Genomic DNA, 55,694 nt, shown 5'->3' on the forward strand with positions numbered 1-55,694 from the left:
GATCTCGGTAAACAGGCGGCCAGCGCCGCTGTCAATCTGGGTGCCGGCAAAAAAGTCGACGGCGCGACTTCCTGGAACGGTGGCGAGAAAAAGATCGCCCTGCAGGCCCAGTTCCTCAAGCCCGTGCCCATTACCCGCGACAACCTCGACGTGGTGGTGAAAGCCGGCTGGATCAAGAAGGACGAACTCTGCAAGGGTGTCACGGGCAACGTCGCGGCCTGCAAGTAATACAGGCATTAATACAGGCGTTCAACCACCTGCTCCCCGTTCTGCGCAAGCAGGCAAGGCAACCGGCCTGTAGGTTGCCTTGGGGAGTACTGCATCCTCAAAACCATGCAATTTCCCGTTCGGTTCCTGCGCAACGCTGCTGTTGACTGGCGGCTGGTGTTCATGGGGGGCGTGCTCGCCGTCCTGGCGGGCGTATTCCAGGTCCTGTCGGGCGGCATTTTCCTGTCGCCTGAGAATCTCTACAACATTGCCCAGCAAACCGCGGTGGTGGGCATCGTGTCCACTGTCATGGTGCTGATCATTGTGGCCCGGCACATTGACCTGTCGGTCGGTTCGGTGATCGGTTTTGTCGGCGTGCTCATCGCTTATCTTCAATACACCTTGGGATGGTCCTGGCCGGCGGCGTCACTCGCCGGCCTGGCCGCGGCGCTGGTGGTGTCGGTGTACCAGGGATGGCTGACCGCCATGCTCGGCGTCCCTTCTTTTGTGGTCACGCTGGGGGGCTTGATGTCCTTGCGCGGCGCGGCTTTTCTGGTGGCCGACGGCAAGACCCAGCCCGTCAGCGACGAGACTTTTCTGCAGCTCGGCGGCGGCTATGACGGCGGTATCGGGGTGACCGCCACCTGGGTCCTGACCGCCTGCGTGAGTGTGGTGCTGGTGGTTCGCATGCTGTTGCGCCGCCGTGCCTCCACGCGCCATGAGATGCCCAACCAGCCCGTGTGGGTGGATGTACTGCTGGTGGCGGCGCCGGTGGTTCTGCTGGCCGCGTTCGCCGCGACCATGAACAGCTACCTGGTCACCAACAAGGACGCCCCCCAGGGCATCCCGATTCCGGTGCTGATCTGGGCGGCCGTGGCGGTGGTGATGTCATTCATCTCCCAGCGCACTCGTTTTGGCCGCTATGTTTACGCCATGGGCGGCAACCCCGACGCCGCGGTGCTGGTCGGCATACCGGTCAAGCGGGTCACGCTCATGCTGTTTGCCCTGCTCGCCGTGCTTATCACCATTGCGGCCATTGTGTCGGTGGCCCGCCTGAACGCAGGCACCAACTCGCTGGGCACCGGGATGGAGCTCTTCGTGATTGCCGCCGCCGTGATTGGCGGCACCGCACTGGCCGGAGGCAGCGGCACCATCATCGGCTCGGTGCTGGGTGCACTCATCATGCAATCGCTGGACAGCGGCATGCTGCTGCTGGATGTCTCCATCGGAAAACGCATGATCATCATCGGGCAGGTGCTGATTGTGGCGGTGGTGTTTGACGTGCTCTACCGCAAGTGGGCGCAGGAAAGCTAGGATGAAACACCCCCGAAGCGCCTTCGGCGCCCGGCACCTCCGCCAGAGGCGGAGGCCCTTCGAAGCCGTCCAAGCCTGCGCAGGCAGGCTTGGAGCCGCGGCTCTCAGCCCCTCAAGGGGGGCAAGACCCGCGGCTCCAGACCGACCTGCGTCGGTCTGGACGGGTCGAGCGGTGGCTGCCTCCGGCAGCCACGCGGCCTGCAAGGCACACCAGCGGCCCGGCGAAGCCGGTTCCGCGGTGTCCCTGGCCTTTGCCGTGCGGTTTCATGTGTCGCGGGTGGCACGCAGCACAATGGATCACTGAAATGCAAACCACTACCGAACCCCTGGTCGAATTCAAGGACATCCGCAAGGCTTTTGGCGGCGTTCATGCCGTGGATGGCGTGAACCTGAACCTGTACCCCGGCGAAGTTGTCGCCGTCTTGGGCCACAACGGCGCCGGCAAATCCACACTCATGAAAATGCTGGCCGGCGCTTTTCCGATCGATTCGGGCGAAATCCATGTGATGGGGCAGAAAGTGAATCTCCGGACCCCGGCCGATGCACAGCACCAGGGCATCGAGACCATCTACCAGACACTGGCGCTCGCCGACAATCTGGACGCCGTGGCCAACCTGTTCCTGGGCCGTGAAAAAATGACGGCCTGGAATACGCTGGACGACTACTTCATGGAGGCACAGGCACGCAAGGTGTTTGGCCGCCTGAATAAAAACTTTACCAACATCCATACACCGGTGCGGCGCCTGTCTGGCGGTCAGCGCCAGGTGGTGGCCATCTCGCGCGCCATTTATTTCAATGCCCGCATCCTGATCATGGACGAACCCTGTGCCGCCTTGGGGCCGGAGGAATCCGCCATGGTCGCCAACCTGGTTCTCCAACTCAAGGCCGAAGGCGTGGGCATTTTCCTGATCACGCATGACATGCAGGATGTTTTTTCGCTCAGCGACCGTCTCTCTGTGATGAAAAACGGCCGCCTGATCGGCACCTACCGCACGGCCGACCTGAACGAAGACCAGATTCTCGGCATGATCATCGCCGGCAAGCAGCCGGAAGGGAAAACACAGGCGCCGCAACGCATTGCCTGAACCATGCCATCGGCCATGAAAACCACAGGTGACCAGCAACTCGTCAAACGCATCAACCGCAGTGTGCTGATGCGCTTGCTGCGCAACCAGCCGGGGCGCTCGCGCGCGCAGCTGGCCAACCATAGCGGGTTGACCAAGTCGACGGTCAGCCTGCTGGTGCGCGAACTCATTGATGAAGGCTGGCTCAGTGAAATCAGCATGGCCGCCGCCAACGGTGTGGGGCGGCCCTCCACGCCCCTGCAGATCGACTGCCGGTCGCGCGGCCTGATTGGTGTGGAAGTGGCAGTCGACACCTTGCGTGTGGTGAGCGTGTCCCTGCTGGGGCAGGTGCTGTGGTCAACGCAAGAGCCTTTGCGCGGCACCCGGCCGCAAGACGTCTGCAGCCAGATTGCGGACCTGACAGTGGTGGCCCAGGCGCAGCTGGTATTGCGCGGCGCGCAACTTTCAGGTGTGGGCATCGGCCTGCCCGGCGCGTTTGACGAAACCACCGGTGTGGTCCGCTTTGCCCCCAACCTTGGCTGGCGCAACGTGGACTTCTTGCCGCAGATCACCCAGGCACTGATTCATGCAGGCCTGCCCCCGGTACCAGTGCACGTGCAAAACGAAGCCGACACGGCCGCTCTGAGCGAATACGAATTCTCGGAGAACGACGGCAAGGACTCGCTGATTTTTGTGACCTGCGATGTCGGCGTGGGCGCGGGCATCGTGCTCAACGACCGGCTGTTCACCGGAATGCGGGGCATGGCCGGCGAAATTGGCCACAGCATTCTGGAACTCGACGGTCCCGCGTGCTCCTGCGGACGGCGTGGGTGCGCGGAGGCCTTCATCGGTTCGGGTGCTCTGGGCCAGTTGGCGGACGCTCACCGGTCAGGACACTACCTGGGTGTGCTGCTGCAGAACCTGTGGACCACTTTCGACCCCAGCGTGCTGGTGGTGGGCGGCGCATCCTGTCAGCATTTTCCGGAATTGGTGGAGGTTGCCAGGCAGACGCTGCAAAACTACGCCACCCATGCCGGCGTCACAGCTCCCATGGTGCGCGTGGCGCGTTACGGCCTGCTGGCTTCAGCGGTAGGTGCTGCCGCCCTGGTACTTCACCAATATCTGCGCCCCATGCATCCGCGCGGCCGCCTCGTGAGCAATGGCCTTCCTGAGGGCTTCAAGCCCGGGGTGACCGAATTGGCCGCAGCCTCCTGAAACCATTCGTAGGCCCTCGCTGACACCCATCAGCGCATCTACCCGATAAAGCAGCGGCTCCACGGCACGCATAGTGGGGCCACAACATTTCGTGGAGAAGAAAATGTCTTTTGCGCTTTACATGATCGGTTTCGTGATTTTCCTGGCCGGCGTCATTTGGGGCGCCGTGGTTGCCGGTGTGCCGCATCTGTACATCGGCATAGGTGCGCTGATCTTCCTGGGCATAGGAATCTTCAGCGCCGTGAGCCGCACGCGCAGCAAAGACCCCTCTTAAGCGGCACGCGCCGGCATCCCAACTATTCCGGCGGCGCTTCCCGCGCCATCAAAGCCTGCTGCAACTGCGCCAGCACGGCGCTTGCGGCGCGTAGCTGCGCCTCATTCATCCCCTCAGCCAACGCATTGGCCCATACTTTTTGCCCTGCCTGTATGGTTTGCAAGGCCTTGCGACCTTTGGCAGTGAGCCGCACCAGCTTGGCGCGCGCATGGGCCGGATTGTTTTCATAAGCACTGAGCCCCTCTTCCACGAGTAAATCCGCCACGCGCTGCACGCTCTGCCGCGTCAGGTTCATGGCGCGTGCGATCTGTGCCACTGACAGCGGCGCGTCCTCCACTGCGGCCAGCACCTGCCAGCGCGCCGAAGTCTGTCCGGCCGGCGCCGCCAGCGCATCACCGGCCGCCGTCAACAACCCATTGAGCTGCATCACCTGCACCACCAGCCAACTCAGGGAATTGGCGGCCGGCGTGCGCTTGACCTCTTCGTTGACAATTTCTAATTTGACAGCATGCTGTCGCTTAATTATACTTTCAGACATGACAACATTCTGTCATATCCGGATTTTTTCAACAACCTTCAACGTCAAGGAGTTCGCCTCATGCAAAAGACCTATACCGGAAGCTGCCACTGCGGCGCCGTTCGTTTTGAAGCCGACATCGACCTCAGCAAAGGCACGGGCCGCTGCAATTGCTCCATCTGCACCAAAACCCGCAACTGGGGCGCCATCATCAAACCCGATGCATTTCGGCTGCTGGCCGGCGAGAACGAACTGAGCGACTACCAGTTCGGCACCAAAAGCGGCCACCATTTGTTTTGCAGGCACTGCGGCGTGCGGCCTTTCGGCCGGGGTTACGTGGAGCAGATAGGCGGCGACTATGTATCCATCAACATCGCCGCGCTGGACAACGCCGAGCCGTCTGAACTTATCAGCGCGCCGGTCAACTACTCGGACGGGCGCAACAACGCTTGGTGGAACACCCCTGCCGAGACGCGGCACCTCTGATTGATCGCGGGCATCCACCGCCCTGAACGATGTCGGTCAGGAATTGAAGGCCAGGCCAGGCTTCAGCGCAATACAACGCAACGCGGCCTTCCGTTCGTCTATTTATGCAAAGCGACTGCTTTGCGAAATGCATATACTTCAACGGCTCCCCTCCCCGCCAGCCCTGCGTTCCCGCCTTCCCGAGGAAAGCCATCATGAGCATCGAAGCCTTTATCTACGACGCCATCCGCACGCCGCGCGGCAAAGGCAAAAAAGACGGCAGCCTGCACGAGGTCAAGCCCGTCAACCTGCTGGCCGGGGTGCTGGCAGACCTGCAACGGCGCAGCGGCTTCGACACCGCGGCAATCGACGACGTGGTGATGGGCGTGGTTTCACCGGTGGGTGAACAGGGCGCGGTGATTGCCAAGGTGGCCGCGCTCAAGGCGGGCTGGGATTTCCGCGCCTCGGGCATGCAGGTCAACCGCTTTTGCGCCTCGGGCCTGGAAGCCGTGAACATGGCCGCGCAAAAAGTGCGCTCGGGTTGGGAAGACCTGGTGGTGGCCGGCGGCGTCGAGAGCATGAGCCGTGTACCGATTGGCGCCGACGGCGGCGCCTGGGCGCAAGACCCGGAGACCAACAGCGCCACCCTGTTTGTGCCGCAAGGTATAGGCGCCGACCTGATCGCCACGATGGAAGGTTTCAGCCGCGCCGACGTGGACGCCTTTGCGCTCGAAAGCCAGCAGCGCGCCGCCAAAGCCCGCGCCGCCGGCCACTTCGCCAGCTCCGTCGTACCAGTCAGGGATTTTCTGGGCCAGACGATTCTGGCCGAAGACGAATTCATCAAACCCCACACCACGCTGGAAGGCCTCGCCTCACTCAAGCCTGCCTTCGACCAGCTGGGCAGCATGGGCTTTGATGCGGTGGCGCTGCAGCGCTATCCGCAGGTTGAGCGCATCCACCACGTGCACCACGCCGGCAATTCGTCGGGCATCGTGGACGGCGCGGCCGCCGTACTGGTGGGCTCGGAAGCCGCCGGCAAAACCCATGGCCTCAAGCCGCGCGCCCGCATCGTGGCCGCCGCACTGAGCGGCGCCGACCCGACCATCATGCTGACCGGCCCCATGCCCGCCACGCGCAAGGCGCTGGCCAGGGCCGGCATGACGGTGGAGCAGATCGACCTGTTCGAAGTCAACGAGGCCTTTGCCGCCGTGGTGATGCGCTTCATGAAAGAGATGAAGGTGCCGCACGACAAGGTCAACGTGAACGGCGGCGCCATTGCCATGGGCCACCCGCTGGGCGCCACCGGCGCGATGATCCTCGGCACGCTGGTCGACGAGCTGCACAGGCGCAAGTTGCGCTACGGCCTGGCCACGCTGTGCGTGGGCGGTGGCATGGGCATCGCAACGATTGTTGAAAGAGTCTGAATGCCATGAAGACCATCCAGTACCAAATCGAGGGCGGCATTGCCACCATAACGTTTGACGAACCAGACTCCCCCGTCAACACCATGTGCCTGCAGTGGCAGGACGATCTCAGTGAAGTCACCGCGCAGGTGGTGAAAGACAAAAACGCCCTCAAAGGCATCATCCTCGCCTCCGCCAAAAGCACTTTTTTTGCCGGCGCCGATTTGAAGGCCGTGATGCGCCTCACACCGGCCGACGCGCCCAGGGCCTATGCCGAGATCGAGCGCGTCAAGAAAAACTTCCGCGCCCTCGAAACGCTGGGCGTCCCCGTCGCCAGCTGCCTTAACGGCACGGCACTGGGCGGGGGTTGGGAAGTAGCATTGGTCGGCCATTACCGCGTGGCGGTGGACGACCGCAAAACACAGTTTGGCCTGCCCGAGGTCACGCTGGGCCTGCTGCCCGGTGCCAGTGGCGTGACCAAGATGACGCGCCACCTTGGCTTGATGGGCGCGCAACCCTATCTGGTCGAGGGTAAAACCTTTAACCCGCGCGAGGCGCTTGAGCTGGGCCTGGTGCACGACCTTGTGGCCGATGCAGCCGGGTTGCGCGGCAAAGCACTTGCATGGATCGCCACCAAACCTGCCGCCCAGCACCCTTGGGAAGCCAGGGACTACAAAATCCCGGGTGGCACACCGGCCAGTCCCAAGATCGCCGCAGCGCTCAGCGTCGCGCCTGCCATGCTCAAAAAGCAGACGCGCGGCCTCTACCCCGCGCCTGAAGCCATCCTCGCCTGCATGGTCGAAGGCACACAGGTGGACCTGGAAACCGCCTTTCGTATCGAAAGCCGCTACCTCGCCAAACTCATGACGGGCACCAATGCCAAGGCCATGATCAACACCTTTTTCTTCGACATGAACGCCATCAAGAGCGGTCAGTCGCGGCCCAAGGGCGTGGGGCGTTTCCGGCCCGCCAAGGTCGGCCTGCTGGGCGCCGGCATGATGGGTGCGGGCATCGCTTACGCGCAGGCCAGCAAAGGCATTGCCACCGTGCTCAAGGACGTCAGCCAGGACAAGGCCGAAGCCGGCAAGGCTTACAGCAGCAAGATCACCGCACCGCGTGTGGAGAAAGGCCGCATGACGGCCGCCGAGCAAAGCGCCCTGCTCTCTCGCATCACCGCGACCGACCAGGTTGCGGAACTGGCCGGCTGCGACCTCATCATCGAGGCCGTCTTCGAGCGGCGCGACCTCAAGGCCAAAGTGACGCAGGAGGCCGAGCCTTTGCTGGCGCCCGGCGGTTTCTTCGCATCCAACACCTCCACCCTGCCCATCAGCAGCCTGGCCACGGCAAGCGACAGGCCCGAAAAATTTATCGGCATCCACTTCTTCAGCCCTGTCGACAGGATGAAGCTGGTAGAGATCATTCGCGGCAAGCAGACCGACGACGAAACCGTGGCCAGCGCCTTCGACTATGTGCAGGCCCTGGGCAAGATCCCCATCGTGGTGAACGATGCGCGCGGCTTTTACACCAGCCGCACCTTCGGCACCTTTGTGATGGAAGGCGCGGCCATGCTGGGCGAAGGCATTCCCGCCGCCGCGATTGAAAATGCCGGCATCCAGGCCGGCATGCCCGTCGGCCCATTGGCCGTGCTGGACGAAACCGCGTTGTCATTGAGCGTGCACGTGCTGGACCAGACACGTACCGACTTCACCGCAGAAGGAAAGACCTACACCGCCACCCCCGGCGAACTGCTGGTCGAACGCATGGTGAAAGAGTTGAAGCGCCCCGGCCGCGCGGCCGGTGGCGGCTTTTACGACTACCCCACCGAGCCAGACGCGAAAAAACACCTGTGGCCCGAACTCAAGCCCCTGTTTGAAAAACCCGGCGCCTCCTGGGACATCAACGAACTCAAGGACCGGCTGCTGTACCGCCAGGCTGTGGAGACTGCCCGATGCCTCAGCGAAGGCGTGCTGACCACCGTGCATGATGCCAACATCGGCTCCATCTTCGGCATCGGCTTTCCGGCCTGGACGGGCGGCGCGATGCAGTTTATCTACGGCATGGGGATTGACGCCTTTGTCTCGCGCTGCGGCGAACTGGCCGAAGAATTCGGCCCCGGCTTTGCGCTGACGGATGCGGTCAAAGATGCGATCCGCCAGCATCAGCCGGTTTACTAAGCTGCTCCGTTTAACGCACCCTCCCCCTCATTCATCTCATCGACCTTTATCCACTTCATGCCAAGACTTCAAAACAGGATCAGCATCATCACCGGCGCCGCCCAGGGCATTGGCCTGGCCACCGCCCTCAAGTTCTCCCAGGAAGGCGCCATCGTCATCGTCTGCGACGTGAAACAAGCCGGTGTGGATGAAGCCGTCAAACAATGTCAGGCCCTGGGTGCGCAGGCCGTCGGTTATGTGATGGATGTGACCCAGCGCGCCATGGTGGATGCGGTGGTCGGCAAGGTCAAAGACCAGTTCGGCCGCGTCGACGTGCTGGTCAACAACGCCGGCATCACGCAGGATGCGAGGCTGCAGAAAATGACGCTGGAGCAATTTGACAAGGTGATCGACGTGAACCTGCGCGGCGTCTTCCACTGCGCGCAAGCTGTGGCCGACACCATGACAGCGCAAGGCAGCGGCGTGATCCTGAATGCCAGTTCAGTCGTCGGCATCTATGGCAACTTCGGCCAGACGAATTACGCTGCCAGCAAGTTCGGCGTGATCGGCTTCACAAAAACCTGGAGCCGCGAGCTGGGCCCCAAGGGCGTACGCGTGAATGCCGTGGCCCCCGGTTTTATTTCAACGCCCATTCTGAGCACGATCCCCGACAAGGTGCTCAAGGAGATGGAAGCCCATGTGCCGCTCCGGCGCCTGGGACGGCCCGAGGAGATTGCGAATGTGTATGCGTTTCTCGCGAGCGATGAGGCGAGTTACGTCAATGGGGCTGTGATTGAGGTTTCTGGGGGGATGTCGGTTTAAACCCAGCTGACGAAAGTGGTAATTCTCGTGCAACACAAGAACGTGGCAGTCGAAGAATGAGGGGACGATTTAATATTGCCGCTCTTAGAACAATCAGAAACAAGGGAGCTTGTGTGCTTTCAATAATCAAGAATTTGTGTTTATTTGGCTGCGTTTTGTTAGCTGGCTGTATTACCCTCGCGCCAAAGTACGCGCCAAACAATCCAGTGAATAACGAGAGAATTCAAAGCGCGCTAATAACGTATCAGACCGCAGCGTCACTACCAATCACCTACAACGTCGATAGAACCTACAGTCCGGCAATCAAAGACGAACTGGGGAGGCAAGCGCAGAACGACACTCAGACGATGCTGCTTTTGATTGGCAAGCAGGTTCCGCTGCAACTGTCGAACGCGCTCACTGAACGCGGCGTCAGAAATGGTGCTGACGCAACGATTTCCCTTAGACCGATAAGCGCCAATGCCGGATGGAAGGGTGTAGTGCGCTTGCATCTGGAAGTTACCGTTCGCACAAGCGATAGAACAAAGCCGCAATGGGTAGTGGAAATTGGTGCTATAGGCAGGGACATAGGCACAGGCATTGATCCCAGCGGTGAAAAAATGGCAGCGCTATTTACCACCCAAATCATCTCTGAGCTGGCCAAAGCTGGCTTCATAGCGGCGGAGTAGTAAGCCTGCGTGAGCGGCATTGGAGGGACGCCAGAGAATCAGGCCAACACTGCCGCAGGCACGTGCCTTGGCTGGCTCGCCCGCAAGCCCTATCGCTTGCGCCTGATGGCAAGGCATTCTCAGCTTGCTGAAAACCCTCCGCCGAGTAAAAAGACATTGCGCCCGGTGCAGACAGAAAGATGAGGGACACCTGGTCTCCGATGATTGCCTGGGGGATGTCGGTTTAGCGCGCTGCAGAAAAGGACATTTTGAACTCAAGCCTTGGAATGCTGGCATTTCAACGTTTGAATTCACGGTGTTGCGCAACTTCTTTTCCAGGTCCGGTGGAATGATTGGCTGGGCGCTCGCCCTCCAGCCTGACAGCGATGGGCTTTATAAATTCACTCACAGCACTGACAAACTCCTCAGCTTGATCCTGCATGATGAAGTGCCCGCTATTTTTAACAACGATATGACGTGAATTGCTGGACAAGCGGGCCAGGTCATTCTGCTCAGTCTGCTGGATTCTGGCGAGCGCTTTTTCTGCTTCGATATTCCTGCCCGACTTCTCGGCTTCACGCTCGACCAGGCTTGGGTCTACCCGGTTACCGGCAGTCAATGCCAATAGAGGAAGGTTTCCCAAACTGAGGGGTGGCGGTGTGGCGGGATCAAGCCCTTGACGCATGACAGCAATTTCATTGACAACGGCATGCGCGGTATCGGTCCGATTTTGCATCGCCGATTTTGCCGCCAACACTTCTGCCGGCAGGGAAGAAGGCCGGCGGCCGGCATCGGCAATGCCCATCAGCCTTATGAGCCCGACTCGCGATAACGGCCCGGCAACTGCCATCTGCAAGGCTTGTTTCCAGTAGTCCCAGGCGGCATACGGATATTGGTGGGCAGGGCTTTGCTCATGCGTCGAATCGACAAGGACGATACCCTGCGTCTCCTCAGGAAACTGATGGTAGAAAGCCCGCACGTATATTCCGCCACGGGAATGGCCCGCCAGCACATAAGGCGGAGAAACGTCCGCATTGTTCAAGAGCGCATGCAGGTTCCGGGCTACATCTTCCGGCTGCATAGGGCTATCGATTGGATCGCTCCAGCCAAGCCCGGGGCGGTCATAGGAGCAAACGCGCATATTTCGCGCAAGCGCGGATTGAACCGGATACCAGGTCAGAAAATTGTCTCCCAGGCCGGCTTCGAGGAGGAGAGTTGGAGAACCGGAACCCACGCAGTAAAGATGGTGGTTCACGCCGTTCACTGAAATCATGCGACCTGGAGGCGCGAATGCAGTTCGGTCTGCAGCAGTTCTTTTCGATTGATAGGCTGTTCCCGCCAGCACGACAAAGCATGCAATTCCCAAACCGGAGAGAAGGAAGCGAAAGCGCCACAACAGCCTGAGTTTCATGACGCCCTCTCGATGTAAGAATCGGGCGTCACCTCGCGGCTTTGTCTGGCTGCAATCCGGCGACCAGGGCGGCCTGCATATCCTCAGGAAGACCTGCTACGCCCTTGACCACCCCGGGCCCTCCATTTCGCCAGTGAACCGTGAATTCGCGTGGTTGGGCCATTCCAGGCATGGCGTATGTGGTGACTTGCAGAACCGCCTCAGTGCCCCCTTCGAGCAGTGCGGCGGAAGACAGCAGCTTGACCACAGGTCCGAGTTCACGGACACCAATGACAACCACCCGGGTAAAAGCTCCTCCTCCCGAGGCAAGCTGTGCAGAAATGGCGCCAGGGGTGAGACTCGGGATGCGCCTGAGGTCGGCGCGAGCGAAACAACCGGAACTGTCAAGAAAATTCTTGAGACCCGTTGCAGCGGCCGCCTCTCGCTGGGCGATATCTTTCTGATCTGATCGCCACTCTGGTGCCCAGAGAACGAGAGCCGTAGCCGCGCGTTCGCACACCGGCGCCTGGGGTGATGGATTCAGGGTGATGGCCGTACTGGCGCATCCGGCCAAGAGCACGCTGCAGAATACAGCCGAAAAGTATTGGCCGAGTCGCTTTGGAAAGGTCATGTGTGAAGTCCAGCGTCATGCCCACAAGGGCTGCGGCATGGCCGTTTTTTTGGTATGACTGGCCGCTGAATCTGGCCAGGTGTTGGTTATTAAAAGAAATTACTCGTTCCTTTTTGAGATTCATTCAGCTCGAAAGAAACGACAAAAATCGGAAAAATAATTCTAGATGAGCTGTGCAATGACCGCCTCCTCAATACTGACGAGAGCAGGCAATACAAGGTTCACGTGGCGATGACTGCGGAAGGCTTCATCTGCCGCAACCAGGCACCAGGCGACAAACCCACACTGCCCTTGAAGCGCCGGCTGAAATGGCTCTGGTCGGCAAAACCGCAGGCGACTGCCACCTCAGCCAGGCCCTGCCCGGCCAGCATGGCTGACTGGGCGCGTTCGATGCGAACGGCGTTGAGGTAGATATGCGGCGGCACGCCAAACTGCCGGGCGAAGGCGCGGGTCAGGTGAACACGCGACAGGCCAGCCTCGCCTGCGAGGGCATCGACGGTGATGTCCTGGTCGAAGTGGCTGCGCAGGTAGTCGCGAATGCGGGCCATGCGCGCAACGCCGGCTGGCTTCACTTCATCGCCTGAGCGCCGCTCTCCGTAGCGCTGCAGCAAGCGCACCAGCACATTGCGCGTGAGCTCTTCGGCGCGCAGCGACTCCTGCGCCTGCCCGCCTGCGCCTATGGCAAGCGCCAGCGCGCGGCCCATGGCGGCGTCGCGCACCACAGGTTGACGGAAGTAAGCCGCCATCTCGAGGCCGGCTTCCTTGTCGCGGCATTCGTTCACCACTTGCGGCGACACATACAGCATGCTGTAGCCCAAGCCCTCCTGCGTGCCGCGCTGGCCGTCGTGCGGTTCGTCGGGATTAAAAAGGATCACGTCGCCGCGCAGACTGGCGTGCAGCGTGCCGCCGCAGTGAAAGGTCTGCACACCGGAGGCGGTGACCCCTATGGAATAGGTTTCGTGGCTGTGGCGCTCGAAGGTGTGCTCAGTGAAGTGGGCGTTCATCTGAGTCACGCCGGCCAGTGCACCCGGACGAAAGCGGGCCCAGTCTTTGGGCGTGGGGACCTGGGCGTCGTGCATGGAACAATCGTAAAGGAAACAATCGTACAAGACGCGGCAGCCCTGAACAAGGAAACTCCCCCTCAATCGCATTCAACCGCCATGAAAGAGGAGTTCACATGAAAGAAGCCGTAGACCTGCAGACCAAGCTCGCGACCTTTGAAGGCCACTGGCAGCCGCGCACCGTGAGCGAGTTCAACGGTCACGATGTGATGGTCGTCAAGGTTCAGGGGGAATTCAGCTGGCATTCGCACCCGGAGAGCGACGATTTCTTCCTGGTGCTCAAGGGCGAGCTGCACATCGACATCGACGGCCAGCCCACCGTCACGCTCAAGCCCGGCCAGTTGTACGTGGTGCCGCGCGGGGTGCGCCATCGCCCCCGGGCATCGCAAGAGGCGCACCTGCTGCTGATTGAGCCGACCGGTGCGCCCAACAGCGGCGATGCGGCCACAGCGGCCCCGCGCCGGGTGATCTGAGGCCGGGCCTGCCGAACCAGGGGCGTTACCGGAAGAGACCATATACTTGACTTTGTCAACCAACTGATTGACGATGTCCAGCATGGCCTCGTCAATCAATACCACCGCCTCAAACACCCCTTCCCCGCCACAAGCTGGAGCACCCGTTGCGGCCGCCGCTACGGCCCACGTCAAGGCCGTGCGAAGCTTTAACCGCTTCTACACCCAGCGCATCGGCGTGCTGGACCCTTACCTGGACAGCGAGTTTTCGCTGACGGAAGTACGGGTGTTGTATGAGCTGGCCCACCGCGACCAGCCCACGGCCACGGAGCTGGGGCGCGAACTGGCGCTGGACGCCGGTTACCTGAGCCGCATCCTGCGCCGCTTCGAAAGCCAAGGCTGGCTGGCGCGCGCGTCTTCGCCGGCGGACGCGCGGCAAAGCCTGCTAAAGCTGACCGAGGCCGGCCACGCCGCATTTGCGCCGCTGCAGCAGCGCTCCCGCGACGAAGCCGCAGCCCTGCTGGCCGCGCTGGCGCCAGACCACCAGCAAAAGGTGGTGACAGCCATGACCACCGTACAACGGCTGCTGGCCAACGGCAAGGAGTCCGCCGCGACACGTACGGTGCTGTTGCGCGACCCCGGGCCAGGCGACATCGGCTGGGTGGTGCAGCAACACGGTGAAATTTATGCGCGTGAATACGGCTGGAACAGCGAATTCGAGGCACTGGTGGCCGATATTGCCGGCAAGTACCTCAAGAACCACCAGCCGGAGTGGGAGAAGTGCTGGATAGCCGAAGTCGACGGCGAGCGGGCGGGCGCGGTGTTTGTGGCGCGTAAATCAGCCACCGTGGCCCAGCTGCGCATGTTGATCCTCACGCCGCAGGCGCGCGGACTGGGCCTGGGCGGGCGCCTGGCCGACGAGTGCATCGCATTTGCGCGCAGCAAGGGCTACAAAAAAATGGTGCTCTGGACCAACAGCTGCCTGGATGCAGCGCGCGCCATTTACGCCAGGCGTGGTTTCAAGCTGACCAGGAGCGAGCCCTACCATGGCTTTGGGAAAGAAAACCTGGTGGGCGAAACCTGGGAACTGCGACTGTAGCCGCCATGCAGGGCATGTCGGGCGCAGCCTCAAAAATTACGCCATTTTTGCCTCCAGCCCATATCCAACGAGCGCAAGCAGCTATCTTATTAATAGCAAACAGCGGCCCTTGGTCTCCTGTGTGCAGGCTGTGGTGCATCGATGAAACGGCGATAATTGGTGCATGAGCACCCCTCCCGCCGAAGACCGCCCGAAACCCCGATCCCTCTCCGATCTTTTCATCTCATTCACCTTGCTGGCGCTTCAGGGCTTTGGCGGTGTACTGGCTGTCGTGCAACGCGAGCTGGTCGAAAAAAAGCGCTGGATGACGCGCGAAGAATTCATTGAAGACTGGGCCGTCGCGCAAATCATGCCCGGGCCCAATGTAGTCAACATCTCACTGATGATAGGTGGCCGCTACTTCGGCCTCAAGGGCGCCCTGGCAGCGCTGGCCGGCATGCTGACCGTGCCGCTGGTGCTGGTGCTGCTGCTGGCGGTGGTCTATGCCCAGTTTGCCGGGCATCCCGGCGTGGCCGGCGCACTGCGCGGCATGGGCGCTGTGGCGGCCGGACTGATCGGCGCGACCGGCCTGAAGCTGTTCGGCGCGCTCAAGAAAAACGTGCTGGGCCTGCAGCTGTGCACCGCGTTCGGCGTGGCCTGTTTTGTGGCCATCGCCCTGCTGCGCTTTCCCCTGGCCTACATGCTGCTCGGGCTGGGCGGCTTGGCCTGTGTGCTCGCTTACCGCAGGCTGGCACCATGACCGAATCGCTGCATCTCGTTTTCGGCGCGCGGGAATGGTTTGATCTCTTCCTGCATTACCTCTCGCTGTCGCTGCTGTCGATAGGCGGGGCCATCACTACCGCACCCGACATGCACCGTTTCCTGGTCGACAAGCAGCACTGGCTGACCGACGCGCAGTTCAACGCGTCCATCGCTATCGCGCAATCGGCGCCGGGGCCCAACGTGTTGTTCATTGCGCTGCTGGGCTGGAATGTGGGGTTGAACGCAGGCGGCATGCTGACCGGGCTGCTGGGCGTTTTCCTGGCGATGCTGGGCATCCTCATCCCGAGCACCACCCTCACCTACCTGGCCGCGCAGTGGGGTCACCGCAACCGCGAACTGCGCGCAGTGCGGGCTTTCAAGCAGGGCATGGGGCCCATCGTGGTGGCCTTGCTGATCGCGACAAGCTGGATATTGGCCACCGCCAACGGCAGTTCGCTGAAAGACTGGCCGGTGTGGTTGCTGGCGGCCACCACAGCCGTGATTGTCTGGCGCAGCAAGATCCATCTGCTGTGGCTGCTGGGCGCCGGCGCGTTGCTGGGCTGGTACGGGCTGGTCTAGCGGCCCGTTCCGGGGCGGCTACTCTGGTTTGCCGCGCCGGTGAAAGTACACCATGCGGGCAGCCTGCCGCATGGGTTCGGTGTCCAGGGCCATATTGAAGATCCAGTCGGCCTGAAAACGGTCAAACAGCCAGCGCAGCGTACGTTTGGCGCGGAACTTCGGGTAATGCCGCACCAGCCCTTGCGCTGGATCAGCCGGGTCGCTGCCATCGACCGCCCCACCCTGCAAAAAGGCAGCCACCGCGCTGCCCACCGCATCGCCATGCTGCAGGGCCGTGTGGATGCCACCAGCCGTCACGGGCGACACCATGCCGGCGGCGTCACCGACCAGCATGACGCGTGCGTCGGACACCCGCTTCAGCACCCCGCCGCAGGGAATCATGCCGGCTCGCGTGGCCAGCGGACTTGCGTTGCCAACATCCACATGCGGCGCGATTTTTTCCATGAAAGCACCCATCCATGCCTGTTTGGCAGGCACGGACGCGCCTGAAGGCGACATCCGCCTGGCCAGCCCGATCTGGTGAATGCCGGCGCCCGCAACAGCCCAGCCGATGTAGCCGGGCGCGAGCTGACGGTCTATGAAGCAGTGCAGCAGGTTGGCATCCAGCCGGGCCTGGCCGTATTCATGCTCGATGCCGAAGAGAAACTGGGTATTGAGCGACAGGCCCAAAGCCTTGGCCACACGCGAATGGGGGCCGTCGGCACCGACCAGGTAGCGCGCCTGCAGCACCATCGGCTCTTGCGAGGCGACCGACTTGACCGACACGGCCCAGCCGCCGCTGTCTCGCACGGCCTGCTCGAACAGCGTGCCGACCAGCAAGGTGACACCGTCCGCCTGGACGGACGCACACATCCAGTCCAGCAGGGCCGGCGTATCGGTTGCCCAGAAGTAATAACCGGGCGCGTGCAGATCAACGTGGCGAAGGTTGGGCGAATAAAGCCTCACGCCGTCCACCTGCCGCACCAGCGCTGCGGGTACTTGCTGCAGCCACGGGATGGTGTCTATGGCATCTTTGACGATGATGCCGGTGGTGTGCAGCTTGTCGCCGGAAGAAGTCTTCTTTTCGACAATGGCGACCTGCAGGCCCGCCCTGGCCGCGGCGCGCGCGCAGGCCAGCCCGGCAAAACTGGCGCCTATGACGACCAGGTCGAAGTGGTGCGGCGTCGTCATGCCCTGCGCTGGCGCAGGGCTTCGTACAGGCACACACCGCTGGCTACGGACACATTCAGGCTTTCCACCGCGCCGTGCATCGGGATGCTGACCAGTTCATCGCAAGTCTTGCGCGTGAGCTGGCGCATGCCCTCACCTTCAGCGCCAAGCACCAACGCCACAGGGCCTTTCAGGTCCACGTCGTAAATTGTTTTTTCCGCATCGTCGCTGGTGCCTATGCACCAGATGTTGCGTTCCTTGAGCTCGCCGAGGGTGCGGGCCAGGTTGGTCACCATGAAATAGGGCATGGTTTCGGCGGCGCCACTGGCCACTTTGGCCACGGTGGCGTTGATGCCGGCCGCATGGTCCTTGGGCGCAATCACCGCATGGGCGCCGGCGCCATCGGCCACACGCAGGCAGGCGCCGAGGTTGTGCGGGTCGGTCACGCCGTCGAGCACCAGCAGCAGCGGCTGGGCAACGCCGGCTTCTTCGAGTTGCTCCAGCAATTCGTCGAGCGATTTGACCTGCGCCAGAGCGTCGACCCGGGCCACAACGCCCTGGTGGCCGTGGCTGCCGCACATCTTTGCCAGGCGCAAACCGTCGGATTCGATCAGCCGCACACCCGCCTCCCGGGCCCGGTCCGTGAACTGGCGCATGCGCGCATCGCGGCGGGACACATCGAAAAACACTTCCAGGACGGATTGCGGCGCTGTTTTGATGCGAACGCCGACGGCATGGAAGCCAAAAAGCACTTTGGGAGAAGAAGACATGGCAGCGATTATCACTGTTGGCCGTAATTGGCATTACTACCGGTGTACCGGGTGCGACGAGCGGGGCACAATGGCCCCCGGGCAGGACTAAAATAGTAACAATTTGTTGTACCTGCTGAATAATCCCGCTCTGCTGGCTGCAGGGCACCTGGAGGCGCTATGGGCTTGAGACTGAAATTCAATTTGGTGTTGATCGTGGTTTTTCTGGCCGGCTTTGCCGCAGCCGGCTACATCTCGCGCCAGCTGCTGCAGGACAACGCGCGCGAAGAGGTGCTGCGCAACGCCCGCCTCATGATGGACACCGCTCTTTCCGTGCGGGCCTACACCGTCGAGCAGATCAAGCCGCACCTGGACAAGCAACTTGAGGAAGTGTTCCTGCCCCAGACCGTTCCGGCCTACGCCGCCACCGAAACGCTGAGCCACATCCAGAAAAAGTACCGTGACTACGGCTACAAGGAAGCCACGCTGAACCCGACCAACCCGCGCGACCGCGCCACCGACTGGGAAGCGGATATCGTCCAGCAATTCCGCCAGAATGCCGAATCGAAAGAGCTGATTTCGGAACGTTCCGCCGCCACGGGCCGCCTGCTGTACATTGCCAAGCCCATCCAGATCACCAACGCTGCGTGCCTGCAGTGCCACAGCGTGCCGGCCAATGCGCCCGCCAGCATGATCAAGGTCTATGGCGAGGCCAACGGCTTCGGCTGGAAACACAACGAAATCATCGGCGCGCAGGTTGTCACCGTTCCCATGGACATCCCCATCCGCAACGCAGACCGCACCTTCAAGACCTTCATGGCCTCGCTGGCTACTGTCTTCGCCGTGGTTTTTGTCGTACTCAACCTGATGCTGAGCTGGCTCATCGTGCGGCCTATCCGCCGCATGTCCCAGGCTGCCGACAAGGTGAGCACCGGTGACTTTGACGTACCGGAATTCGTTGACCGCGGCAAAGACGAAATGTCCGTGCTCGGCGGCGCGTTCAACCGCATGCGGCGCAGCCTCGAAAAAGCCATGCAGATGATCGACCGCGGCGACTGATGCCCGGCAGAATTCAACAACGACAATAACCACACACCCCAGGAATCGACTCCCCCGAATGGACGAACCGGAAGAAACAACGCAAGCCCTGCCAGTGCGTCCCACAGGCGGCGAAGGCAAGGACGCGGCTGCGCTTCTGCCGGGGCAAACCGTTTTTGAATACCGCATCGACAAGATGCTGGGTGGAGGAGGCTTCGGCATCACCTACCTGGCGCAGGACATCAACCTGCAGCTGCCGGTAGCGATCAAGGAATATTTCCCCGGCGACCTGGCCGTGCGCGCGGAGGACCTGTCGGTGCACGTGCGCTCCAGTGCGAACAACGGCCAGTTCAATTGGGGGCTGGAGCGCTTCCTCGACGAAGCGCGGGCGCTGGCGTCCTTTCGCCACCCGAACATCGTGCGGGTGCTGCGTTACTTCAAGCAAAACGGGACCGCCTACATCGTCATGGAGTACGAGTCCGGCGACCCGCTCAAACGCTGGCTGGCCAGGCAGCCGGCGCTGGACCAGCAGGGCCTGCTGAAGATCATCTACCCGTTGATGGACGGGCTGGAAGCGGTGCACAAGGTGAATTTCCTGCACCGCGACATCAAGCCGGACAACATCTACATCCGCGCCGACGGCACACCGGTGCTGCTGGACTTCGGCGCCGCGCGGCGCGTGACCGGTAACCACGACATGACCAACATCGTGAGCCCGGGCTTCGCACCGTTCGAGCAGTACCACAGCAAGGGCCACCAGGGGCCGTGGACGGACGTCTATTCGCTGGGTGCGGTGATGTACTGGATGACGACGGGCCACAAGCCGATGGAGTCGGCCTCGCGGGTGCGCGAGGACACCATGCCCAAGGCGGCAGACACGGCCAGCGCGGTGGTCTTCGGTGCGCCCTTGCTGCGCGCCATCGACTGGGCCATGATGCCCAACGAAACACAGCGCCCGCAGGACGTCGGAGCCCTGCGCCAGGCGCTGATCAGCTCGGATTTCCTCAAGACCCAGACCATCCGGGCTGCCAACCCGGGATCCAATACAGCCGCTATCCCCCCGGCCGCGCCAGCTGCGCCGGTCGCACTGCAAACCGATACATCGCCCACAAAGACAAGCAAGCTGCTGTCCGAAAGCGCCGTGCTCGCCTACGCGGCCAATTCCCAGTCCATTCCGCTCAACAGTGCCGAAAACCTGCGCAAGAATGTACTGGGCACGATCATGTTCCTGGACCTGGTGTCCTACTCCACCTATTCGGTCGACCAGCAGGTGGCACTGAAGACCCTGTTCAACGAACTCATCACCAAGGCCATCGGCGGCGTGAAGGAGTCGTCGCGCATCATGATCGACACCGGCGACGGCGCGGCGATCTGCTTTCTGGGCGACCCCGAAGAGGCCCTGCAGTCGGCCCTGCTGCTGCGAGACCTGCTGGTACAAAAGTACGGCCGCAAGCTGTCCCTGAGGGTGGGCCTGCACCTGGGGCCGATCCGCATGGTGTTTGACATCAACAACCGCGTCAATGTGGTGGGCGACGGCATCAATGTGGCCCAGCGCATCATGGACTTTTCCAGGCCCAACCAGATCGTGGTCTCGCGTGCCTATTACGACGTGATTTCACGCATCACCGACAGCGCCGCCAGCCTCTTCGACTACCTCGGCCCGCACATGGACAAGCACCTGCGCTCGCACGAGATTTACGCGGTGCTGGACCCGAACGCCGCACCGGCCGCGCCGATGTCCCGCAACATGGAGTTCGAGCACACGGCATCGTTTGCCGCGCTGGCGTCGCTCACCCCTGAAATCGCGCTGGAAATTGAAAACGAGCTGGCCAAGGCCATCGGGCCGCTGGCCAAGGTGCTGGTCAAGAAAGCCATTCCGCGCACAGTCAGCGCACAGGGGCTGCGCGACCTGCTGGCCATTTCCATTCCCGATGCGACGGCCCGCGAAGCCTTCCTGAAGCCGCGCCACACCAGCGCGACGGTGAATTCGGGGTTGCATGGCGCCAGTGGCCCGTTGCGGTCCACCAGCGGCAGCAGCAGCTACAGCCGGCCCATTTCCTCGACGTTTTCCCGCCCCTTGCGCTCCGACATGAGCCGACCCCTGTCCACGTCGGCAACGACATCCGGAACGACCTCGGCATCCTCCACATCCATCAATGTGCAAAATTTCAATGCGGAGCTGCAGGCGCAACTGGAACGCGCGCTCAGCCAGCATATCGGTCCGCTCGCCAAAACCCTGGTACGCAAGGAAGCAGCCCGGCAGCTTACCTTTCAGGCCCTGATCCACGCTTTGGCGCAGCAGATTGACCGGCCTGATGACCGCGCGAAATTTCTGGCCGTAGCGCAGAAAATGCACGGCGGGCGCTGAGGGCGGCTTTTTTCAGCCTCGCAATACGCTATGCTTTTGATAGCTGCTTGCGCCCGATGAAAAAGGCCTTCAGGCCATTTTCCCTTAAGATTTTCGCACGGGATATCTTCGAAATCACACCGGGCTGACGCGTCCCGCATCGATGGTGATGCGGCGCTCGCAGCGCGACGCGATGGCCTGGTCATGCGTCACCAGTACCAGGGTGGTGCCGAGTTCACGATTGAGTTCAAACATCAGCGACATCACCGTCTCGCCGGTGGCAAAGTCCAGGCTGCCTGTCGGCTCATCAGCCAGCAGCACCGCCGGCTGCACCACAAAAGCACGGGCCAGCGCCACACGCTGCTGTTCGCCACCCGACAACACTTTCGGGTAGTGGCCCAGCCGCTCCCCCAGGCCGACACGCTTGAGCATGTCGGTGGCCAGCGAGCGTGCGTTTTTGGCGCCCGACAGCTCCAGCGGCAGCATGACGTTCTCAAGCGCCGTCAAATTGCCCATCAGCTGAAAGCTCTGGAAAACAAACCCGACCTTCTGCGCACGCAGGGCGGCCCGATCGTCTTCGCTGATTGCAAAGATGTCCTGCCCCGCCAGCCTGACCGTGCCCTGCGTGGGCGTGTCCAGCCCTGCGATGATGGACAGCAAGGTGCTTTTGCCGGAACCCGATGCACCGACAATGGCAGCGGTCTCCCGCGGGGCCAGGGCGAAGTCAATATCGCGCAAAATGGCCAATGTGCCGGTGGAGTCGGTGACCGACTTGAAAACATGCTCAACGGAAATAATTGAAGAGGTCGGGGACGGTGCGGGTACAACGGAAGCCGTAGCCCTGGAACCATCATTCACGCCACTCACCACGGGTTCAAACATGTCGGCCTTGTCAGGAAATATGAATTCAGACTTTACCAAGCTTGCCCTTGCGGCGGCAAAGCGTTTGCTAAAACCTTTCGGGGCGCTGCTTGTGGCCGCCGTGATGGGTGGCGGCACCCCGGCGGCAATAGCGCAAACACCGGCGCCCAAAGGCGAAACCATTCTGGTGGTCGGTGACTCGCTTAGCGCCGAATACGGCCTGAAACGCGGAACCGGCTGGGTGCCGCTGCTTGAAAAACAGCTTGCCAGCGAAAAGAAGACTGCCAAAGTCGTCAACGCCAGCATCAGCGGCGACACCACTTCGGGCGGCAGTTCCCGCCTGCCGGCGCTGCTGGCACAGCACAAGCCTGCGGTGGTGGTGATTGAGCTGGGCGGCAACGATGCCCTGCGGGGATTACCGCTGGACATGACCGAAAAGAATCTTGTCACGATGACGCAGGCGTCCAAAAAAGCGGGGGCCCGCGTGCTGCTGGTGGGCATGCAGGTACCGCCCAACTACGGCAGTGCCTATGCGGCGACGTTTTCAGGGCTGTTCGGCAAGGTCGCCAAGGCGGAAAAAGTGGCCCTGGTGCCCTTCTTTCTCAAGGGCATTGCCGATGCGGCCGACCCGCTGGCCAACTTCCAGGCTGACCGGATCCACCCAAACGAGCAGTCGCAGGCGAAGATGCTCGCCAATGTGTGGCCCGAACTGAAGAAACTGGTCAAGTGAGCCTGGACCGCATTTCTGCCGACGAGGCGCTCGGAACGCTCGGGAGTTATTCCGAGGTGATTGACGCCCGCAGCGAAGGTGAATACGCCGAAGACCACCTCCCCGGCGCGGTGAACTGGCCCAGCCTGCACGACGAGGAACGCAAAATCGTCGGCACCAAATACAAGCAGATCAGCCAGTTCGAAGCCAAAAAACTGGGCGCGGCGCTGGTGGCAAAAAACATTGCCGAGCACATCCAGCGTGATGTGCTGGACAAACCCCGGGAATGGCAACCGCTGCTGTACTGCTGGCGCGGCGGCAAGCGCAGCGGCTCGCTGGCGCTGGTGCTGGACCAGATCGGCTTCAAGGTGACGCTGGTAGACGGCGGTTACAAGGCATTTCGCGCCGCGCTGGTGGCGGATTTGCCGCAGCTGGCCGGCCGCTTTCACTACCGGGTGGTGTGTGGCCCCACGGGTTCAGGCAAGACCCGGCTGCTGCAGGCCCTGGCGGCCGAAGGCGCGCAGGTGCTGGACCTGGAAGCGCTGGCCAACCATCGCAGCTCGGTGCTGGGCGCCATCCCCGGCGTGCAGCAGCCCAGCCAGAAGGCGTTTGACAGCAGTATCTGGGCTGCGCTGAAACGTTTTGATCCGGCCCAGCCGGTCTACATTGAAAGTGAAAGCAAGAAAGTCGGCAATGTGGCCGTGCCGGAAGGCCTGATCACCGCCATGCGGGCCAGCCCTTGCCTGCAGCTGGACCTGCCGGAGGATGAACGCGTAGCGCTGCTGCTGGAAGACTATGACTTTTTCGTGAAGGACATCGCGTTTTTCTGCGAGCGCCTGGGCGCCCTGACGGAAGCGCGCGGCAAGGCCACAGTGCAGGACTGGCAGGCACGCGCCCGCAGCGGCGACGTGGCTTCCGTGGTGCGTGAACTGCTGGTCAAGCACTACGACCCGGGTTACCTGCAGTCGATGCAGCGCAACTTTTCCGGACATGCCATGGCCCGTGTACTTTCGCCGAAGGACCACAGCGCTGCGGCCATGGCCGCGTTGGCGCAAGCCCTGCAGGCTGAAAATTCCGCCCCCTGAAACGACAAACCCGGCTGACCTTCACAGGTGTTGCCGGGTTTTTGATGGCCTGCCGTTTTTTGCCAGCGTTTGGTTGCTACCAAATCAATAGCTGCTTGCACTCGTCCTTCAAGGGCTGCAGCCTCTTTTCATCAAAAATCGGGGAGGCTCAGGGGGCCGGGTCTACAGGTGGGGGGCCACCGGGCGCCTCACCGTCGGCATCGGGCGTATCGGTCCCGTCGTCAGCGGCATCGTCCGGCTTGCCCTCTGCCTTGCGCTTGAGCTTTTCTTCTTTTTTGCGTTTTTTCGCAAGCTCTTTCTGGCGCTTTTCGTAAGAGTAATTGGGAGTTGCCACTGCGTGCTTTCGTGAATAGGTAACCCTTACTGTACTGCATTGCCGTCACGGCATCACCTGGCTTTTGATGCAGTTTTTGATCCGGCTTTTATCAGGCCTTTATCAGGCTTTTTCCAGCGCCTGCGCGATGTCCGCCTGCAGGTCCGCTACGGCCTCCAGGCCCACCGAAAAGCGCACCAGCCCCCCCTTGTACGGCCATGGCGTGGTGCGCAGGGCCGGTATGTCGTACGGCGCGCACAGGCTCATGGGGCCCGCCCAGCTGTAGCCCAGTTTGAAGAGCTTGAGGCTGTCACAAAAGCGGTCCACCCGGTCCTGCGTGAACTCCGGCTTGAAAACAGCACTCATCAGGCAGGCAGCTCCCGTGCAGTCGCGTTTCCAGACCTCATGGCCGGGCGAGCCGGGCAAGGCCGGGTGCAGCATGGCCGCGATTTGCGGCCGGGTTTGCAGCCAGCCGGCCAGCTCCCGCGTCGCGGCATCCTGGGCGGCATAGCGCAGGGCCATGCTGTTAAGGCCGCGCAGCACCAGTTCAGCATCGTTGCCGCCTATGCCGTAGCCGACGCGCATGTGGCAAAAATGGACCAAGTGGTGCAGCGCCTCGTCGCGCGTGACGACGGAGCCCATCAGTACATCGGCACCGCCGCTGGGGTATTTGGTCAGCGCCTGGACCGAGATGTCCAGGCCGAGATCAAAAGCGTTGAAAGCCAGGCCGGCGCCCCAGGTGTTATCGAGCACAGTCACAATGCCGGCGGAGTGCACACTCTGGTGCGCCTTGACGGCGGCGACCAGCGCCGGCATGTCGGGAAACTCCAGCGTGATGGAGCCCGGCGCCTCGATCCATACCAGCCGGGTTTTGGGGCCCAGCTTGGCGGCCAGGTCTGCGGGGTTCATGGCGTCGTAAAAACGGTGCGTGATGCCCCAGGCGGCCAGCTCGCCCTGCGCGAAGCTCTTGTTGGGCCCGTAGGCGTTGTCGGGAATCAGCAGTTCGTCGCCGGCCTTGAGCAGCGCCATGCCAACCAGCACCACCGCCGCCAAGCCGCTGGGCACCAGCGTGCAGTATTTGCCGCCTTCCAGGGTGGCGATGCGCTCTTCCAGCGTGAAGGTGGTCGGCGTACCGTGCAGGCCGTAGGTATAGCCGGTCTTGTGCTTCCAGTCGCGGCTGCGCAGTGCGGCGACGGTCGGGAATGCAATGGTAGAGGCTTTGTAGACCCCGGGCGGTATGGCGTCAAAGCCGGCGGGGGGCTTGTACGGGTGGTGGATCAGGGTGGTGGAAATGTCGGATGGGGAATCGCTCATGCAGCGATATTACGGCAGTTTTTTCCGGTCTCGCTCAATGCCCTCGTTGAGGGTCATCCAGCCCACTCAGGACGCGTGGATTTTCGGATCTATGTGACGTAGCAACCTGAAAACCGCATTCGGGGCAGCATCGGCAAGCAGCTCATTGCTCCTTGTCGAAATAGCCTGCGTCTGTGATGCCCATCGACTTCGCCAAGTCTTGGCGCAAGGCCGCACCACTTGGACTTTCGGTGACTGACAAACACAGTGTATTACTGCCTCTCCACAAGTAGGACGCAATACGTCCTACCGCATTGAAGCGTGCTACTTCAAGGGCAGGTTTCGTTGCTTTGAAAAGTAGCTCGACCACCACGCAGTAAACGTCGCCGTCGAATATATGCACCGATCGAACCGCATGAAAATCATCGTATGCGTATTCATCGAAACCTCTCTTGAGAAAGGGAGAGGTTTTCCACTTGCGAATGCGCTTTGTTTTTTGATTGATGTCAAAGTTGAAGCTGCCATGCCGGAAAGTCCACAGCGTCGTCCATAGGACAATCATCACCGTGAATGCACCACCGCCGACGACAAGTAATGACAGCCAGGAATCGCGTGCCTCACGCCCCAAAAAAGCCATGAACCCGCCACAAAATAGGCCCACTAACAGGAAGAAGATCCCTCTGGCCAAGCCAGCTGGCGCTCCCGTTTGAAGAGATCGCCAGTTGTGCGGTCCGTCAGCGGACGGCAAGACCGGCAGACTTTGCATCATGCGGCGCTGACCAGTGTCAAACCGACGTATCCGACGCCGCTAAATCTTCCACTTCGCCATCAGCTGCGCTGGTGAGAGGGAATCGTATCCCTCAAACGGCTGGTGGATCCACGGATTGGTGGGCAGCAACTCGACCGAGTAGTCGGGCTGGAAAGTGGAGACGCCCTTGGTCCAGATCACGGCGCTGCGCAGCTCGGTGATGGGTTTGTAGTTGTTCTTGAGCTGGTGGATCACGGCGTTGAGCGTGTGGCCCGAATCGGCCAGGTCGTCGACCAGCAGCACCTTGCCCGCGATCTCGCCCTTGGGCGTGGTGATGAAGCGGGCGATGTCGAGGTTGCCCTGCGTCATGCCGGCGTCGGCGCGGTAGGAGCTGGTGGACATGATGGCCAGCGGTTTGTCGAAAATGCGTGACAGGATGTCGCCGGGGCGCATGCCGCCGCGAGCCAGGCACAAAATGGTGTCGAACTGCCAGCCGGACTGGTGGATTTTGATGGCCAGTTTTTCAATCAGGTTGTGGTACTCGTCGTAGCTCACATAGAGATGCTTGCCGTCTTCTGTCAACATGAATTACTCCTGATTTGATAGCTGCTTGCGCCCGTCCCTATTGGGCTAGACGCACTTTTCTGAAGTTTTCTGGCTAGGCGGCGTACGGATTGCGCAGCAGGATGGTGTGGTCACGGTCCGGGCTGGTCGAAATCATGTGGATCGGCACGCCGGTGACTTCCTCGATCCGGTGCAGGTATTTCTGCGCGGCAGCCGGCAGCTTGTCGTATTGCGTGACGCCCACGGTGCTCTGGCTCCAGCCCGGCAGGGTCTCATAAATCGGCTTGCAGCGCTCGATCTCTTCGGCGCCCATCGGCAGGATGTCGGTGATGTGGCCGTCAAGCTCGTAGCCGGTGCACAGTTTGAGCTCGTCGATGCCGTCCAGCACGTCCAGTTTGGTGATGCACAGACCCGAGAGGCCGTTGACCTGGGCCGAGCGCTTGAGCAATGCGGCGTCAAACCAGCCACAGCGGCGGCTGCGCCCTGTGGTCACGCCTTTTTCGGCGCCCACAGTGCTGAGGTGGTAGCCCACCGTGCCGGGCTTTTCCCAATCGAGTTCTGTCGGGAAAGGCCCGCCGCCCACGCGCGTGCAATAGGCTTTGGTGATGCCGAGGATGTAATGCAGCATGCCCGGGCCCACACCCGCACCCGCGGCGGCGTTGCCGGCCACACAGTTGCTGGAAGTGACATAGGGATAGGTGCCGTGATCGACGTCGAGCAAGGTGCCTTGCGCGCCTTCAAACAGCAGGTTGGCACCGGCCTCGTTGGCATCGTTGAGCTCGCGCGAGACGTCGGCCATCATGGGCTTGAGCAACTCGGCGTGGCGCATGGCTTCGGCGTAGACGGTGTCGAAGTCGACTGCCGGCGCATGCAGGTAGCCGGTCAGCACGAAATTGTGCAGGTCCAGCAGCTCACGCAGCTTGGCGGCAAAACGGTCTGGGTACTTGAGGTCCTGCACGCGCAACGCGCGGCGGGCAATCTTGTCTTCATACGCGGGGCCGATGCCGCGGCCAGTGGTGCCGATCTTCGTCGTGCCGCCCTTCTCGCGGTAAGCCTCGCGCGCGACATCCAGCGCGACGTGAAAAGGCAGGATCAGCGGGCAGGCTTCGCTGACGCGCAGGCGGGAACGCACTTCGACGCCGGCTTTTTCCAGCCCCTCAATTTCTTCGAACAATTTGGCGGCCGACAGCACCACACCGTTACCGATATAGCACTTTACGCCGGGGCGCATGATGCCGCTGGGGATCAGGTGCAGCGCCGTTTTCACACCATTGATGACCAGCGTGTGGCCGGCATTGTGGCCGCCCTGGAAGCGCACCACGCCTTGGGACATCTCGGTCAGCCAGTCGACCAGCTTGCCCTTGCCTTCGTCGCCCCACTGGGTGCCCACGACCACGACATTACGGCCCGCGGCTGCGGTTTGTTTGTTTGTCATCTTCAATTCTCGTTAAGGTTTCGGGATAAAGCCGGGCGCAGGCCCTCAAGCGGCTTTTTTAAGGGGCTGGACCACCCATTGACCGGCAGTGTTTGCCAGTTCGCGGTCGCAATCAAACTCGTTGACTTCATGTTCGTGGCCGGGCAGCACGCAGGCCACAGTTTCGCCGCCCGCACGCAGGCGGGCGATGGCGGCACGCAGGCCGGTATCTTCGCCCCATGGCGCACGGATGGCGGCCTTGAGGGCCCGGGGTGGCAGCACACTGACCAGCTCTTTGAGGTCAAGGCTGAAGCCCGCTGCAGGCCGGTTGCGGCCGAACACGGCACCGACTTCGTCATAGCGGCCGCCGCGCACCAGTTCGGCGCCCTGCCCGTAAATGGCAAAGCGGGTGCCGCTGTAATAGGCGTAGCCGCGCAGGTCGGCCAGGTCAAAACTGACCTTGACATCGCCTTTTTCACCCCTGGTGTGTGCGGCCAGCCATTTCAGGTTTTGCAGCGCTGCTTTCAGGCCCGTTGAGGGCGGCAGGATTTTTTCCGCTTCGGCCAGCACTTTTTCGTCGCCATAAAGCTGCAGCAACGCCTTGAGGCCTTCTCGCGCCGCAGCCGAAATGCCGTCCTTGAGGCTGGCAATCAGGCTGCCGAGTTCGCTCGCGTCCTTGGCCGCCAGCGCGGCATGGATGAGCGCCAGGGTTTTGCCGTTGACGGTGGCGCCAGCCAGCAGGCTGTTGACGATGCGGACATCCGCCATGTCCACGCTCAGTTCAGTGACGCCGGCCGCCTTGAGGCCTTCAAGCGCCAGCTGCTGGGCTTCCAGGTCTGCCTCCAGGCCGGCATGGCCATAGATTTCCGCGCCAAACTGCAGTGGTTCACGGGTGGCATGAGGCCGGTCGGCACGGGTGTGCAGCACCGGGCCGCAATAACAAAGGCGGGCAACACCGCTGCGGTTGAGCAAATGCGCATCAATGCGGGCTACCTGGGGCGTGGTGTCGGCACGCAGGCCCAGCGTGCGGCCGGAGAGTTGGTCCACCAGCTTGAAAGTCTGCAGATCAAGCGCCTCGCCGGTGCCGGTCAGGAGCGACTCGAGGTGCTCGAGCAGCGGCGGCATGACAAGTTCATAGCCATAGCTGCGGGCGGTGTCGAGGAACAGACGGCGCAGCTCTTCGATGTGGCGCGCCTCGGAGGGCAGGACATCGGCAATTTGATCGGGCAATTGCCATGATGACGACCAGGCGGGCATTGTGATTTTCGTGGGCTGTTAAAAACAGCATTTTACCGGGCTTGAAGCGGGTTTTCGGCCCGCTGAAGGCCCAATGACGCACTCTGGCGGAAATACCTGCCGGTGTCCGGTTTGCCGGGTGAGGCGAAATCAGGCCAGCACAGCCAGCAGGATCAGGCCCGCCGCAATGCTGCACAAGCCGAAGAAGCGGATCTGGCCGTTGCCCAGAGTGAGAATCTGCTCGAACATGCGGCGCCAGCCGCCGGGAGAGATGAAAGGCAACAGGCCCTCGATGACCAGCATCAGGGCCAGCGCCATCCAGAACGTGTTGCCGTCCACGCCGGCTTATTTTTTGGCGGGTGCGGCGTTGCCGGAGCCTGGGCCGCGCATCGCCTTGAAGAAATCCGAAGACGGATCAAGCACCATCACGTCGCTCTTCTTGTTGAAGCTGGCTTTGTAGGCATCCAGGCTGCGATAGAACTGGGCGAACTGCGGGTCGCGGCCGAACGATTCGGCATAGGTGCGAGCGGCCTCGGCATCGCCTTCGCCTTTGACTTTTTGCGCATCGCGGTAGGCGTTGGCAATGGTGACTTCTCGCTGGCGATCGGCGTCGGCGCGGATTTTTTCGCCCTCTGCCAAACCGGTAGAACGCAGTTCATTGGCCACGCGTTGGCGCTCCGCAACCATGCGCTTGTAGACGGAATCGGTGATGGCTTCCACATAGTCGACGCGCGTGATACGCACGTCGACCACGTCCACGCCCCACGGCTGGGCGCCCTGCACGGCCTGCAGCACTTCGCGCTTGACGTCGGCCATCAGCGCTTCGCGCTTGAGCGAAAGCAGGTCCTTGACGGTACGTTTGTTGATCTCTTCCTGGAAGGCATTGCGCACCACGCGGTTGAGCTGGTTGGCGCCGGTTTTTTCGTCCAGGCCGACATTGCGGATGTAGTCGGTGGGCTGAATGATGCGCCAGCGCACGTACCAGTCGATCACGACACGCTGCTTTTCTGCCGTCAGCATGGGTTCGGCGTCGACGCTGTCGAGCACCAGCAGGCGCTTGTCGATGTAGGAGACGTTCTGGAACGGCGGCGGCATCTTGAAATGCAGGCCCGGCTCAGTGACCACATCCTTGATCTGCCCCAACGCATAAACCACGCCGAACTGCCGCTGGTCCACCACAAAAAGCGTGGAACTGAGCAATGCCAGGATCACCAGCAACGAAGAAATGATAAATCCAACTCTATTCACGATCGTCTTCCTTAGCGTGTTTCACGATCGCGCGTGCGGGAAGCATCGCGGGAGCGGGCATCGAGGGGCAAGCTGGAAACCGGCGCGGCAGGTACCGTCGGCGAAGACGCTGCGCCGGGAACCAGCGCGGGCTCTGCGGCACTGCCAGCATCACCCTGCGCCGTCATCTGCATGATTTTGTCCAGCGGCAGGTATAGCAGGTTGGAGCCCTGACGGGATTCGACCATCACCTTGGTCACACTGGAATAAACCTGCTGCATGGCGTCGGTGTACATGCGGTCGCGGGTCACCTGGGGCGCCTTCTGGTATTCGGTGAGCACCGAACGAAAACGCTGGGCATCACCCTGTGCCTGGGCCACGATTTTGGCTTTGTAGGCTTCAGACTCTTCCTTGAGGCGGGACGCGGAACCCACGGCACGCGGGATCACATTGTTGGCGTATGCCTGGGCTTCGTTCTTGGCGCGTTCGCGCTCCTGGCCAGCCTTGAGGACATCGTCAAAAGCTGCCTGCACCTGCTCGGGGGGGCGCACACCGCTCTGCTGAAGGTTGATGCCGACAACTTCAACGCCGACCTTGTAACGATCGAGGATGGTCTGCATCAGGGCGCGCACGCGTGGCCCGATCTGGTCACGCTCTTCCGCCAGGGCGAGATCCATCTTCATTTTCCCGACCACTTCACGGACGGCTGTTTCGGCAGCTTGAACCACCGCCGCTGCGGGGTCCTTGCTTTCAAACAGATAGGCGCGCGCATCATTCAGGCGGTACTGCACGGCAAACTTGATTTCAACGATGTTTTCATCTTCAGTCAGCATGGCCGAGTCGCGCAGGCCCGTTGCCTTGATGATGACATCACGGCCGACGTCCACTGAACGGATCTGCGTGACCACAACGATTTCGTGGCGCTGCACAGGATACGGGAGCCGCCAGTTGAAGCCCGCGCCCACGGTGGAGTGGTATTTTCCGAACTGGGTGATGACGGCCTGCTGGCCTTCCTGAACGATGAAAAACCCGGTGCCCAGCCAGATCAGCACTGCGACACTGGCAATCAGTCCGACACCAATGCCGGCACTTTTCATATCGGGCTGAAAGCCGCCGCCACTACCGCCGTTGTTTCCACCGCCATTGCCGCGGCCAAATCCACCACGGTTGGGGTTGTTCTTGCCGCCGCCGAAAAGGCCGCCCAGCTTGCGATTGAAGTCGCGCCAGAGTTCGTCCAGGTCGGGCGGGCCCTGGTTGGGCCCCTGCCCCTGTGGGCGGTTGGCGGGCCGGGTCGGTTGTTTGTCCTCCCGCGGAGCTTCGGGCTTGGCGTCGTCGGAAGACGGTTTGTCGTCATCCCGGCCCCAGCGCGGATCATTGAGGTTGAACATGCCTTGGGCGCGTTGCTTGAGCCGGCCTGGCAAGCTCGTCAAGGTCTGCAGCACGGGGTTCAGATTCATGGGATCAAACTCACTTTTTTTCATTACACCGACATTGTGCCTAATGAAATCGCCCTATCAGGCAAGGTCCTCGGCAGTTTGGGGGATTTCGTCGGCCGGCGGGTTGACCGCGTAGCCAGCCAGCAGCGCCCGCAAAAGCGGCAGGCCTTCACCTGTCTGCGCACTCACGAACACCCGTTCAACGCTGCGGCTTGAGCCCTCAAACGCGTCCCTGAGTTCGAACATGTCCTGCAGATGCAGGGGCAAGCTGTCCTTTTCAATAGCGTCCAGCTTGTTGAACACCAGTATTTGCGGCACATCGGCCGCGCCAATCTCCGAAAGCACGCGCTGGACCTGCTCGATCTGCTCGAGGTAGTCGGGATTGGCGCCGTCCACCACGTGCAGCAGCAAGTCGGCATCCGCTGCTTCCTGCAGCGTTGCGGCAAAGGCATCAATCAAGCCGTGCGGCAGGTCGCGGATGAAGCCCACCGTGTCCGACAGCGAGACGGAACGCGCGGCGTCACCCAAATAAAGCTGCCTTGTGGTGGTGTCGAGCGTGGCGAACAGCTGGTCGGCGGCATAGGCGCGCGCCTTGACCAGCGCATTGAAGAGCGTGGATTTTCCCGCGTTGGTATAACCCACCAGGGAAATCGTGAAGGAATTGCGGCGCTCCCGCTGCTTTCGCTGCGTTTGCCGCTGTTTCTTGACTTTGAGCAAGCGTTCCTTGGTGCGCTTGATAGCGTCACCAATCATGCGTTTGTCGAGCTCAATCTGCTTCTCACCTGGGCCGCCGCGCACACCGGCGCCGCCGGTTTGCCGCTCCAGGTGGGACCAGCGCCGCACCAGGCGTGTAGACATGTATTGCAGCCGGGCCAGCTCAACCTGCAACTTGCCTTCGTGGCTACGCGCGCGCTGGGCAAAGATTTCAAGGATCAGCAGGGTCCGGTCGTTGACCGGCATGTCCAGGTGCCGCTCCAGGTTGCGCTGCTGCGCCGGGCTGAGGGACTGGTCGAACAGAATTTCCGTGGCGCCGGTGTCCAGCGCCATCAGCTTGATTTCGTCGGCTTTTCCGCTGCCTATGAAGAGCGCGGCGTCGGGCGCCTTGCGCCTGCATGTGACGCGCGCAACCGGCTGCAGGCCTGCTGTTTGCGCGAGCAAACCGAGTTCCTGCAGATCAGCATCAAAGTTTGGCAACCCCAGATCGACCCCTACAAGGAGGACCAGGGGTTTCGGGCTCACCGGAGCATCGTACGAACTCAGCTGGCGGGGCTTTCTTCAGACTCGTTGGTTGCGAAATTTACGGCGCGACCTGGAACGATGGTGGAAATCGCATGTTTGTAGACCATTTGGGTCACAGTGTTGCGAAGCAGAACCACATATTGATCGAAGGATTCGATCTGGCCCTGCAATTTGATCCCGTTGACGAGATAAATGGAAACAGGAACATGCTCGCGACGCAAGGTGTTGAGAAATGGGTCCTGCAAGAGCTGGCCTTTGTTATTGCTCACGATATTTTCCGTGTTCAAAAGTTAATAGAACTTGACCTTACCACAGGGCGTCGGCCGGGTCATGTAGTCCTAGGCCGTTTCCTTGTCCTTAAAGGGGTTGTGCGAGCTCTTCATCTGGATGCGCAGCGGCGTGCCGACCAGGTCAAACTCCTTGCGAAAACGCCCTTCCAGATAGCGTTTGTACGACTCGGTGACATGCTCGAGCGAATTGCCGTGGATGATGATGATGGGCGGGTTCATGCCCCCCTGGTGGGCATAACGCAGCTTGGGGCGGAAAACGCCCGAGCGCTGGGGTTGCTGGAACTGCACGGCTTCCAGCAACAGCCGGGTCAGCACCGGTGTGGACATCTTGCGGTTGGCCGATGCGTGTGCCTGAACAATCGACTTCCAGACCGGGCCCAGGCCCTGCCGTTTGATGGCCGAGATCGGGTGGATGGCGGCAAATTTGAGGAAACCCAACCGGGTCTCGATGGAGCGCTCGAGCAGCTCACGCTGGTAGGAATCCACAGCGTCCGACTTGTTGATGGCCAGCACTACCGAACGCCCGCTTTCGAGGATATAGCCGGCAATGTGGGCATCCTGATCGGTCACACCTTGGGTGGCGTCGAGCAGCAACAGCACTACGTTGGCGTTTTCGATGGCCTGTAGGGTCTTGACGACGGAAAACTTCTCGATGGCCTCAAAAACCTTGCCTTTGCGGCGTAGTCCTGCCGTGTCGATCAGTTCAAACTTTTGCCCGGCGCGCTCAAAAGGCACGGAAATGGCGTCGCGGGTTGTCCCGGGCAAATCAAAGGCCACCAGGCGCTCTTCGCCCAGCCAGGTGTTGATCAATGTGGACTTCCCCACGTTCGGGCGTCCTGCCACGGCCAGGCGAATCACAGAAGGATCTTGAGGCTCAGCCTCTTCGTCCGGATCCGGCAAATTGAGCGGCGCCAGGGCCATGTCAACCAGCGTGCGCATACCTTGGCCGTGTGAGGCGGAAACCGCCAGCATCTCGCCCAGGCCCAGTTCAAAGAACTCGGACAGCTGCACGCCTTCAGTCATGCCCTCGGCCTTGTTGGCTGTCAGGATGGTGGGTTTGCCCAGCTTTCGCAGGTATTTGGCAATATCGTGGTCCTGCGCACTGATGCCGGCGCGGGCGTCAACCACAAAGACGACCACATCGGCTTCCGCGACCGCCTGCCGGGTCTGCTTGGCCATTTCCTTGTAAATACCGGACGCCGCATCGGGTTCAAACCCGCCGGTGTCGATCACGATGTATTCGTGGGGGCCCAGCTTTCCGTTACCGTAATGACGATCCCGCGTCAGGCCGGCGAAATCGGCCACGATCGCATCCCGCGTCTTGGTCAGCCGGTTGAAAAGCGTCGACTTGCCCACATTGGGGCGGCCGACTAACGCTATGACAGGTTTCATCAATCAGTTTCTGGCAGGACAGTAGGCCCTTATTGAGGCTGGAAGCCGTAAACACCACCGTTTTGCGTCACGGCGATCAGCGTATTGCCAGCAAGCACGGGCGTTGCGGCAATGGCTGAGCCATCGGTAGGCAGGCGATTGAACAGTGAGCCGTCTTCGCGGGAAAGCAGGTGGACGTAGCCGGAAAAGTCGCCGATGGCAATGGAGCGCCCGACGACGAGTGGAGCCGTGAGGCTGCGGTGGCGCAGGCGGTCGGTGGACCACGCACGCTCACCATCGGTGCGGCGCCAGGCGTTTACAGTGCCATCAGCTTCCGTGCCGAACAGCAGGCGATCGTCTCCATCAATGCCCTGCACCCCATTGGCGGGCTTGGCCCACAGCAGGTTGCCGCGCACAGCATTGACGCATCCAACGCTCGCCTGGAATGCGCGCGCGCAAACAATATCGCCCTGCCGGCTGACGCGTCCTACCAGGTCGACGAGCCGTTCCACGTCATTGATGCCGCGAGGCGTGGCAATCGGTGCCTCCCAACGGACGCTGCCGTTGGACGGGTTGAGGCCCACGAGGCGGCCGGCCAAACCTACGACCAACGTATCGCCCACCGCCAGCATGACGCCGGACTGGCGAAGCACCAAAGGTTCGTTGGGTCGCTGCTGCGCCCAGAGCTTGCGGCCCGTCAGTCCGTCAAAGGCCGTGACCGAACGGTCTGCGGCCAGGACAAATACCCTCAAGCCAGCCACGAAGGGAGCGGAAAATGCCTGGGCGCCCAGCTTTTGGCGCCAGAGTTCCTTGCCATCCTGCAACGCGATGACTTCATTGGCCTTGGTTACCACGGCAACGAACTTGCCGTCGTTTCCAGCACCGGCGGCCAGGGGTGTATTCAGCGCAAGGCGCCAGAAGTCGCGGCCGGTTTGGGCGTCCAGCAAAGCCACGGTGCCGTCGCCGCTGGCCACTGCCACGGTGTTGCCCGAAACTCCCATCTCAAGCGGGAAGTTCACCTGCCCCACGCGGGTGGTCCAGATCTGGCGCGCAGACACCAGACCTGTTACCGGCTGAAGTTCTGTGGGCTGCGGCTTCGCAGGACCGCCGCCAAAAAAGGAACAGCCACTCAAAATTGCTATCAAAACAATAGCTATCGGCGCACGAACCGCTTGGGCCAGAGGCCTAAAAGATTGACAAATCATTTCTTCACCTCTGTATTCGATGGCGCATCGGCCTTGGTTATCCCTGCGTTGGGATCAACCCCCAGCGCGTTGAGCTTGACCTCAACCAGACGCCGATACTCGGAGCGCTCGTCAAGCCCCTTGTAAGCCTTTTCGTATTCACTTTTCGCCTCTGATTTCTTACCCTGCGCTGCCAGAATATCGCCACGCCGGTCGGCAACCAGTGCCGTGAAGTCTTTCGGGAAAGGGCCCGAAACCTGCTGCAGGGCCTCGTCATAAGACTTCTTCTCAAGCAGCAGCCCCGCAAGGCGCAACCGGGCAATGGCCTGATAGCCCTCATCAGAGGCTTTTTCCGCGACCCAATTCAGGGCAGCGCGCGATGCATCAACATTGCCCTTGTCGTAATAAGCCTTGGCGGCGAGCAGCCCCGCCTGCTGGGCGTACGCTGTCCGGCCAAAACGATCTTTCATGTCGGCCAATGAGCGGTCAATTTTTGCCATGTCACCGGACTGCACAGCGCGCTCGACTTCGTCATACATGACCGAAGCCTGGGCCGCCTGGTTACGCTGCCAGTACTGGTATCCGTTCCATGCGGCAAAGGCGCCCAGTACCACAATCAGGGCCCAGGTGATCATGTCACCGTACTGCTTCCAGAAGTGCTTGAGCTCGTCAAGCTGTTCCTGTTCTTCCAAATCGAGATGTTTTGCCATAAAAGTCTTTGTTCTGCCCCGGAAATGGTGCGGATTGAGTTGGGGTGATTGTAGAGGCCCGGCCAGCACTCCAAATGGCCGGCCGTGGCGGCTCAGCCGCGCAGGCCGTGAGCCCAGGCCATGACATCCCCCAAGGGCTGGAGTGCCTGGGCCTGCAAGGCTTGGTCTTTTTCGCCCCGCAAGTGTTTGACGGCAACACAGCCTTGAGCGAACTCGGTTTCACCAAAAATCAGGGCGTAGCGCGCACCGCTGCCGTCAGCTTTCTTGAACTGGGACTTCATGCTGCCCATGCCATCGCCTGTTCCGGCGTGCATCTGCACGTTGATGCCAGCAGCGCGCAAGGCTTCGCAGGTTGCCATTACGGTTGGCATCATCTCGGCAGACGGAACGATCACGTAGGCGTCGGGGCCACTCACCGGCGGCAACACGCCCACCGCTTCAAGCAGAAGCAGCATTCGTTCCACACCCATGCCCCAGCCTACCGCAGGCGTTGGCTTGCCGCCAAGCTGCTCGAACAGGCCGTCGTAACGGCCGCCACCGCAAACCGTACCCTGCGAACCAAGCTTGTCGGTAACCCATTCAAACACGGTGAGGTTGTAGTAATCCATGCCACGCACAAGGCGCGGATTGATGCGATAGGTAAGCCCCACTGCATCGAGCATTCCGCGCACCGCATTCAGGTGCGCCAGCGAGGCATCGCCAAGGAAGTCCATGAGCTGCGGCGCTGCCTCCACGACAGCCTGCATGGCAGGATTTTTTGTATCGAGAATGCGCAACGGGTTACTGTGCAGCCGGCGCTTTGCATCTTCGTCCAGCATGCCGGCATGCGCCTCAAAGTGCGCGATCAGTGCGGCACGGTGTGCCATCCGCTCGCCAGGCTGACCCAGGCTGTTCAGCTCAAGCCGCACATGCTCCATCGGAATGCCCAGGTCGTGCAGCAACGCACGGCACATCAAAATTTGCTCGGCATCCACATCGGGCCCTGAAAAACCCAAGGCTTCGACATCGATCTGATGGAACTGGCGATAGCGCCCCTTCTGTGGTCGCTCATGGCGAAACAGCGGCACTGCCGACCAGACCCGTATCGGGCCGTTGTACAGCGTGTTGTGCTCAATCATCGCGCGCACAATACCGGCGGTGGCTTCAGGGCGCAACGTGAGTCGGTCACCATTCATTGAATCTACGAAGGAATACATTTCCTTCTCGACGATATCGGTCACCTCACCAAGGCCGCGCACAAACAGCGCGGTTGGCTCAACGATCGGCGTGCGTACATTGACATAGGCATAGCGGGCCATCAACGCGCGCACCTTGGCTTCGAACCACTCCCAACGAGCCGACTCAGGCGGCAGGATGTCGTTCATCCCCTTGACGCCTGTCAGTTTTTCCATTTTGGCCACGGCGGATTTTTCTACCGGGCCGGCAGCTGCTTTTTCAACCATGGGTGTTACGCAGCTTCAGCGACGGTATGCGTGCCAAAGCGTTTTTCAATGTAATTTTCAACAATGACCTGGAATTCCTGCGCAATGTTGTCGCCACGCAAGGTCAGTCTTTTTTCACCATCAATGAACACCGGTGCGGCCGGCGCCTCGCCGGAGCCGGGCAGGCTGATACCGATGTCGGCATGTTTGCTCTCACCCGGTCCATTGACGATACAGCCCATGACGGCGACCTTGAGCCCTTCAACGCCGGGATATTGTTTGCGCCAGACAGGCATCTGCGCACGCAGAAAGTCGTCAATCTGCTTGGCCAGTTCCTGGAAGGTCGTACTGGTGGTGCGCCCGCAGCCTGGGCATGCCGTCACACTGGGCACAAAGGTCCGTAAACCAAGCGCCTGGAGAATCTCCGACGCAATAACCACTTCCTGGGTGCGGGCCTCACCCGGTTGGGGCGTTAAGGAGACGCGAATGGTATCGCCGATGCCTTCTTGCAGCAGGATCGATAACGCCGTGGCAGACGCCACCGTGCCCTTGGTGGCCATACCGGCCTCTGTCAGCCCCAGGTGAAGCACGTGATCTGTGCGCCGGGACAATTCGCGATAGACCGAAATCAGATCCTGAACACCACTTACCTTGCAGGAAAGAATGATCTGGTTGCGCGGCATTCCCATTTCCTCGGCGCGCCGGGCTGAGTCAACCGCAGAGGTAATCAACGCTTCATACATAACCTGCCTGGCATCCCAAGGGACTGCACGCGCGCTGTTTTCATCCATCAGGCTGGCCAGCAGTTCCTGATCAAGGCTGCCCCAGTTCACACCGATGCGCACTGGCTTTTTCCAGCGCATGGCCACCTCTATCATCTGGCCGAACTGCCGGTCACGTTTGTCGCCCTTGCCAACATTTCCGGGATTGATGCGGTATTTGGACAGCGCCTCCGCGCAAGCGGGGTAATCCGCCAACAGCCGATGACCGTTGTAATGAAAGTCCCCTATCAGTGGAACGTCGATTCCCATACGGTCAAGCTGCTCACGCACATGCGGTACAGCCTGCGCCGCTTCTGGCGTGTTGACGGTGATGCGAACCATCTCGGAACCCGCCAACGCCAGTTCCTTGACCTGAATCGCGGTGCCAATGGCATCCACCGTGTCGGTATTGGTCATGGATTGGACGCGCACCGGCGCATCACCGCCGACGGTCAAAATACGGCTACCCCATGACACCTGTGACTGGAGGGAGCGCCGCGCTTTGGGAAAAGCGGAGTCGATCGGAAGGCAACCCTTCGACATTATTTCACCTCGAATCGGGCAACATTGTCCCTGGCCACACCGCTCAGATCAAAAGCCTGGCCGCGCACCTGCACTTGCGTCACATCCGCCTTACCCACCACGGCGGCCAGCGGCAGCGCCCCGGACGCGCCCGCGACTTCTCCGGCGGTCAGGGTACGGCGCAGCACAACCGTTCCCTTGGCATCCGTCACCTCCACCCAGGAGTCGCCTCTGGCGCGAAAAGTCACGATACCCGCCGGTGCCGCTGACAATACAGGGGCGACAACACCACTTGCCGCTGGCACTGGAGCAGGCTGAACCACCTGAGCAGGTAGAGGGGTAGTTGCCGTCCCAGCAGAGCCCGCGGGAGAGCCGGCAACCGTGGCTGCACCGACGCCTGAAAAAGTCTCATTACTCTGCTCTGCGGGAAAAACAGGCTTGGTGTCATTTACCAATCCTCCGCCCGACATCGCCACAGCTGCGGGCAGCGGTTTGGCGGTCCCGGCGCCGCCTGCTTGCATCTCGCTATCGCCCTGACCCTTCGCCGCGTCCTTGATGACTGGCAGGAAAATCAGTACCAGAGCGCCAAGCAACAATGCCAGGCCGGCCAGCACTGCAGGTTTGGAAACCTGGGTCCACACAGCAGGCCGGGGTCCTTCCCCTGGCGAGCGAAACGGTGCATTGATGCCAGCCCCTTGGTATATCAGCTTGGGGGCGCTGGTTTGAGGCAAGCGTTCCAGCACAGGGGCCGCATCCAGTTTGAGGCTACGGCATACGCTGGAAGCCAGTGCCCGAACAAAAACAGCGTCCGGCAGCAAGTCAAAGCGATCCAGCTCCAGCGCTTCAAGTTTTTTTACAGGAACTTTCAAAGATACTGCGAGCGCCGCGATATGTATGCCTGCAGCCTCTCTTGCCTCGCGAAGCAATGTGCCGGCCGTGGGCTCAAAGTCGGCACCCCGGTCAACGCCAGACGCAGCCATTCCGGATGTAGCCTCCCCAGCCGGTGCACTAACGTTAGCGTCACTCATTGAACGCCCCTTTGTCATAAGCAGCAGCCTCCCGGGACTGCGCAAAACGCTTTTTAAGCTGATCACCGAGCTGCCGTACCGTCTCCCGGTTGTTTAATTTTCGCTCGATTTTGATGCCTAGCCACAGGGTTTCAGCATTTGCAAAATCACTGTTGTTCAGCCGTCGTATGTAAAACTGTGCCCGAGTTAGATCGCCACGATCGTTCAAAAGATTAGCCAGGTTGTAACCAGTCACAGGATTTCCTGCGTCCAATTCATAAGACTGCAGGAGGCTTTGCTCGGCTTCTGCATGCTGTCCAGCACGAACCTGACAAACCCCCTGCGCCATCAGTGTTTTGGCCTTGCCTGCGTATGTTGGGTTCGCCACGGCCTGGGCAAAGAACCGAGAAGACTCGTTATAGCGTCCCTGCTGGCACATCAGCCATCCATAGTTATGCGCAACATCCGCATCGCGGGGATTCAACGCAAGTGCCCTGCGAAAACTATCCTCCGCCAGAGGAATGTCGTTAAGACGCATGTAGACCAGTCCGCGCAGGTTGTAGGCCTCCGCAAAAGTCGGATCCGTGGTCAGCGATTGCTTGATTTCGTCAAGCGCCACATTGGTTTGCCCCTGCTCGAAGTAGCCTGAAGCCAATTCAAGCCGAAGACGCGCTCGCCGCCGCTGATCGGGCTCGTCTGATTCCGTGACAATGTCAGTGCGGTTACCCGAGGCCCCTGGAGTTCCAGCCTGATGGGCACACCCTGTGAGCAACACTGCCAGCCAGCAGGCCGGCACCCAGATCATATTGGCGCGAAATCTCATGTACCCATCCCTTTGGCCACTACGACCTTGATTCCCCCGAGCATACCTTGCCGCTGTGCCGCCATGCGCTGATCCACACCCGTGCGGTCCTGTACATCGCCAGCCAGTTGCCCGCAGGCCGCATCAATATCGTCCCCCCGGGTTTTTCTGACGGTTGTCACAATACCCGCATCCATCAGGATTTTCGCAAATGCCATCACCTGCGGCATGTCGGAACGCTTCAACCCCGAAGCCGGAAATGGATTAAAGGGAATCAGGTTGAATTTGCAGGAGAGCCCTTGCGCCGCCTGGGCCCGAACCAGCGATACGAGCTGACGCGCATGCTCTGGCTGGTCGTTCACACCATCGAGCATGCAATACTCAAACGTGATGAAGTCACGGGGTGCCGATGACTGATAGCGGGTACAAGCCGCAAGCAGTTCAGCTATAGGGTATTTTTTATTCAAGGGCACAAGGTTGTCTCGCAGCCCGTCTTCCGGTGCATGCAGCGATACAGCCAAAGCGACCGGGCAGTCCCCGGCCAAGCGATCAATCATGGGTACCACACCCGATGTTGATACCGTCACCCGTCGACGTGAAAGGCCATAACCGTGGTCATCAAGCATGACCTTCAGGGCTGGCAGAAGCTGCGAGTAGTTCTGCAGGGGCTCCCCCATGCCCATCATGACGACGTTGGAAATCACCCGTTCATCCCTGTTCAGTTGCTGCCGCAGGAAATGCTCGGCAAACCATAGCTGGGAAACGATCTCTCCCGTGGTCAGATTACGGCTGAAACCCTGGTGACCCGTAGAGCAAAACCGGCAACCAACAGCACAGCCGGCCTGCGAGGAAATGCACAATGTTCCTCGGTCAGCTTCTGGAATAAAAACAGTTTCAATGATATCGCCTGCACCGACATCAAATAACCATTTGATGGTGCCATCGGCGGAATCGTGGCGGGAAACCACTGTGGGGCTTACGACCTGGGCTGATCCTGCCAGCTTGTCGCGCAGGGATTTTGCCAAATCCGTCATTTGCCCGAAATCTGCAACCCCTTTTTGGTGAATCCAGCGGAAAAGCTGCGTGGCCCGAAAGCGTTTTTCACCAAGCTGCCCACAAAAGGCGGCCAAACCATCCAGATCGTAGTCAAGAAGGTTGGCAGTCATCGCAGTAGAGAACCGACTGAACTGCCCCAAGCAAGCGACGGCCCTGGTTGGGTGTAGCAAAGCATGGGGCGAGACATAGTTAACGCGAGTAAACGTTCATGCCGGGAAAGAAGAAAGCAATTTCCGCCTTGGCCGTTTCAGCAGCATCCGAACCGTGGACGGCATTGGCATCAATGCTGTCGGCGAAATCCGCACGAATGGTGCCGGCGGCAGCCTTCTTCGGATCGGTCGCTCCCATCAGATCACGGTTTTTCAGGATGGCGCCCTCGCCTTCCAGCGCCTGGATCATGACGGGACCGGAAATCATGAAGGAAACCAGGTCTTTGAAGAATGGGCGCTCTTTGTGAACCGCATAAAAAGCCTCAGCCTCGCCTTGCGACAAGTGTGCCATCCTGGCTGCCACAATCTTCAAGCCAGCAGCTTCAAAACGCGCATAGATCTGCCCAATGACGTTTTTCGCCACGGCGTCGGGTTTGATGATGGAGAGAGTGCGCTCGATTGCCATGAGATTTCCTTACCTTAAATTTTTTGGAGTCGTAAATTATTCAAAAATTTGAATAAAGCCCATGATTTTAACCTGTAGGCGTATTGGCTCAAATCAACCTTGCGGTTAGAGGTGCCTCTGAGGGGTCATCGATTTCCGCCGCGGCTCCCACCGCCGCGATTGCCGCCCCCGCGGTTTCCACCACCGGCACCGCCGCGGCGCGGTCCACCGGTACCGTTTCCGCCCGTACCACCGCCCCCGCGACGCTGCTGGCCTTGCCCCTGTCGCTGCCGGGTAAAAGTGTCTGCGCCGATATAACCAAATGAGGTTTTCATCGGATCGGGCTGCGCTCCTCCGGCAGCTTTGTCACCACGGTCATCCCGCCGTTTTTGTCCCTGTACCCCATTGCCGTTGCCTTGCGGCTGGCCAGTCCGGAAGCCAACGCCGGGATTGCCGCCCTGGTTACGCCCCTTGCCACCGCGGCGTCGGTTTCCACGGGGTGCAGAATCGTTGAGATTCAGCGGCGGTTGCAACTCATGTGGATCATGAGTATCCTGATCGTCCCCCGATCCGCCTTGTACCGGCGCTTGAGATGCTTCGCCGTTTGGCGCTGACGGCCGTCCGCGGTCCCCGCGCTGCCGTTCGTTTCTGCGCGGCCCCCGCCTCGGTTGCTCAAGCCCCTCTCCATGGGTGCTGGCTCCCTGTGGCCCTCCCGGCACTGCGCGGGATTCGGAACGTGTCAAAGCGTTTGTCAGGGCCCAAATATCGCGCTCATCAAGCTCGACAAACGCGCCACGCTTAAGGCCGCGCGGAAGAACCATGGCCCCATAGCGGATGCGAATAAGGCGGCTGACAGCGTGCCCCACTGCCTCAAACATCCGTCTGACCTCACGGTTACGCCCCTCGGAAATTGTGACCTTGTACCAGCAGTTGGCGCCTTCTCCCCCTCCGGCCTCAATGGAGCTGAACTGGGCCATGCCGTCATCCAGGTTCACACCTTCGAGCAGGCGTTTTTTCTCTTCGTTATTTAGCGCACCGAGCACACGAACAGCGTACTCACGCTCCAGGCCGAAACGCGGATGCATCAGCTTGTTTGCCAATTCACCCGAACTGGTCAGCAGCAGAAGGCCCTCCGTGTTCAAGTCGAGGCGACCGACCGATTGCCATTTTCCCTGGAATAGCTTGGGTAAACGACGAAAAACGGTCGGACGGTTTTGCGGGTCATCATGCGTGACCACCTCTCCGGTGGGCTTGTGATAGGCAATCACCCTCGGCGGCGGCGGGTCGATACGCACCCGGATTGGCTTGCCATTGACTTTGACCGTATCGCCAAACTGGATGCGTTGTCCTATGTGGGCAGGCTCGGCGTTGACCGAGATTCGCCCTTCCAGAATCAGTTGCTCCATCTCCAGCCGTGAACCCAGTCCCGCCTGGGCAAGCACTTTGTGCAGCTTGGGGGTTTCGGGCTGGGGCGCGAGCACTCGCTTGGGCAGCGCCAACGCAACGTCTTCCTCATCAGCATCGAATTGCCCTGTCACGACATCCTCAAACCGGATGGCACCTGGGGGTGGGGCTGGGGCGTTGCGGCCGGCTGAAGGCCGCGGCGCTGGAGCACGGATGGCTTGCGCGGGGCCGGACTCGGAGGGTGCTATTGCTTCCGGCAAATCTTGCACGGCTTGCTCCTCTATGAGCACCTTGTCCTGCGGCTCACGAGGTGTGTCCGCAGATTCGGAAGCAGGAGGGTCTTGTTGGGTCATGATTTACATTCGGGTGGGCTCATCGCCACCGGTCTCATCGCTCTCAAGAGGCCCGGTGTCATTGTCGTCAGCGACCTGTGGTTGCGTGTACAGAGTTGGCGCTTCGGCGATCTCACCAATCTCAGGCTCTTCAGCCGTGCCTGACTCGGGCTCCGGCGCGGCAGGTTCCAGCCGCTCAACAGCGGTACCATCCGTACCCACCTCCGGCTTGCCCGCAAGTTCAGAGATGCCAAACTCTATCTGCTCGAGCATCGGAAGCTGATTCGGGCTGCTGTCCATCACGGGAAGCTGGTCCAGCGACTCGACCCCAAGGTCGTCAAGAAACTGCCGGGTGGTGGCGTAAAGTGCCGGGCGGCCGACAGTTTCCCGATGGCCGATCACTTCCACCCACCCCCGGTCTTCGAGCTGCTTGAGGATCATGCTGTTGATCGTGACCCCCCGGATGTCCTCCATGTCACCGCGCGTCACCGGCTGACGATAAGCAATGATGGCCAAGGTTTCCAGTGTGGCACGGCTATAGCGCGGGGGTTTTTCGGGGTGCAGCCGGTCCAGATATTCACGCATCTGCGGCCTGCTTTGAAAACGCCATCCCGTCGCCACGTGAACAAGTTCCACGCCACGGCCAGACCAATCGCTTTGCAACTCCTCAAGTACCAGCTTGAGGCTGTCCGCAGTCAATACCCCGTTAAACAGAACTCCCATTTCGCGCAGGGGCAATGGTTGCTGCGCGCAAATAAGTGCTGTTTCGAGGACGCGTTTTGCATCCGTCGTATTCATGATTGTGGTCGTTCCGAAAAAAAGCGGAAAAAAAGGCCGGGAAAACGTGGGTTCGGCGCTTGGCGCGCAGGGCACCCAATACGCAATCTCCTGATCAGGATGCCATGGTGCAGGTAGCTGAAAACTACTGGATTTGATTGTATATCAGGCCCAAACCGGCAATGGCGGCCTGAAGGTCGCCCGGAGGGTCTGACCGGAACTCCATCACTTTGCCGGTCACCGGATGCTCGAATGCCAGTCGGCAAGCATGCAGCGCCTGACGGCCAAGTCCAGCCGCAGGAGCCCCCCCATACAACTCGTCGGATACCAGGGGATGGCCAATGAAGGCCATATGGACCCGGATTTGGTGCGTGCGACCAGTGTGCAGCTTGCATCTGACCAGGCAGTGCTTACCGGTGCTTTGGGACAGCGATACCACGGTGGAGGCCGGCTTCCCGGCGTTCCTGTCGAGGTCCACCACGGCCATTCGCAAACGGTTGCGTGGATCCCGCCCAATGGGAGCTTCTACCTGCCGGGTTTTTCCGCCCAGCCAGGCACCGTGGGCCAGTGCGACATATTCCCGGCTCACGTCGCGGGCGGCGATCAGGCCGACCAACTGGTCCATCACCGTCCGCTGCCGGGCGACCACCATCAAACCGCTGGTGTCTTTATCAAGGCGGTGAACAATGCCGGCGCGCGGCAGGAAGACGGCCTGCGGATCATGCGCCAGCAAGCCATTCAACAAGGTCCCGCTCCAGTTGCCGGGCGCCGGATGCACAACCAGCCCTGCCGGTTTGTTGACCACCATCAGGTAAGCGTCCTCGAACACGATGTCCAGTGCCATGGCTTCAGGCCTGAATGCCTGGCTTTGCGGCGTTGGGCGCAACTCAATGGCGAGCTCATCACCAGCTCTGACCTTCGTGGATGTTTTGGTGACCGTAGAGCCCCGGAGTCTCACCATGCCGGAGTCGATCAACTGCTGAAGATATGTGCGCGAGAACTCGGGCACAATGACGGCCAAAGCACGGTCTAAACGGCTGCCATGGCTTTCGACCGGGACAGCTACCTGCCGCAACTCCACCTCGACAGCCGTATCGCCCTCCTCCAGAGCCTCATACGGCATCTCCTCAAGCGCAGTAGCGCCCGATATAATCAATTTGCTTTGTTCTGAATCAGTCATCAAGAAGGTCGATTGCAATGTTTTCCACCAAATTATCGGTTGTTCCCAATGCAATGCCGCTTTTTGCAGCCGTGTGTGCTTTCTCTTTCGTCGTTGCCGGATGTTCGAGCACCCCGGCGCCCGACAAGACCGCCACATGGAGCCCCAACAAGATTTACGCCGAAGCAAAAGATGAGGCCAGCGGCGGAGCTTATGACAAGGCAATCCCGCTGTACGAAAAACTGGAAGGCCGTGCTGCGGGTACCCCCCTCGCCCAGCAAGCGCAGCTTGAGAAAGCCTATGCCCAGTACAAGGGGGGAGAACAAGCTCAGGCCATAGCAACATTGGACCGGTTCATGAGGTTGCATCCGGCCAGCCCGGCCCTAGACTATGCGTTGTATCTCAAGGGCCTGGTGAACTTCAATGACAACCTCGGAATTTTCGGGTTTATCTCCCGTCAGGACTTATCCGAAAGGGACCAGAAAGCGGCCAAGGAATCCTTTGAGTCATTCAGGGACCTTGTCACCCGCTTTCCAGAATCAAAATATTCGCCAGATGCCCGTCTGCGGATGAGCTATATCGTGAACTCGCTGGCCCAATCCGAAGTGCATGTCGCGCGGTACTACTATTCACGCGGTGCCTACGTGGCTGCAATCAACCGTGCGCAGAGCGCAATCGCCGACTATCGCGATGTGCCCGCACTGGAAGAGGCGACCTTTATTCTGTACAAGTCCTACGACGCGCTGGGCATGGTTGAATTGCGTGACGATACCCGCCGTATCCTCGAAAAGAGCTACCCGCAAAGCGAATACCTGAGCAAGGGATTCAAGTCGGGAGACAATCCTTGGTACAAGTTCTGGTAAGAGCTTCCAGCCGGTCGAACAGCTCCTCCTCGGATGCCAACCGCCGCATCGGCGGAAGAGCTCGCAGCAAACGCCGCCCATAACCCATGGTTGCCAGGCGGCTGTCACACACCACCAACACCCCCTGGTCACTTTCTCGGCGTATCAGACGCCCTGCACCCTGCTTGAGAGCTACCGCTGCCTCGGGCAGAAAATAGTCGTTAAAAGCACTGCGGCCTTGTGATTCGAGGAGCTTTGAGCGCGCCTCGGCCAGCGGGTCGTTCGGAGGCGGAAAAGGCAGCTTGTCAATGACAACCATTTGGAGCGCGTCGCCAGGCACGTCAATGCCCTCCCAAAATGACGCCGAAGCCACCAGCACACAGCCTTTGCCACCATTGGCATTGCCTTCTCGGAAGCGTTCAATCAGCACACGCTTGGGCATGGCTCCCTGAACCAGCACCTCCATATCCGGCGAATCCAGAAAAACCTCTCTGAGTGCATCACCAATGGTGCGCAGAGCCCGTAATGTGGTCGTCAAAACCATGGTACGCCCCCCGAGACGTCTCGACCATCTGGCGGCAGCTTCGGCGACTTTCATGGTGTGCGCCGGGTCTCCCGGTTTGGGGAACACCTCAGGCACATACAAAGCCGCCTGCCTCTCGTAATCAAAAGGACTTCCTACCCGCAAGATCTCGGCATCTTCCAGTCCGCAAGGCTTGGTAAACCAGCTGAGCTTGTCGTCATCTCCCAGTGTGGCGGAGGTGAATATCCAGGACTTCGCCGAGCCGGCGGAGGCACCCAGCACTTTGCTTTTCACCGCCTTCGAAATATCCAGTGGCGACTCGACCAGCCGGAGCTGGGTTCCCACGTCCGCCCAGCGCACGCAGCCCGGTTCGCATGCATGAACGAAACGCTGGGCGCGTTCCGCCAGTTCCTCGGCACGCTCATGGAGGCGAACGAAATCAGGCGCGATTTCACTGACCGTATCCAGAGCGGCACAAGCCTGCTCGCAAGACGTGTGAATGACTTGCAACGCACTGTTCCACTCAGCCGCATTCAACCCCTCCGGAGACTCACCCACCCACCGCAGTTTGGTGCCGGGGTACTGTTTTCCGGCGCACAGACGCAGCTCGCGCGCGGCGTTCTCGACGGCCGACACCACCTCCTGCCAGTCCACCAGCCCGCGGGCCATCTGCAGGCCGGTTGCCAGCATGTCCCTCGCAAAATCAAGAAGCTGGCCCGTGGTCAGGTTTGTTCCCAGAAATTGCACACCGGTCTCGTTGAGCTGGTGCGCTTCATCGAAGATGGCGATGCGCACGGAAGGCAACAACTCGGCGACACCAGATTCACGCACCGCCAAGTCGGCAAAGAACAGGTGATGGTTGATCACCACCACGTCGGCAGCCATGGCTTCCCTGCGGGCCAGGTTCACATGACAGGCCCGAAAACGCGGACAGGTGGCGCCCAGGCAATTTTCACGCGTGGAGGTAACCAGGGGAATCACCGGCGAACGTTCGTCCAGCCCCGGGAGTTCGGCCAGGTCGCCGGTGCGCGTGAGCTTGGACCACTCTTCAATTTTGGCCAAGGCGCGCACGGAAACGCCGTCGGGCAAATAAGCCTCCTGGCGCGCCATTTCCATACGGTGCAGGCACAGGTAACTGCCCCGGCCTTTGAGCAGCGCCGTGCTGACGGGAAGACCCAGTGTCTCCACCAGTTGCGGCAAATCACGACCGAAAAGCTGGTCTTGCAAGGCCTTGGTCGCTGTCGACAACAACACGCGCTCGCCGCTCAGCAAAGCGGGAACCAGGTATGAAAAAGTTTTACCGACGCCGGTACTGGCTTCGACCACAAGGGGGTATGCACCCTCGATGGCACGCGCCACGGCCAAGGCCATTTCGGTCTGGCCGCTGCGCGGGACGAAATGCTCCACTGCGCGCGACAGGACACCTCCCGGCGCAAAAGCCTCTTCTACTTCTATCGCAAGGGTCATCAGGCAGGCTCTGGGGGATCCAGCGACAGCTCAAGCTGTGCAATCTGGTCACGAAGCTGCAAACGCCGCTTTTTGAGGCGCCTGAGCAACAACTCATCAATGGGAAAGGCGTGCGCGGTCAGGTCCACCAGAGCATTGAGATCGGCGTGCTCCATTTTGAGTTCGATCAGCTGGCGTTCCGGGGAATGTAAATTTAAGTCCAAGGTTTTTATCCGTGCACGCTGCTTCGCTTGATAATACGTCGATTGCGACCATAAATCGAGCCTCGCGCTTGAACGACCACACAATGTCCAAAGGCTATCGAATCACAGCGTCTACCGGTATCCATAAAGGCGATCGGGACTACCAGCAGGATCAGGTCAACCTGTTCAGTCACTCACGCATTCCCGGCTGCATGTTGGGTATCGTGGCGGACGGCATGGGAGGCCGTAGCGGGGGGCGCAAGGCCTCCGATCAGGTCATGTTGACGGCCAAGCAGCTTTTTGAACGTTATGCCCCGGAAACGGATGATGCCCCTGCGATGCTCAAGCAGGTCATCGAAGAAGCCCATATCGTCATCAAACTGACTGCCATCTCGGCCGAGCAGGAACCGCACAGCACGCTGGCGGCATTTCTGATCAACCCGGGTGGGGACTGTCACTGGGTACATACCGGCGACTCCCGGATCTACCATTACCAGGGCAGCAAGCTGGTACACAGGACGGTGGACCACTCGTATGTGCAGACCCTGGTGGACAAAGGCGAGATTACCGAGGAAGAAGCCAATGTCCATCCGCAGTCAAACATCCTGATGGGTTGCCTGGGTACGGAGGATGCGCCACCTATTACCCATCATTTCATTCCGCAACTCCGGCCTGAAGACGTCCTGCTGGCTTGCAGTGACGGGGTCTGGCACTATTTCAGTACCAGTGAAATGGGCTCGGCCCTGTCCATGCTGTCACCTCGCGAGGCAACTGAGTTCCTGATCCAGAAAGCAAGATCCCGTGCAAGAGGCGGCGGTGACAACCTCTCGCTGGTAATCGTCAAACTCGAACCTCTGGGTTGAGTTCCGCACGGCAGTTCAAAACCAGGCTTACTCCGGCAAAGGCAGCGGCTTCGCCGGGGATTTTGTTTGTTTCAGGCGGTCACGCTCATGCTGCGCCTTGCGCTCCTGAGCCTCCTTCTGACGGTCACTGAATTTTTTGGCTTCTTCCGCATCCGTGGCCTGCTTGTCGAGCCGGTCCTGGGCCCGTTCCTGGCTGCCCTTTATCTTGGCAGCGTTGGCGTCGCTGCTGCCTTGCTCTGCGGCCTTGGCTGCGCCACGGTCCTCGGCTTTCTTTTTCTCCCGTTCAAGACGGGATTGGGAGTCTGTCAAGGCCTTCGCCCGGCGGTCTGCGGCTTCCTGCTGCTTTTCAGCTGACGACTTCTCTTCTGTTTTGCGGATCTGCTCTGCCCCTTTGATGCGGCGCTCCTCGTCATTGAGCGACAACTCCTGCCTGCGTAGGTCTGCCATGGCTTCGCGCCGCCGCTCATTGACTTTGCCGAGGCAACTGTTGACGGCAAACCGGTCGTAGCATGCGGCATCCTCGGCCAAAAAGCCTGCCTCCAGCCTGGTGCGTTCGCCGCTGATTCTCGTCCGCTCGGCCTCAATGCTTCGAATCTGGTCAGCAGGCGCAGCCGTCTCCAACGTGGACTGCGCATTCACGAGCACGCTTAAAGCGGTAAGAAAACAGGCGGTAACCAGATGCTTCATGTGAGTGTTGTATCGACGTTTCTGCGTTCAAGCGCCAGGAATTCCCTTGACTGCATTTCGTTCAGCCGGGAAATCGTACGGGGAAATTCGTGTACCAGTGGCCCCTCGGTGTACAACGCCTCAGGAGCGACTTCTGCCGACATGATCAACTTGACCCGGCGGTCATACAGCACATCCACCAGCCAGGTGAATCGCCGTGCCTCGGACGCCATACGCACCGGCATATGCGGTACATCGCTTAGCAGCACGGTATGAAACTGCGTGGCTATTTCCAGGTAATCGTTTTGCGAACGCGGACCACCACACAGCGTCTTGAAGTCAAACCAGACGACTCCCCCCGCCTTGCGCCTCGCCTGGATTTGCCTGGACTCAATCTGCAATACCGGGTTCTCATCCTGAGACTCAGCCAGCGCATTAAAAGTTTCAGTCATTTCAGCATCGGCCTGAATGCCTAGCGGGGTGTGATAGAGCTTCGCCTGGGCTAACGTGCGCCCGCGGTAGTCCGTCCCGTTGTCAACACTGATGACCTCCAGCCTGGCCTTCAGGAGTTCAATGGCCGGAAGAACACGGTCGCGATGCATGCCATTCGGATACAGCTCGTCCGGCTGGAAGTTGGAAGTTGTGACAAAGCCGACTCCATTGTCAAACAGGGCCGACAACAGACGATGAAGAATCATCGCGTCGGTGATGTCCGCCACATGAAACTCGTCAAAGCAGATGAGCCGGTATCGCTTCGCAATGCGCCGGCCCAGCTCGTCCAGCGGATTTGCCGTACCCTGAAGGTCCTGCAACTCCCGGTGCACCTCGCGCATGAACTCGTGAAAGTGCAGCCGTACCTTGCGCCTGAGCGGGACAGCCCCGAAAAAGCAGTCCATCAAGAAACTTTTTCCCCGGCCGACGCCTCCGTACATGTACACGCCACGAGGGACATCAGGCCGGTTTATCAGCTTCTTGATGGCATTGGAGCGCTGCTCCTTGAACACCGCCCACTCAGAGGCGCAACGCTCAAGCGCTTCGACTGCCCGCAACTGGGCAGGATCGCTTTGATAGCCCCGCGCCGCAAGTTCGGCGTCGTACGCCGAGCGCACCGGTTGATTCACCGACTTCTTGCCTGCGTGCTCAGAAATTCAAGGTACGCTTGTCGACCGCCAGCGCAGCTTCCTTGGTCGCCTCGCTCAAAGACGGATGGGCATGGCAGATGCGTGCGATGTCTTCGCTGCTGGCGCGGAATTCCATGGCCACCACGCATTCGGCGATCAGTTCGCTGGCCATCGGACCGACGATGTGCACGCCGAGAATTTCATCCGTTGCAGCATCGGCCAGCATCTTCACCATGCCAGTCGTGTCACCCAGCGCGCGCGCGCGGCCGTTGGCCATGAACGGGAAAGTCCCTGCCTTGTACGCCCGGCCGGCAGCCTTGAGCTGCTCTTCGGTCTGGCCCACCCAGGCGATTTCAGGGTTGGTGTAGATCACCCAGGGAATTGTGTTGAAGTTGACATGACCATGCTGCCCGGCAATGCGCTCGGCAACCGCAACGCCCTCTTCCTCGGCCTTGTGCGCCAGCATGGGGCCGCGTACCACGTCGCCGATAGCCCAGACATTGGGCAGGCTGGTCTTGCATTCGTCATCCACCACCACGGCGCCGCGCTCGTCGAGCTTCAGTCCAACGGCTTCAGGGTTCAGGCCCTGGGTGTTGGCTACCCGGCCAATCGAGATGATGAGCTTGTCCACCTCCAGGGTCTGGGCCTCGCCCTTGGCATCGGTGTAGGCAACACTGACACCTTTCTTGCCGCTCTTGATCTCGCCGACCTTTACGCCGAGCGCGATTTTCAGGCCTTGCTTGTCGAATGCTTTCTTTGCTTCCTTGGCGATCTGCTGATCGACCGCACCCAGGAACGTCGGCAGACCTTCCAGTACCGTCACGTCTGCCCCCAGGCGGCGCCAGACCGAGCCCATTTCCAGGCCGATCACGCCGGAGCCGATCAGGCCCAGCTTCTTGGGCACGGCACCGATGCGCAATGCGCCATCATTCGACAGGATGTTTTCCTCGTCAAATGGCGCACCCGGGAGCGCGCGGGCGTTCGAACCCGTGGCCACGATGATGTGCTTGCCGGAGATGGTTTCCTCAGCGGCACCAGCGACCTTGACGTCATAAAGGCCATCTTTGGCGGCGACAAAGGAGCCACGGCCGTGAAAAAAGGTGACCTTGTTCTTCTTGAACAGGTAGACGATGCCGTCGTTGTTCTGCTTGACGACCGTGTCCTTGCGGGCAAGCATCTTCGTGACATCCAGGCCCAAGCCCTTGACCTCAATGCCGTGATCGGCAAAGTGGTGGCTGGCATGGTCGAAATGTTCGGACGATTGCAGCAGCGCCTTGGACGGAATGCAGCCCACGTTGGTGCAGGTGCCACCCAGGGCCGGGCCGCCTTTGGCGTTCTTCCATTCGTCGATACAGGCAACGTTGAAGCCCAGTTGGGCCGCGCGAATCGCGGCAATGTAGCCGCCAGGGCCGCCGCCGATGACGATGACGTCGAATTGTTTAGACATGTTTCTTTATTCCTTCTTGAGTTCAAACGCCCCCGCGTGGAGGACGATTCCAAATACACCGGTGCGCGCCTGCAAGCTTTCCTGCTGGGGACCATCGCGGCCAATTTTCACGGTCGTTCCTGGCGCGGTCCTGCAGACAAACAGATGCCTGGCATCGAGGCATTCAATCCCGCCGGCGGCATGCAGCGCGGCCCAGCCAAAGCCCTCGTACTCCTCCGCGAGAAAGCGGCGCAGGTTTACGGTCTCCGCAGGGGTCCGCACATCGGCAATAGTCCAGCGGACCAGGTCCGACTGGTATTTTTCAACCAGCTTCCGCGGGTCAGCATCCGGCGCCTTCGCCAGTACCAGCCGGGACTCCGCCTGCGAAACACTGACCCATTGCAGCCCGTAGTAACCGCTCCAGTTGTCGCCAGCCGGCGGCGCAGCCGCGACAAGGCCCACGCTCAACGTGCAGGCCAGGCAGGCGACGAGGCGGCGCATCGACAGCCTTAGATGTCGAACAGCAGACGTGCAGGATCTTCCAGCGCTTCCTTCATCGCAACCAGGCCCAGCACGGCCTCGCGGCCGTCGACGATGCGGTGGTCGTAGCTCATGGCAAGGTAGTTCATCGGGCGAACGACGATCTGGCCGTTTTCCACCACGGCGCGGTCTTTGGTCGCATGCACGCCCAAGATCGCGGACTGCGGCGGATTAATGATGGGGGTCGACAGCATGGAGCCGAACACGCCGCCATTGGAGATCGAAAAGGTACCACCGGACATTTCTTCAATGCCAAGTTTGCCGTCGCGCGCCTTGGCGCCGTATTCGGCAATCTTCTTCTCGATGTCCGCAAAGCTCATCTGGTCGGCATTGCGCAGGATGGGCACCACAAGGCCGCGCGGGGAACCGACGGCGATACCGATGTCGAAGTAGCCGTGATAGACGATGTCATTGCCGTCAACCGATGCGTTGAGCACAGGGTACTTTTTCAGCGCATGCACAGCTGCCTTGACGAAGAAACTCATGAAGCCGATCTTCACACCGTGTTCTTTTTCGAACTTCTCCTGGAAACGCTTGCGCATTTCCATCACGGGCGCCATGTTCACTTCGTTGAAAGTGGTCAGGATGGCGTTGGTGGCCTGCGATTGCAGCAGGCGCTCGGCGATACGCGCGCGCAAGCGGCTCATGGGCACGCGCTGTTCAGGGCGGTCACCCAGATCAGAAGGTTTGGCGGAGGCAGCAACCTGCGGCAAGGCCGCAGTAGGCACGCCCGTGGGAATGGCAACAGCAGCGGCCGGCTTGGCACCGCCAGCAGCCGCACCGAGGACGTCGCCCTTGGTAACGCGGCCATCCTTGCCGGTTCCAGGCACCGAACCGGCGGCAAGGTTGTTGTCGGCCATCAACTTGGCTGCAGCGGGCATGGGAACGCCAGCCATGGAACCACCGGCTGCGGGAGCAGGCGCAGAGGCCACAGCGGCGGCAGGTGCTGCCGCGGCCGCCGCCGGGGCGGCTGCGGGGGCAGCGGCACCCGCTTTGCCTTCGGTGTCGATCCGGGCAATCACCTGATCTGACACCACCGTGCCGCCGTCTGCGACGACCAGCTCGGTCAGCACGCCGGCGGAAGGCGCCGGCACTTCCAGCACCACCTTGTCGGTTTCGATCTCAATCAGGATTTCATCCACTGCGATTGCATCACCGACTTTTTTCTTCCATTGCAGCATGGTGGCCTCAGCCACGGACTCGGACAACTGGGGGACTTTGACTTCTACGAT

General features: G+C 60.7%; 57 protein-coding genes (2 of these 57 only partly in view). 20 read left to right on the forward strand and 37 right to left on the reverse strand.

The genetic code is table 11. The annotated features are described in order from the left end of the window. The 5 genes from xylF to AC1D11_RS14885 form a co-directional block, all read left to right on the forward strand. Nucleotides 1–228: the final stretch of a D-xylose ABC transporter substrate-binding protein gene (gene xylF, locus AC1D11_RS14865; RefSeq protein ID WP_457280705.1), read on the forward strand. It extends 789 nt beyond the left edge of the window; 228 of the gene's 1,017 nt are visible here — the last part of the coding sequence; its start codon lies off the left edge, out of view; it ends in the stop codon at nt 226–228. 162 nt (nt 229–390) lie between these two features. After that, the gene (locus tag AC1D11_RS14870; protein WP_477648749.1) at nt 391–1,521 is read left to right on the forward strand and encodes a sugar ABC transporter permease; all 1,131 of its coding nucleotides are present in this window, start codon (nt 391–393) and stop codon (nt 1,519–1,521) included. A 305-nt stretch (nt 1,522–1,826) separates the two neighbouring features. Then, entirely contained in the window at nt 1,827–2,606 is a 780-nt protein-coding gene (locus tag AC1D11_RS14875) for an ATP-binding cassette domain-containing protein (protein ID WP_477649200.1), read from the forward strand. Between the two features lie 15 nt (nt 2,607–2,621). Then, nucleotides 2,622–3,800 carry an ROK family protein gene (locus AC1D11_RS14880; protein WP_477649201.1) on the forward strand — a complete coding sequence of 393 codons (1,179 nt, stop codon included), beginning with the start codon at nt 2,622–2,624 and terminating at the stop codon, nt 3,798–3,800. Between the two features lie 103 nt (nt 3,801–3,903). Further along, the gene (locus AC1D11_RS14885; RefSeq protein ID WP_457280702.1) at nt 3,904–4,074 is read left to right on the forward strand and encodes a hypothetical protein; all 171 of its coding nucleotides are present in this window, start codon (nt 3,904–3,906) and stop codon (nt 4,072–4,074) included. A 22-nt stretch (nt 4,075–4,096) separates the two neighbouring features. Here AC1D11_RS14885 and AC1D11_RS14890 read toward each other — a convergent pair whose 3' ends face one another. Further along, nucleotides 4,097–4,612, reverse strand: coding sequence for a MarR family winged helix-turn-helix transcriptional regulator (locus tag AC1D11_RS14890; protein WP_477649202.1), 516 nt, complete (start codon nt 4,610–4,612; stop codon nt 4,097–4,099). A 60-nt stretch (nt 4,613–4,672) separates the two neighbouring features. Here AC1D11_RS14890 and AC1D11_RS14895 point away from each other — a divergent pair, with 60 nt between their 5' ends. From AC1D11_RS14895 to AC1D11_RS14915, 5 genes are all read left to right on the forward strand, one after another. Then, entirely contained in the window at nt 4,673–5,077 is a 405-nt protein-coding gene (locus tag AC1D11_RS14895; RefSeq protein ID WP_477649203.1) for a GFA family protein, read from the forward strand. A gap of 194 nt (nt 5,078–5,271) precedes the next feature. Continuing rightward, on the forward strand, nt 5,272–6,480 hold the full coding sequence (locus AC1D11_RS14900) for an acetyl-CoA C-acetyltransferase (RefSeq protein WP_477649204.1): 1,209 nt from the start codon (nt 5,272–5,274) through the stop codon (nt 6,478–6,480). Between the two features lie 5 nt (nt 6,481–6,485). Then, nucleotides 6,486–8,633: a 3-hydroxyacyl-CoA dehydrogenase NAD-binding domain-containing protein gene (locus AC1D11_RS14905; RefSeq protein ID WP_477649205.1), complete on the forward strand. Its 2,148-nt coding sequence runs from the start codon at nt 6,486–6,488 to the stop codon at nt 8,631–8,633. 57 nt (nt 8,634–8,690) lie between these two features. Then, complete coding sequence (fabG, locus tag AC1D11_RS14910) at nt 8,691–9,434, forward strand: 3-oxoacyl-ACP reductase FabG (RefSeq protein ID WP_477649206.1); 744 nt, start codon at nt 8,691–8,693, stop codon at nt 9,432–9,434. A gap of 113 nt (nt 9,435–9,547) precedes the next feature. Next, nucleotides 9,548–10,102: a hypothetical protein gene (locus AC1D11_RS14915; protein WP_477649207.1), complete on the forward strand. Its 555-nt coding sequence runs from the start codon at nt 9,548–9,550 to the stop codon at nt 10,100–10,102. Nucleotides 10,103–10,379: 277 nt separating this feature from the next. Here AC1D11_RS14915 and AC1D11_RS14920 read toward each other — a convergent pair whose 3' ends face one another. From AC1D11_RS14920 to AC1D11_RS14930, 3 genes are all read right to left on the reverse strand, one after another. Next, nucleotides 10,380–11,492 (reverse strand): alpha/beta fold hydrolase, encoded by a 1,113-nt coding sequence (locus AC1D11_RS14920; protein ID WP_477649208.1) that lies wholly within the window; start codon nt 11,490–11,492, stop codon nt 10,380–10,382. A 28-nt stretch (nt 11,493–11,520) separates the two neighbouring features. After that, the gene (locus AC1D11_RS14925; protein WP_477649209.1) at nt 11,521–12,102 is read right to left on the reverse strand and encodes a hypothetical protein; all 582 of its coding nucleotides are present in this window, start codon (nt 12,100–12,102) and stop codon (nt 11,521–11,523) included. A 221-nt stretch (nt 12,103–12,323) separates the two neighbouring features. After that, nucleotides 12,324–13,181 carry an AraC family transcriptional regulator gene (locus tag AC1D11_RS14930; RefSeq protein ID WP_477649210.1) on the reverse strand — a complete coding sequence of 286 codons (858 nt, stop codon included), beginning with the start codon at nt 13,179–13,181 and terminating at the stop codon, nt 12,324–12,326. A 98-nt stretch (nt 13,182–13,279) separates the two neighbouring features. Between AC1D11_RS14930 and AC1D11_RS14935 the strand changes: the two genes are divergently transcribed. The 4 genes from AC1D11_RS14935 to AC1D11_RS14950 all read left to right on the forward strand — a co-directional run bounded on the left by AC1D11_RS14935 (nt 13,280) and on the right by AC1D11_RS14950 (nt 16,034). Next, nucleotides 13,280–13,636: a cupin domain-containing protein gene (locus tag AC1D11_RS14935; RefSeq protein ID WP_477649211.1), complete on the forward strand. Its 357-nt coding sequence runs from the start codon at nt 13,280–13,282 to the stop codon at nt 13,634–13,636. Nucleotides 13,637–13,718: 82 nt separating this feature from the next. Next, a complete protein-coding gene (locus tag AC1D11_RS14940; RefSeq protein WP_477649212.1) occupies nt 13,719–14,714 on the forward strand; it encodes a bifunctional helix-turn-helix transcriptional regulator/GNAT family N-acetyltransferase in 996 nt (331 codons plus the stop codon). Nucleotides 14,715–14,877: 163 nt separating this feature from the next. Next, on the forward strand, nt 14,878–15,453 hold the full coding sequence (locus AC1D11_RS14945; RefSeq protein WP_477649213.1) for a chromate transporter: 576 nt from the start codon (nt 14,878–14,880) through the stop codon (nt 15,451–15,453). Beyond that, nucleotides 15,450–16,034 carry a chromate transporter gene (locus AC1D11_RS14950; RefSeq protein ID WP_477649214.1) on the forward strand — a complete coding sequence of 195 codons (585 nt, stop codon included), beginning with the start codon at nt 15,450–15,452 and terminating at the stop codon, nt 16,032–16,034. The genes AC1D11_RS14945 and AC1D11_RS14950 overlap by 4 nt, the downstream gene beginning before the upstream one ends. Nucleotides 16,035–16,052: 18 nt before the next feature. Here the strand turns inward: AC1D11_RS14950 and AC1D11_RS14955 are convergent, their stop codons facing one another. Together AC1D11_RS14955 and rlmB are read right to left on the reverse strand one after the other, a co-directional pair. Continuing rightward, a complete protein-coding gene (locus tag AC1D11_RS14955) occupies nt 16,053–17,204 on the reverse strand; it encodes an NAD(P)/FAD-dependent oxidoreductase (RefSeq protein ID WP_477649215.1) in 1,152 nt (383 codons plus the stop codon). Then, nucleotides 17,201–17,953 carry a 23S rRNA (guanosine(2251)-2'-O)-methyltransferase RlmB gene (rlmB, locus tag AC1D11_RS14960; protein ID WP_477649216.1) on the reverse strand — a complete coding sequence of 251 codons (753 nt, stop codon included), beginning with the start codon at nt 17,951–17,953 and terminating at the stop codon, nt 17,201–17,203. Before rlmB ends, AC1D11_RS14955 begins: the two co-directional genes overlap by 4 nt. Before the next feature lie 159 nt (nt 17,954–18,112). On the opposite strand from rlmB, the gene AC1D11_RS14965 reads away from it, so the two are divergent. Further along, nucleotides 18,113–18,991, forward strand: coding sequence for a c-type heme family protein (locus AC1D11_RS14965; protein WP_477649217.1), 879 nt, complete (start codon nt 18,113–18,115; stop codon nt 18,989–18,991). 58 nt (nt 18,992–19,049) lie between these two features. Then, a complete protein-coding gene (locus AC1D11_RS14970) occupies nt 19,050–21,338 on the forward strand; it encodes a protein kinase domain-containing protein (protein WP_477649219.1) in 2,289 nt (762 codons plus the stop codon). A gap of 114 nt (nt 21,339–21,452) precedes the next feature. Here the strand turns inward: AC1D11_RS14970 and AC1D11_RS14975 are convergent, their stop codons facing one another. After that, a complete protein-coding gene (locus AC1D11_RS14975) occupies nt 21,453–22,199 on the reverse strand; it encodes an ABC transporter ATP-binding protein (RefSeq protein WP_477649220.1) in 747 nt (248 codons plus the stop codon). A 103-nt stretch (nt 22,200–22,302) separates the two neighbouring features. On the opposite strand from AC1D11_RS14975, the gene AC1D11_RS14980 reads away from it, so the two are divergent. Together AC1D11_RS14980 and mnmH are read left to right on the forward strand one after the other, a co-directional pair. Further along, nucleotides 22,303–22,908: an arylesterase gene (locus tag AC1D11_RS14980; RefSeq protein WP_477649238.1), complete on the forward strand. Its 606-nt coding sequence runs from the start codon at nt 22,303–22,305 to the stop codon at nt 22,906–22,908. Then, on the forward strand, nt 22,905–23,972 hold the full coding sequence (gene mnmH / locus AC1D11_RS14985; RefSeq protein ID WP_477649221.1) for a tRNA 2-selenouridine(34) synthase MnmH: 1,068 nt from the start codon (nt 22,905–22,907) through the stop codon (nt 23,970–23,972). The genes AC1D11_RS14980 and mnmH overlap by 4 nt, the downstream gene beginning before the upstream one ends. A 148-nt stretch (nt 23,973–24,120) precedes the next feature. Here mnmH and AC1D11_RS14990 read toward each other — a convergent pair whose 3' ends face one another. The 23 genes from AC1D11_RS14990 to AC1D11_RS15100 all read right to left on the reverse strand — a co-directional run bounded on the left by AC1D11_RS14990 (nt 24,121) and on the right by AC1D11_RS15100 (nt 46,853). Next, nucleotides 24,121–24,306, reverse strand: a complete 186-nt coding sequence (locus tag AC1D11_RS14990; RefSeq protein ID WP_477649222.1) for a hypothetical protein — start codon at nt 24,304–24,306, stop codon at nt 24,121–24,123. Between the two features lie 102 nt (nt 24,307–24,408). After that, the gene (locus AC1D11_RS14995) at nt 24,409–25,599 is read right to left on the reverse strand and encodes a PLP-dependent transferase (protein ID WP_477651143.1); all 1,191 of its coding nucleotides are present in this window, start codon (nt 25,597–25,599) and stop codon (nt 24,409–24,411) included. A gap of 142 nt (nt 25,600–25,741) precedes the next feature. Continuing rightward, a complete protein-coding gene (locus AC1D11_RS15000; RefSeq protein ID WP_477649224.1) occupies nt 25,742–26,347 on the reverse strand; it encodes a hypothetical protein in 606 nt (201 codons plus the stop codon). Nucleotides 26,348–26,386: 39 nt separating this feature from the next. After that, a complete protein-coding gene (locus AC1D11_RS15005; RefSeq protein WP_411877599.1) occupies nt 26,387–26,911 on the reverse strand; it encodes a phosphoribosyltransferase in 525 nt (174 codons plus the stop codon). A gap of 73 nt (nt 26,912–26,984) precedes the next feature. Then, nucleotides 26,985–28,325, reverse strand: a complete 1,341-nt coding sequence (locus AC1D11_RS15010; RefSeq protein ID WP_457280680.1) for an adenylosuccinate synthase — start codon at nt 28,323–28,325, stop codon at nt 26,985–26,987. A 45-nt stretch (nt 28,326–28,370) separates the two neighbouring features. Then, nucleotides 28,371–29,561 carry an ATP phosphoribosyltransferase regulatory subunit gene (locus AC1D11_RS15015; protein ID WP_477649225.1) on the reverse strand — a complete coding sequence of 397 codons (1,191 nt, stop codon included), beginning with the start codon at nt 29,559–29,561 and terminating at the stop codon, nt 28,371–28,373. Between the two features lie 129 nt (nt 29,562–29,690). Next, entirely contained in the window at nt 29,691–29,879 is a 189-nt protein-coding gene (locus AC1D11_RS15020; RefSeq protein ID WP_457280678.1) for a DUF2065 domain-containing protein, read from the reverse strand. 6 nt (nt 29,880–29,885) lie between these two features. Beyond that, nucleotides 29,886–30,788: a protease modulator HflC gene (gene hflC, locus AC1D11_RS15025; RefSeq protein ID WP_457280677.1), complete on the reverse strand. Its 903-nt coding sequence runs from the start codon at nt 30,786–30,788 to the stop codon at nt 29,886–29,888. Nucleotides 30,789–30,799: 11 nt separating this feature from the next. Next, nucleotides 30,800–32,224, reverse strand: a complete 1,425-nt coding sequence (gene hflK / locus AC1D11_RS15030) for an FtsH protease activity modulator HflK (protein WP_477649226.1) — start codon at nt 32,222–32,224, stop codon at nt 30,800–30,802. Nucleotides 32,225–32,281: 57 nt separating this feature from the next. Beyond that, nucleotides 32,282–33,442 carry a GTPase HflX gene (hflX, locus tag AC1D11_RS15035; protein ID WP_457306705.1) on the reverse strand — a complete coding sequence of 387 codons (1,161 nt, stop codon included), beginning with the start codon at nt 33,440–33,442 and terminating at the stop codon, nt 32,282–32,284. Between the two features lie 17 nt (nt 33,443–33,459). Then, on the reverse strand, nt 33,460–33,729 hold the full coding sequence (hfq, locus tag AC1D11_RS15040) for an RNA chaperone Hfq (protein ID WP_411883131.1): 270 nt from the start codon (nt 33,727–33,729) through the stop codon (nt 33,460–33,462). Nucleotides 33,730–33,780: 51 nt separating this feature from the next. Further along, entirely contained in the window at nt 33,781–35,124 is a 1,344-nt protein-coding gene (der, locus tag AC1D11_RS15045) for a ribosome biogenesis GTPase Der (RefSeq protein WP_477649227.1), read from the reverse strand. A gap of 29 nt (nt 35,125–35,153) precedes the next feature. Further along, on the reverse strand, nt 35,154–36,308 hold the full coding sequence (gene bamB / locus AC1D11_RS15050; RefSeq protein WP_477649228.1) for an outer membrane protein assembly factor BamB: 1,155 nt from the start codon (nt 36,306–36,308) through the stop codon (nt 35,154–35,156). Beyond that, nucleotides 36,305–36,997, reverse strand: a complete 693-nt coding sequence (locus AC1D11_RS15055; protein WP_477649229.1) for a YfgM family protein — start codon at nt 36,995–36,997, stop codon at nt 36,305–36,307. The genes bamB and AC1D11_RS15055 overlap by 4 nt, the downstream gene beginning before the upstream one ends. 92 nt (nt 36,998–37,089) lie before the next feature. Next, entirely contained in the window at nt 37,090–38,439 is a 1,350-nt protein-coding gene (gene hisS, locus AC1D11_RS15060; RefSeq protein WP_477649230.1) for a histidine--tRNA ligase, read from the reverse strand. Nucleotides 38,440–38,444: 5 nt separating this feature from the next. Further along, nucleotides 38,445–39,722, reverse strand: coding sequence for a flavodoxin-dependent (E)-4-hydroxy-3-methylbut-2-enyl-diphosphate synthase (gene ispG, locus AC1D11_RS15065; RefSeq protein WP_477649231.1), 1,278 nt, complete (start codon nt 39,720–39,722; stop codon nt 38,445–38,447). Beyond that, complete coding sequence (locus AC1D11_RS15070) at nt 39,722–40,627, reverse strand: RodZ domain-containing protein (RefSeq protein WP_477651463.1); 906 nt, start codon at nt 40,625–40,627, stop codon at nt 39,722–39,724. Before AC1D11_RS15070 ends, ispG begins: the two co-directional genes overlap by 1 nt. Nucleotides 40,628–40,721: 94 nt before the next feature. Further along, entirely contained in the window at nt 40,722–41,531 is an 810-nt protein-coding gene (gene pilW, locus AC1D11_RS15075) for a type IV pilus biogenesis/stability protein PilW (protein ID WP_477649233.1), read from the reverse strand. Next, nucleotides 41,528–42,676: a dual-specificity RNA methyltransferase RlmN gene (gene rlmN, locus AC1D11_RS15080; protein ID WP_477649234.1), complete on the reverse strand. Its 1,149-nt coding sequence runs from the start codon at nt 42,674–42,676 to the stop codon at nt 41,528–41,530. The genes pilW and rlmN overlap by 4 nt, the downstream gene beginning before the upstream one ends. Nucleotides 42,677–42,755: 79 nt before the next feature. Further along, nucleotides 42,756–43,181 (reverse strand): nucleoside-diphosphate kinase, encoded by a 426-nt coding sequence (gene ndk / locus AC1D11_RS15085; protein WP_477649235.1) that lies wholly within the window; start codon nt 43,179–43,181, stop codon nt 42,756–42,758. Nucleotides 43,182–43,306: 125 nt separating this feature from the next. Next, nucleotides 43,307–44,917, reverse strand: coding sequence for a pseudouridine synthase (locus AC1D11_RS15090; protein ID WP_477649236.1), 1,611 nt, complete (start codon nt 44,915–44,917; stop codon nt 43,307–43,309). Between the two features lie 3 nt (nt 44,918–44,920). Beyond that, on the reverse strand, nt 44,921–45,694 hold the full coding sequence (gene scpB / locus AC1D11_RS15095; RefSeq protein ID WP_477649237.1) for an SMC-Scp complex subunit ScpB: 774 nt from the start codon (nt 45,692–45,694) through the stop codon (nt 44,921–44,923). A gap of 124 nt (nt 45,695–45,818) precedes the next feature. After that, nucleotides 45,819–46,853: an RluA family pseudouridine synthase gene (locus AC1D11_RS15100; RefSeq protein WP_477649239.1), complete on the reverse strand. Its 1,035-nt coding sequence runs from the start codon at nt 46,851–46,853 to the stop codon at nt 45,819–45,821. Between the two features lie 17 nt (nt 46,854–46,870). On the opposite strand from AC1D11_RS15100, the gene AC1D11_RS15105 reads away from it, so the two are divergent. After that, the gene (locus AC1D11_RS15105; RefSeq protein WP_477651146.1) at nt 46,871–47,695 is read left to right on the forward strand and encodes an outer membrane protein assembly factor BamD; all 825 of its coding nucleotides are present in this window, start codon (nt 46,871–46,873) and stop codon (nt 47,693–47,695) included. On the opposite strand, the gene AC1D11_RS15110 is transcribed toward AC1D11_RS15105, so the two are convergent. Together AC1D11_RS15110 and AC1D11_RS15115 are read right to left on the reverse strand one after the other, a co-directional pair. After that, nucleotides 47,658–49,664, reverse strand: coding sequence for an ATP-dependent DNA helicase (locus AC1D11_RS15110; RefSeq protein WP_477649469.1), 2,007 nt, complete (start codon nt 49,662–49,664; stop codon nt 47,658–47,660). The two genes, AC1D11_RS15105 and AC1D11_RS15110, sit on opposite strands and share 38 nt — an antisense overlap. Further along, entirely contained in the window at nt 49,664–49,867 is a 204-nt protein-coding gene (locus tag AC1D11_RS15115; protein WP_457280662.1) for a DUF465 domain-containing protein, read from the reverse strand. The genes AC1D11_RS15110 and AC1D11_RS15115 overlap by 1 nt, the downstream gene beginning before the upstream one ends. A gap of 83 nt (nt 49,868–49,950) precedes the next feature. Between AC1D11_RS15115 and AC1D11_RS15120 the strand changes: the two genes are divergently transcribed. Then, nucleotides 49,951–50,709, forward strand: a complete 759-nt coding sequence (locus AC1D11_RS15120; RefSeq protein ID WP_477649471.1) for a PP2C family protein-serine/threonine phosphatase — start codon at nt 49,951–49,953, stop codon at nt 50,707–50,709. Nucleotides 50,710–50,736: 27 nt separating this feature from the next. On the opposite strand, the gene AC1D11_RS15125 is transcribed toward AC1D11_RS15120, so the two are convergent. The 5 genes in view from AC1D11_RS15125 to odhB are tightly spaced (at most 19 nt apart) and all read right to left on the reverse strand, a layout consistent with a single transcriptional unit that may run on beyond the window. Then, a complete protein-coding gene (locus AC1D11_RS15125) occupies nt 50,737–51,396 on the reverse strand; it encodes a hypothetical protein (RefSeq protein WP_477649468.1) in 660 nt (219 codons plus the stop codon). Further along, entirely contained in the window at nt 51,393–52,496 is a 1,104-nt protein-coding gene (gene zapE, locus AC1D11_RS15130) for a cell division protein ZapE (RefSeq protein WP_477649467.1), read from the reverse strand. The genes AC1D11_RS15125 and zapE overlap by 4 nt, the downstream gene beginning before the upstream one ends. Nucleotides 52,497–52,515: 19 nt before the next feature. After that, nucleotides 52,516–53,943, reverse strand: coding sequence for a dihydrolipoyl dehydrogenase (lpdA, locus tag AC1D11_RS15135; RefSeq protein WP_477649466.1), 1,428 nt, complete (start codon nt 53,941–53,943; stop codon nt 52,516–52,518). Nucleotides 53,944–53,949: 6 nt separating this feature from the next. Further along, nucleotides 53,950–54,423, reverse strand: coding sequence for a hypothetical protein (locus tag AC1D11_RS15140; RefSeq protein ID WP_477651147.1), 474 nt, complete (start codon nt 54,421–54,423; stop codon nt 53,950–53,952). Between the two features lie 8 nt (nt 54,424–54,431). After that, nucleotides 54,432–55,694, reverse strand: the 3' portion of a protein-coding gene (gene odhB, locus AC1D11_RS15145) for a 2-oxoglutarate dehydrogenase complex dihydrolipoyllysine-residue succinyltransferase (protein WP_477651148.1). It continues 6 nt past the right edge of the window; only the last 1,263 of its 1,269 coding nucleotides appear in the window; its start codon lies off the right edge, out of view; its stop codon occupies nt 54,432–54,434.

It is taken from the genome of Polaromonas sp. P1_E11 (assembly GCF_056405995.1).

Bases quoted from the DNA above. Each gene is read 5' to 3' on its own strand.
- hflK (WP_477649226.1), bottom strand. From the start codon at position 32,224: ATGAATCTGAACCCCGTGCTGCAGACCTTGACGAGCTTGCCAGGCCGG.
- AC1D11_RS14920 (WP_477649208.1), bottom strand. From the start codon at position 11,492: ATGAAACTCAGGCTGTTGTGGCGCTTTCGCTTCCTTCTCTCCGGTTTG.
- rlmB (WP_477649216.1), bottom strand. From the start codon at position 17,953: ATGTCTTCTTCTCCCAAAGTGCTTTTTGGCTTCCATGCCGTCGGCGTT.
- AC1D11_RS14900 (WP_477649204.1), top strand. From the start codon at position 5,272: ATGAGCATCGAAGCCTTTATCTACGACGCCATCCGCACGCCGCGCGGC.
- AC1D11_RS14875 (WP_477649200.1), top strand. From the start codon at position 1,827: ATGCAAACCACTACCGAACCCCTGGTCGAATTCAAGGACATCCGCAAG.
- AC1D11_RS14965 (WP_477649217.1), top strand. From the start codon at position 18,113: ATGGGCTTGAGACTGAAATTCAATTTGGTGTTGATCGTGGTTTTTCTG.
- AC1D11_RS14955 (WP_477649215.1), bottom strand. From the start codon at position 17,204: ATGACGACGCCGCACCACTTCGACCTGGTCGTCATAGGCGCCAGTTTT.
- bamB (WP_477649228.1), bottom strand. From the start codon at position 36,308: ATGATTTGTCAATCTTTTAGGCCTCTGGCCCAAGCGGTTCGTGCGCCG.
- pilW (WP_477649233.1), bottom strand. From the start codon at position 41,531: ATGAGATTTCGCGCCAATATGATCTGGGTGCCGGCCTGCTGGCTGGCA.
- AC1D11_RS14945 (WP_477649213.1), top strand. From the start codon at position 14,878: ATGAGCACCCCTCCCGCCGAAGACCGCCCGAAACCCCGATCCCTCTCC.
- AC1D11_RS15015 (WP_477649225.1), bottom strand. From the start codon at position 29,561: ATGCCCGCCTGGTCGTCATCATGGCAATTGCCCGATCAAATTGCCGAT.
- AC1D11_RS15110 (WP_477649469.1), bottom strand. From the start codon at position 49,664: ATGACCCTTGCGATAGAAGTAGAAGAGGCTTTTGCGCCGGGAGGTGTC.
- scpB (WP_477649237.1), bottom strand. From the start codon at position 45,694: ATGAATACGACGGATGCAAAACGCGTCCTCGAAACAGCACTTATTTGC.
- AC1D11_RS14950 (WP_477649214.1), top strand. From the start codon at position 15,450: ATGACCGAATCGCTGCATCTCGTTTTCGGCGCGCGGGAATGGTTTGAT.
- AC1D11_RS14970 (WP_477649219.1), top strand. From the start codon at position 19,050: ATGGACGAACCGGAAGAAACAACGCAAGCCCTGCCAGTGCGTCCCACA.
- AC1D11_RS15090 (WP_477649236.1), bottom strand. From the start codon at position 44,917: ATGACCCAACAAGACCCTCCTGCTTCCGAATCTGCGGACACACCTCGT.
- fabG (WP_477649206.1), top strand. From the start codon at position 8,691: ATGCCAAGACTTCAAAACAGGATCAGCATCATCACCGGCGCCGCCCAG.
- AC1D11_RS14925 (WP_477649209.1), bottom strand. From the start codon at position 12,102: ATGACCTTTCCAAAGCGACTCGGCCAATACTTTTCGGCTGTATTCTGC.
- AC1D11_RS15000 (WP_477649224.1), bottom strand. From the start codon at position 26,347: ATGATGCAAAGTCTGCCGGTCTTGCCGTCCGCTGACGGACCGCACAAC.
- AC1D11_RS14880 (WP_477649201.1), top strand. From the start codon at position 2,622: ATGAAAACCACAGGTGACCAGCAACTCGTCAAACGCATCAACCGCAGT.
- AC1D11_RS15100 (WP_477649239.1), bottom strand. From the start codon at position 46,853: ATGACTGATTCAGAACAAAGCAAATTGATTATATCGGGCGCTACTGCG.
- AC1D11_RS14940 (WP_477649212.1), top strand. From the start codon at position 13,719: ATGGCCTCGTCAATCAATACCACCGCCTCAAACACCCCTTCCCCGCCA.
- AC1D11_RS14890 (WP_477649202.1), bottom strand. From the start codon at position 4,612: ATGTCTGAAAGTATAATTAAGCGACAGCATGCTGTCAAATTAGAAATT.
- rlmN (WP_477649234.1), bottom strand. From the start codon at position 42,676: ATGACTGCCAACCTTCTTGACTACGATCTGGATGGTTTGGCCGCCTTT.
- ndk (WP_477649235.1), bottom strand. From the start codon at position 43,181: ATGGCAATCGAGCGCACTCTCTCCATCATCAAACCCGACGCCGTGGCG.
- AC1D11_RS15055 (WP_477649229.1), bottom strand. From the start codon at position 36,997: ATGGCAAAACATCTCGATTTGGAAGAACAGGAACAGCTTGACGAGCTC.
- hisS (WP_477649230.1), bottom strand. From the start codon at position 38,439: ATGGTTGAAAAAGCAGCTGCCGGCCCGGTAGAAAAATCCGCCGTGGCC.
- AC1D11_RS15120 (WP_477649471.1), top strand. From the start codon at position 49,951: ATGTCCAAAGGCTATCGAATCACAGCGTCTACCGGTATCCATAAAGGC.
- der (WP_477649227.1), bottom strand. From the start codon at position 35,124: ATGAAACCTGTCATAGCGTTAGTCGGCCGCCCCAATGTGGGCAAGTCG.
- AC1D11_RS14975 (WP_477649220.1), bottom strand. From the start codon at position 22,199: ATGTTTGAACCCGTGGTGAGTGGCGTGAATGATGGTTCCAGGGCTACG.
- AC1D11_RS14980 (WP_477649238.1), top strand. From the start codon at position 22,303: ATGGGTGGCGGCACCCCGGCGGCAATAGCGCAAACACCGGCGCCCAAA.
- AC1D11_RS15105 (WP_477651146.1), top strand. From the start codon at position 46,871: ATGTTTTCCACCAAATTATCGGTTGTTCCCAATGCAATGCCGCTTTTT.
- AC1D11_RS15140 (WP_477651147.1), bottom strand. From the start codon at position 54,423: ATGCGCCGCCTCGTCGCCTGCCTGGCCTGCACGTTGAGCGTGGGCCTT.
- AC1D11_RS14905 (WP_477649205.1), top strand. From the start codon at position 6,486: ATGAAGACCATCCAGTACCAAATCGAGGGCGGCATTGCCACCATAACG.
- ispG (WP_477649231.1), bottom strand. From the start codon at position 39,722: ATGTCGAAGGGTTGCCTTCCGATCGACTCCGCTTTTCCCAAAGCGCGG.
- AC1D11_RS14930 (WP_477649210.1), bottom strand. From the start codon at position 13,181: ATGCACGACGCCCAGGTCCCCACGCCCAAAGACTGGGCCCGCTTTCGT.
- AC1D11_RS15005 (WP_411877599.1), bottom strand. From the start codon at position 26,911: ATGTTGACAGAAGACGGCAAGCATCTCTATGTGAGCTACGACGAGTAC.
- AC1D11_RS14885 (WP_457280702.1), top strand. From the start codon at position 3,904: ATGTCTTTTGCGCTTTACATGATCGGTTTCGTGATTTTCCTGGCCGGC.
- AC1D11_RS14995 (WP_477651143.1), bottom strand. From the start codon at position 25,599: ATGAGCGATTCCCCATCCGACATTTCCACCACCCTGATCCACCACCCG.
- AC1D11_RS15125 (WP_477649468.1), bottom strand. From the start codon at position 51,396: ATGAAGCATCTGGTTACCGCCTGTTTTCTTACCGCTTTAAGCGTGCTC.
- AC1D11_RS14935 (WP_477649211.1), top strand. From the start codon at position 13,280: ATGAAAGAAGCCGTAGACCTGCAGACCAAGCTCGCGACCTTTGAAGGC.
- AC1D11_RS15010 (WP_457280680.1), bottom strand. From the start codon at position 28,325: ATGACAAACAAACAAACCGCAGCCGCGGGCCGTAATGTCGTGGTCGTG.
- lpdA (WP_477649466.1), bottom strand. From the start codon at position 53,943: ATGTCTAAACAATTCGACGTCATCGTCATCGGCGGCGGCCCTGGCGGC.
- AC1D11_RS14870 (WP_477648749.1), top strand. From the start codon at position 391: ATGGGGGGCGTGCTCGCCGTCCTGGCGGGCGTATTCCAGGTCCTGTCG.
- AC1D11_RS14895 (WP_477649203.1), top strand. From the start codon at position 4,673: ATGCAAAAGACCTATACCGGAAGCTGCCACTGCGGCGCCGTTCGTTTT.